Source organism: Leptolyngbya sp. CCNP1308 (assembly GCF_034932455.1).
In the GTDB taxonomy this organism is placed as follows: Bacteria; Cyanobacteriota; Cyanobacteriia; order Phormidesmidales; family Phormidesmidaceae; genus Nodosilinea.
The window spans coordinates 286,673-344,343 of record NZ_JAYGIH010000075.1; the positions used below are offsets into that span (position 1 = coordinate 286,673).

Here is a 57,671-nt window from a genome sequence, read left to right on the forward strand (position 1 = left end):
CGGCGAGGGCGATCGCAGCCGAAAGCTTCCTCATCGGCAAACCCTGGACAGCGGACACTGTTCAAGCGGTGAAACCCATCCTTCAAGACGCTTTTACGCCCCTTACTGACTTACGGGGCAGCGCCGAGTACCGCAAGCGCCTGGTGGTGAATCTGTTCGAGAAGTTCTCTGTGGAATTTCCGTAGCGCCCACCTTCTGGGAAGCCGCTATTTCGCCCACATCCCCATCTAAAGCTGCGTAGGGTGGGCAGTGCCCACCACCCCAGGGCAAGCGATAGTCCACCCTATGTCCACTGCTTTTGCCCAATGATTGTGGTGGGCAGTGCCCACCCTACCCCCAAATCCAACATCCCCATTGAGGTACTCCATGAGCCCAGTCGGTAAGTACAAAAGTCACGAAAGCGCCGTGGCCCACGTCAGCGGCACAGCGGTCTACACCGACGACCAGCGCGAACCGGCGGGGATGCTGTCGCTGTACCCGGTGCTCTCGCCCCACACCAGAGCCAAAATTACTAAGCTGGATGTAGCCTCAGCATTAGAAGTGGAAGGCTGCGTTACGGTGCTCACCGCTGAGGATGTGCCGGGGGAAAACAACACGGGCGTCATCGTCCACGACGAGGTGCTGCTGCCGACCGATGAAGTGAGCTACTACAGCCAGGTGGTGGCCTGGGCGGTGGGGGAGTCCGAAGCAGCGGCACGGGAGGGAGCGGCCAAGGTAGTGGTGGAGTACGAGCCACTGCCCGCGATTAAGACGGTGAAGGAGGCGATCGCCGCCAGTTCTTACCACAACGACCCCCTATTCATTCGCCGGGGCGACCCCGATGGGATGCTGGCCCAGGCCGAGCACACCTTTGTGGGCGAAGTCGAGATTGGCGGCCAAGACCACTTTTACCTCGAAACGCAAACCAGCTGGGCCGTGCCCGACGGGGAAGGCAACCTCCAGCTCTACACCTCCACCCAGCACCCCACCGAAACCCAGGAGATCGTCGCCCGCATTCTAGGTCTGCCCAAAAATCGGGTGGTTTGCACCTGCCTACGCATGGGCGGCGGCTTTGGCGGCAAAGAATCCCAGGCGAACCCCTTTGCCTCGGCGGCGGCCCTGGCCACCTACAAAACCGGCAGACCCGCCCGCTGCCGCCTGCGCCGCCACCACGACATGCTGATCACCGGCAAGCGCCACGGCTTTCTGGGGGAGTACGAAGTCGGATTCAACAGCGACGGTACTATCACCGCGATGAAGGCGGTGCTGACAGCTGACGGGGGTTGGAGTTTGGATCTCTCGCCCCCGGTGCTGGGGCGGGCGATGCTGCACATCGACAACGCCTACTACGTGCCCAACCTAGTGGTGGAAGGGCGCATAGCTAAGACCAACCGGGTGTCGAACACCGCCTATCGCGGCTTTGGCGGCCCCCAGGGGATGATTGTGATCGAGGAAGTTGTGGACAGGATTGCCCGCACCCTCAACCTGCGGCCAGATGTGGTGCGCGATCGCAACTTTTACCACGGCGACGGCGAGACCAACCGCACCCACTACGACCAAGATATTGTCGATAACCGCATCGCCCGCGTCTGGCAAGAGGCCAAAGCAAACTCAAACTACGAGGCACGGCAGACCGAAATTGCGGCCTTTAACGACACCAGCCCCTACAAAAAGCGCGGCCTGGCCATTACCCCGGTCAAGTTCGGCATCTCCTTCAACAAAGTAATGTACAACCAGGCCGGGGCGCTGGTGCTGATCTATACCGACGGCAGCATTCAGCTCAACCACGGCGGCACCGAAATGGGCCAGGGGCTGCACACCAAAATGATCCAGGTGGCAGCCAAAGCTCTGGGCGTTAAAATCGATCGCATTCGCATGATGCACACCAGCACCGACAAGGTGCCCAACACCTCGGCGACGGCGGCCTCTAGCGGTTCAGACCTGAACGGTCAGGCGGTGAAGAATGCCTGTGAGATACTGCGCGATCGCCTCGCCGCCGTCGCCGTCCGCATGCTGAATCTCGACGCCCCCGAAGACATGGTCCTCGAAGACGATTGGATCTACTGCCGCACCTACCCCAGTGCCCGCATCGCCTTTGATGAAGTCGTGACGCAGACCTACAGCGAGCGCATCAGCCTCTCTGCCACCGGCTTCTACCGTACTCCAAACATCTTTTGGGATCCTAAACTGGGCAAGGGTCGCCCCTTCTACTACTTTGCCTACGGTGCGGCGGTCTGCGAAGTCGAGGTCGATGGCTTTACCGGCACCTTCAAACTGCGCCAGGTCGATATCGTCCACGACGTGGGCGAATCCTTGAATCCGTTGGTAGATAAGGGCCAAATCGAAGGCGCTTTTGTGCAGGGTATGGGCTGGCTGACCATGGAAGAACTGGTGTGGGACGGCGAAGGTCGCCTGCGCACCTTTGCCCCCAGCACCTACAAAATCCCCACCATCAGCGAAGTGCCCAAGCAGTTCACCGTGCACCTGCTAGAGCGCGCCGCCCAGGATGGCGTGATCTACGGCAGCAAGGCTGTGGGTGAACCGCCGTTTATGCTGGCAATGGCGGTGCGAGAGGCGATTCGCGCAGCGGTGGCGGCGTTTGGGGATGCCGACTATGTGCCGCTGGCGCTACCGGCGACCCCGGAGGCGACATTGTGGGCGATCGAGGCCGTAAAAGCAGCCGTCAGTCAGGGGCAACCTGTAGAAGTTGTGTCTTAGTAGAAGGTAGAAATGGGTTGTTGGGGCGTTGGCCCTCAAGGCCGGTCTTTGACCATCGCCAACAACCTGGCCTCCCTAAAACATGCCCGAGTTCTGGTCAGCATTTAGAGGATCGTTCACTCCTACCTCCAATGGTCTGCGAATGAGGAGAGCCTAACTTTGAGGGGTATTACCCAGCAGTGTACTATGGCAAAACAGTCTCAAACCCTAAACTAGGAGCAAGACATTACCCCCTTGTCCCTCAACGATTAAACCTACTCATGCCACTAGATATTCGCCTGCTCAACCTGGGATCGGACTCGGCAGAACGCGATATCACTGTCGGCCTGTCTGAATATTTTTATCAAAACTCAACTTACCAAAAGTTTTTCAATAGTGACAAAACGATTTTGGTTGGCAGTCGAGGCTCGGGGAAAAGCGCCATTTTTAAATATATGGCAGCGGCAGAAGCCCGCAAAGGCCACTTGGTGATTGAGCTTTCGCCAGAAGAATATTCCTACGAACTCCTGTCTCAGTATTTGCGCAGTGAGAAGGAAGGCTCTTGGGGTAAGCAAAGCTCCTACTCAGTAGCTTGGCAATACCTTCTCTATAGCTTAGTTTTTAAGAAAATTTCTGAAGAAAAGCGCGGCCTATTGTTAGGTGCGCAAAAAGATATTTATACCTATGTTGTCAATAATCTAAATAGTCAAGATCTGAACTCTATAGGCATCTTATTTGAATATCTAAAACGACTAGAGCAAATCAAAGTAGGCAATCATGAGAGCTTCCAGAAATCTCGTGAACTCCAGGCACTATATAGCTTAGAAGAAATTAAAGATCTACAGCCTAGCTTAGAAATAATTCTCAGAAAAACCCGGATTAAAATCTTTGTTGACGAGCTAGACAAGGGCTGGGACAACTCAGAAGATGCCAAGTACTTTCTGGCAGGCTTGTTTCAAGCTTCTCAAAAGCTCAACCGCATTAGCCCTAACCTCAGAGTCTATATTTCCATTCGCCAAGAGCTGTTTGACAATATCCCCCAAATTTATGAGGATGCCCAAAAAATACGAGAAGACGTTGAAGTGATTCGCTGGGGGAAAGCTGAGCTTTTAGAACTAATCGGCTTACGCATTGCCCACTGTTTTCCAGAACTAATTCAGCAAAACGGACAGCGTCGCTGGAATTCAGTCTTTACCTCAATGATTAGTGCTCAAGGCCTAAACTCCATCGACTATATAATCGATCGCACTCAGCATCGCCCCCGCGAGTTGCTACAGTTCTGCAAACTTTGCCTAGATTACTATTCTGAGGGAAAACGAGTTGAGGAAGCCTCTATATTTGCCGCAGAAGAGGTCTACTCCGAACAAAAGACCAAAGACTTAGCCTCTGAATATCGCTTCAAATATCCCTGCCTACTGGATCTGTTTGAGGTGTTTCGGGGGCGCAAAGATGTTTTCGAGAGAGCCGATCTTGAATATCTTTTACTGGCCATTGTCTGTGGTGAACTCGATGTCGATCAGGCGGCAGACTGGATCTTAGAGATAGATTATCTAGAGCTTAAGAAGCTGCTTTGGCAGATCGGCTTTCTCAAAGCCAAAGTACCTCAAAAGATGCGAAATGCTTCCACATCCCATGGAGCCTATCTGGGTCACTATGAGCTTCCTACTATTAACTTAGAAAACATTGATTATTTTTGCGTGCATCCCGCTTTCCATAGCTTTTTAAGCCTGAGAGATGGCTAAATGATTTAGTCAGCAAGCTTTAAGTTGTGCCCTGTTTTTTTGAGTTTGATCCAAGGATTTTATAGTTTACAGAGCTTTATCTATGCGTTGGAATCCGTCCAAGCTAGTTCGACAACTAGAGAGATGCATTCAGCATGTTCCGACCTGGTTAGCGGTGCTAATGTCTGTGCTGGTGTTGGCGACAGTTGCCATATGGGTGCATGAAGATGTAGCCCTTAAGTCTCCATCAGATTTGTTCAAGCGAGAAATCCTAAGAGTCTTTTTTGAGAATGCAGAGTCGTTTGCTATTGTCGCCGCTGTGATTTTATATTTTAAGGGTGCCCCCGATCGCAAAGCTCAAAAGCACTATGAAGCTTGGCGTGTTATTGACAACGCTGCAGCCACCAAACTATCGACTAGCTATGCCCGTATTCGAGCCCTGGAGGATCTTCATAACGATGGCGTCCCCCTCCGGCTGCTGGAGGCCAATGGGGCTAATTTAGTCAAAATTCAATTGAGCCAAGCGCACTTAGTCGAAGCTAACTTTAAAGAAGCTGATCTGCGAGAAGCTAACCTACAGGGTGCGAATTTAGCGGAAGCATTGCTTCAGGGGGCTAATTTACAGAATGCTAATTTGCGAGGCGTCAACTTGCGCGGAGCCCAGCTACAGAGGGCAAATCTACGGAATGCTGACCTCACGGGAGCCGACCTGCAAGATGCAGATTTACAGGGCGCTAATCTGCGGGGAGCAGAACTTTGGAAAACCAAATTCTTAGGAGCCAACCTTGAAGAGGCTGAGCTTAAGTGGGCCGAGCTACAAGGCGTGGAGCTTAACGGCGCTAAACTTAGCCGCACCACTATGCCTGACGGTAGTGTAGAGCATCAAGCAGTAGAGTACTGGGTAAACTAACTGTAGAGCGTTGCCAAGCTCCCCATAACTTCGCCTTTTGATTTTGGGTTTAGCCGTAGCATAAACTCTGAAGCGAGCGATAGTAAACTAACGTTTCTATATCGCTGTAGTTTGAGCTTTTAACTTTTTTAATCCTTTGTAGTCGACGGTGAACTGCTTTGGTGAATTGTTTTCAACAACTGGCTCATGCTCTTGATATTGGCCCCGCTGTTCTCGCTACTGTCACTAGTATTACAGGGTCTGTTCCCCGTGAGGTAGGGGCTAGGTTAGTTGTTGATGCCAACGGTCAAGCCTTCAACACTGTCGGCGGCGGTGCTGGGGAAGCTAAGGTACTGCGTCAGGCCCAGGATGTGCTTAAAACCGGGGAAAAGCAATTCGTCGAAATTGATCTGTCTGGGGCACCCCAGCGGCAGACCCAGGGCATTTGTGGGGGCCACATGCGAGTGTGGCTAGAGCGCTGGCAGGGTGAGGCAGCGAAATCCCTGGTGGATGAAATCTTGCGGCAGCTCCAGCAGGGGCAGGCGGTGACGCTGGTAACACCTTTGGATGGCGCTAACGCTCCTTACCTGTCAGAGGATGCCGTTGAGGTTGACGCGGCGATCGCCTTCGTCCAAACCCTCCAACCCCCACCCATGCTGCTGATCGTCGGTGCCGGTCACGTAGGCCTTCAGCTTGCCAAAGTCGCTCACCTGATCGGCTTTCAGGTCGTGGTGCAGGACGATCGCCCCGAGTGGGCCAATGCCGACCTATACCCCCAGGCCAGCCAGATTTTGGCGGAACCCATAGACAACGCGATCACCACCCTTGCCACCCACCAAAACCTCTACGCTGCACTTGTGACGCGCGGCTACACCTATGACCTCGAAGCCCTCCAGCATCTGCTTCAGCGCACAATTCCCTGCCAGTACATCGGCATGATCGGCAGCGAAAAGCGAGTGCGTCAGGTCTATGGGGCGATCGCCCAGACAGACATTCCCCGCGAAAAGCTGGCAACCATTTACGGCCCGATCGGATTAGATATTGGAGCCTTAACCCCAGAAGAAATTGCTGTGAGCATTGGTGCCGAGCTGATTATGGTGCAGCGCGGCGGGACGGGGCGATCTCTCTCTCTGAATGCTTAAGGCAGAGCATGGTCTCTGACTAACACCGCTAGCGATCTATTCCTAGCATCAACACGGGCAAGAATAGAGCTGGGCAAGCCGGTTACAACTGTAAACCAGTCGAACCAGTGCTTGCCCTCATATCCAAGTCCAATGTCAAAGGTCGTTTAATATAGAGCGGGTTTCAAAGACTAGCTCATCAACCCTTAGCCACCAGGCATAGTACCTGTGGTGCTTTTAGAGTCACGGTCTTCAGCTCTAAAGTACCATTCCCCATTGCCATCTTGGGCAAAGGTGTTTTTCACCGAGCTCCAAGCCACATCGCGAGCACCATCTTCGCTGAAACCGTCGCTCGAAGCAGCATTAAAAGCCGCCATAAATATTTGCTTAGCTGCTTGGGGCAACGACTGAGTATCTTGGGGCAACGCTTCTGTGTTTTCGTAAGACATGAGATTATTTCCTTAGTTAGGTGGTAGTTCTTGCATAGACCATAAAGCACCGGTATCGGCATCAACCTCTTTCTTCAGCTGTAAACCTCCCTACTTTTAACCGCTCCTTTAGGATGGGAATGACTACTATTTCGACAGAGCCTCAACTCATTCTTTTTGAGGTAAACCGCAATAGTGGCTTGGCCTATTTATCAGTTGTTAGCATTCCACTCAGGCAAATACCAGCTGTTTGGGCGATAATGGCCGCTAAAAAGTGCTGATGCCTATGCGATCGCCCCTCCTCACCCTGCCAAAGGCCGAACTCCACATCCACATCGAAGGCTCCCTTGAGCCCGAGATGATGGTTGCCCTGGCCCAGCGCAACGGTATTACCCTCCCCTACGATTCGGTTGAAGCGGTGCGGGCCGCCTACCAGTTTGAAAACCTTCAGTCGTTTTTAGACCTCTACTACGCCGGGGCGCAGGTGTTGCAGACCGAGCAAGACTTCTACGACCTCACCTGGGCCTACCTGCAAAAATGCGCCGCCCAGCAGGTGCGCCACACCGAAATTTTCTTTGACTCGCAGACCCACTGCGATCGCGGCATTCCCTTTGAGGTTGTCCACAGCGGCATCACCCAGGCGCTGCTAGATGCCAGAGTTCAGCTGGGGGTTTCCTCGGCGCTGATTCTCTGCTTTTTGCGCCACCTCAGCGCCGAGGCCGCCATGGCCACCCTAGAGCAAGCCCTGCCCTACCGTGGCAGCATCATCGCCGTGGGGCTTGATTCCTCAGAACTGGGGCATCCACCCTCGAAGTTTCAGGCGGTGTTTGACCGAGCGCGGGCCGAGGGCTTTCTCACCGTGGCCCACGCGGGCGAAGAGGGGCCGCCAGAATACATTTGGGAAGCGATTCGCCTGCTCAGGGTGTCGCGCATTGACCACGGCGTGCGCTGTGTGGAAGATTCGGCCCTGGTGGAGTATTTGGTGGAGCATCAAATACCTTTAACCGTGTGTCCGCTGTCGAACGTTAAGCTCTGCGTATTTGACGAGATGGCCCAGCACAACCTCAAGCAGCTCATGGAGCTGGGCCTGTGCGTCACGGTGAACTCCGACGACCCGGCCTACTTTGGCGGCTATATGGCCGAAAACTTCGCAGCGGTGGAGTTTGCCCTGGATCTGACGCCGGAACAACTGGTGCAGCTGGCCAAAAATTCTTTCCAAGCGTCATTCTTGAGCCCAGAAGAGCAGCGGCCCTACCTACAGGAGCTATCGACCTACAGCTGAACCAGGCAAATCAGGGTTGAGGACGACACAGCCCGTTTACCCGTTGCTCGCCAGTTTCGCTTGAAGGATCTCTTCCATTGTCTTTAAATCTTCTTCAGTCTGAGGAAATGGATAGACTCGGCTATGAGGATTTCCCATTCGGATCAATACCTCGATCGCCTCGTCATCATCTCGATGGGCCAAAATATAGGCTCTCAGCTCCTGACGCGACATTTGGCTAAAGTCAGGCTTCGTCATCGTTAAACCTCCACTGTCCATTGGCAAAGACCAAAATTTCCAGGTTTTCAGTCGCATTGGCTAAGATGACTATAATTTTGGTGTTGGGTTACCTCAATAATGCGTTTCTCTTCTAGGCCAAAAAAAGAATGTATTCATTTGATACTATTCCTAGCCTTGCCTATGAAATTTAGCAAGTTTTCCAAGGCTTCTCCGAAGCCCGGATCTATTGCCAGTAGAATTCTTAATCCTGTAAGTGCAAAAACTCCTATGGCTAGATAGTCTCTGAGTGGCCCCTGGGGAGCAATTGGTGTCTTTAAAAACAAAAATATTAATAGTATTGGAACCGACATTTTAAATGTCAAAATCACTATATTGAGTATTTTTCTGATTGGCTTCCTTCCACTCAATTCAATTTCATTCTCCGGAATAAGAGAATCCAGGTCGAAGTGCACATATTTTTTTAATATAAAAACTAGCTCCGCTATGAGTGCCAGTCTGGTGTCTTCTTTTGGAGTAAAAAGCCACCGGTTTAATGATCTAAATCTCCCTGCTATTAAACGAAAATTTCTTCTGATCTCAGGATCCTCAATATCTGCCTGGTCAGGAATAACTTCCTGGAAAATATTTGCGATAGTTTCTAGCCTAAGTTTAATTTTCCTACGACTTTGAATATTTCTCCACGTCCCCCTATCCGTTATGTCTTTTATGCAATCTGCAAGCAAGCAGATCACATACTCGTCTAGAAATTTTTGCTTAAATAGTGAGTCTCTCACTTTTGTAAGAAAGGCGTAAGCTAGAACTGAAATAATTATAAGTACCCAGCAATAGGACATGACGAAAAATCCCATAACGAAATACAAAGCCCCCGCGCTGAAATCTGCTCGGGCAGTGATTGTAAATCCTATTACAGGTATCAGAAATGCAAATACGAATATATAGTCATCATTTCTCCTGGATTTCTCTGTGGCTCTACTAATCTTTTTGATCTTTATCTCTTCTTTTTCTCGAATATCCCTGATAAATATTTCTGTCATAAGAATTGATGGAACAACAGAAATCATCGGTAAAAAGAGGGGGATTCCTAGGATTAAGTTCGAAGTGAAGATTCCGATAAGAAATATGAACCATAAGCCTGAGGGGTTTTCTAACAAAAAACCAGCGAAAAAATTTGTTAAGGAGGTAATCTTTGTTGAGTCTGAATAAAAATCAAATGCAGATATAGCGAGACTTTTAGGATGAAGAGGAGTGGTTAAGATTATAAGTATGTTTGTTGATATGAAGGCTAAGATGTATGGAGATAAGCTAATGCTTTTTTTGAACTCTCTTCTTTTTGCTTTGCTGTACGTCACAAGTTCACACTGACTGAGAAAATCTCTCGCTTCCTGGTCGATTTTTTCTTGCATTTCTTATCTAGAATCTATAGAGTACAATTGTACTGGTAAATACATTGCTCTTTGTTGATGGGATAATGCTAATGTTTGGTGCCAGTATTTCAAGGGATCATTTTTGGAGGTTCATCTTATGTTTTTTGCTACTCTTGAATTGACCGTTGGAAGTATCTTTATTTGTTCCTTGTCGGCTCGGGATTGCCAAAGATATTATGAAATACTTGTCAATTTCTTGGTTGAGAATAAGAGATATTCTTCACCATGTTAAAATCCTTTTTGGCGATTTTTCTGTATTGGTTTCCATTTTTTTGCCATTACTATAGCTAAAAGAACACTTATTCAAAAGTTGCGAACGGCCCAAAACTGCAAGACGCTGAGAATGCTGTCCAGACTCAGAACCGACAGCACGCTACCGGCGCTGCCCACGCTCAAAATGCTGCCTGCACTACCAATGCTCAAGATACTCCCCGCGCTGCCGATGCTCAGAATGCTGCCGGTGCTGCCAATGCTCAGAATGCTGCCCGCGCTGCCCAGACTGAGCAAGCTAAAGTAGCTGCCACGGCTCAACATGGCGCGATGCCGTGGGAAATGGTATGACCATTCGCAGGGGTGGAGACGGTTTGCTGTCGTTCAAACATACTGTGATCACCTGCTCAAACTTGAATGTAAAAACGTTCTCTCATAAAGCCAAATACTGAAATGGTTTAGCTGCCCTCAATCCGCCCCGCCTTGACAGTCAAAATCTGCGATGAGGCCATCCACTGGCTGCCAAAAGCGCCCAAGTGAGTGGTGGTGATAATGGTTTGAAAGCGGTCTTGAATGGCGTCTAAAAGCTGGTTTTGGCGGTTGAGATCTAGCTCGGCCAGCACATCGTCGAGCAGCAGCAGGGGCGGTTCGCCCACCACCTCATCGATCAGGTGCAGCTCCGCCAGCTTGAGGGCCAGCACCAGAGTGCGCTGCTGGCCTTGGGAACCGTACTGGCGGCTGGGGGTGTCGTTGATGGCAAACTCGATGTCGTCGCGGTGGGGGCCAACTAGGCTAGTGCGCTGGTGCTGCTCTGCGATCGCCCTCAGCTTAATCTTCTCCAAAAAGCTGGCCTGAATCACCTGCGGGTCATCCTCCACCATCGGCACATTGGGCTGGTAGTGAATCCGCAGGTCTTCGCGCTGGCCGCTGATTGCCTGGTGCCACTGGTGGGCGATCGGGGCGAGGCGATCGATCGCCCTGGCCCGCCGCCGAATCACCCGCGTGCCCAGGGCCGCCAGTTGGGCATCCCACAGGGCAAACTCAGTGGCGTCTACAGATGGCCCAGCTTCCCCCTCGTCGTCGCCGTAGGATTTTTTGATCAGGGCGTTGCGCTGCTTGAGCACCTGGTTGTACTGGCTGAGAATGTGGGCATAGACCGGCTCTAGCTGAATCAGCAGCGTATCGAGCCAGTCGCGCCGCTCCCCCGGCCCGCCCCGCACCAGGTCAAGATCGAGGCTAGAGAACTGCACCGCGTTAAGCGCCCCGAGAAAGTCGAGCTGTCGCCGCAGCTTTTCGCCGTTGAGAATGGCCGTGCGCCGCCCCGCCTGGCGCAGCACCAACGAGAGATCGGCCAGGCCCAGGTCGCGCCGGACTGAGGCGGTGATTTGGGCGACGGGCTGGTCTTGCTGGACGAGATCGCGATCGCGGCTCGTCCGGTGCGACTTCAGCGTCGCCAACAGCTCCACGGCCTCCAGCAAATTTGACTTACCCTGGGCATTTTCCCCCACCAAAATGGTCTTGGGAGCGGCAAAGTCAATCTGCTGCTCGCCGTAGTTGCGAAAGTGCCTGAGCGAGAGGGAGGTGAGGTACAAGACGGCTAAGCCAGGGCTGATCTGGGTTTAGGATACAGGACAGCGTAGAGAATCTCAGATCTGGGCGCGCAGACCCAGGGAACGCTAAACTTGCCCCTGACTCATTAGCACTACGGTCGATCGCGCCCCCACCGGGTAGCGATCGCTTTCAAACACCGGGGCTTCTTCGGGGTAGCAAAAATCGCGGGGCGGCGGCACGGCAGTGTCTACGATGCGGTGCCAGCGTTGGTCAGAGACCGGCCATAGGCCATCGCGCGGCCCCAGCTCTGGCAGATCAAACGTCAGCGCCTCCCAATAGGCGTTGAGCATGACGTGAATTTGCTCCTTGGCGTCGGGGTAGCGCAGGGTAAAAGCCAGGGTGCGGGATTGCTCAGACCAGTCGGGCTGGTTGAGGGCAGTGCCGTGCCAGACGATGTGGGGTTCGTAGTGCCAGGTGTTGGTCACCCGTAACAGGTGCTCTAGCTGAAACACCTTCAGGTTTTGAATAAAGTGAATCAGCCCCCGGGTAAAGCGCAGCAGCGGCTGTTCTTTCTCCACGGCATCCCAGTTGAACCAGCTCAGGTCGTTGTCTTGACAGTAGGCGTTGTTGTTGCCCCGCTGGGTGCGACGCACCTCGTCGCCCATCAGCAGCATGGGGGTGCCCTGGGCCATAAACAGCAGCGTGAGAAAGTTTTTGATCTGCCGCTGGCGCAGCTGCTCGACCTCGGGCGGGGCCGATAGACCCTCTACCCCGCAGTTCCAGCTGTAGTTGGCGTCGGTGCCGTCGCGGTTGTGTTCGCCGTTGGCCTCGTTGTACTTTTGGTTGTATGACACCAGGTCGTTGAGGGTAAAGCCATCGTGGCAGGTGACAAAGTGAATGCTGCGATTGGGCTCGCGGTTGGGCTTTTGGTAAATGTCGGGGCTGCCCAGCAGACGGGCGGCCAGGTCGGGCACGCAGTTGGCATCGCCCTTGAGGAACTGGCGCACATGGTCGCGGTAGGGGCCATTCCATTCGGCAAAGCGATCGCCGATAAAGCTGCCCACCTGGTATAGCCCCGCCGCATCCCAGGCCTCGGCAATGATCTTGGTGCCCGCCAAAATCGGCTCCGACTCAATGTTCCACAAAATCGGCGGGTCTTCCAGGGGGTTGCCCGCCATGTCGCGCGACATCACCGAAGCCAGGTCAAAGCGAAAGCCATCCACATGCATCTCTGACACCCAGTAGCGCAGGCTGTCGAGAATCATGCGCCCGACAACCGCATGGTTGGGCGATAGCGTATTGCCACAGCCGCTGTAGTTGGAGTAGTAGATCGGGTTGTCTTCGAGCATGTAGTAGGTTTCGTTATCGATGCCCTTAAAGCTCAAAGTGGGGCCTTCGTGGTTGCCCTCGGCGGAGTGGTTAAACACCACATCGAGAATGACTTCAATACCGGCCTGGTGCAGGGCTTTGACCATGTCACGAAACTCGTTCACCGGCCCCAGGGGGTCTTTGCGCGAGCTATAGGCGCGGTGGGGAGCAAAAAAGCCCAGGGTGCTGTAGCCCCAGTAGTTTTCGTGGCCGGGCATGGCGTCTTGGGCATCGAATTGGTGAATGGGCAGCAGCTCCACAGCCGTAATGCCCAGCTCTTGCAGGTAGGGAATTTTTTCGATTAGCCCGGCGTAGGTGCCCCGCTGCTCATCGGGCAGCCCCGAGGAGGGGTGACGGGTAAAGCCGCCCACGTGCATCTCATAAATGACGCTGCTGGAGTAGGGAATGTGCAGGGGGCGATCGCCCCCCCAGTCATAGTTGCGCGTATCGACCACCACCCCTTTAATGGCGGTGGCGCAGTTGTCGCCGGGGCCAATGGCATGGCTGCGATCGTAGGTGTCGTCCCCGACTATGGCGCGGGCGTAGGGGTCGAGCAGCACCTTAGTGGCGTCGAAGCGGTGGCCGTGGGCCGGGTCAAAGGGGCCGTGGACGCGGTAGGCGTAGATCTGCCCGCTTCTCAACCCCGGCACAAACAGGTGCCAGTAGTAAAAGGTGCGGTTCCGAATCGGGTCTAAAGTAATGACCTGACTAGGCTGGGTCAGATCATCGACCTCAAACAGCAGCAGATCTATGCCAGTGGCATGTTTGGAGTACAGACAAAAATTCACCCCCACGGCGTAGACGGTGGCCCCCAGGGGGAAGCTTTGGCCAGGGAGAACTTTTGGACTCATAGCGCGACCTGTGTGCTGAATGCTGAAAATATCTCTGCCGTTGGTTTGTGGCTATAGCCTGTCTGGTTGAGACATTTTCCTTGAAAACGTTCAAACGTTTGAACGTTTCTACAGAACGTAAGGCTTTACCTTATCATCGAGAGTTTGCCAGATGTCCAGGCTCAATACTTAGTTAAGCTCTAGGCTCCGGTTCGCTGGCACCGAGCAGTTCAGCCGCCACGGGCCTAATGGGTCATCCAAGTCAAGCGGCGTCCACTGCGGTGGGATACCGAGGCTGGCCTCTGTCCCAAATAGAGCCTGCCAGGTGCCCTGCCGATACTCCCAAGCCGTCGCAGAAAACGCGCGAAAGGTCTCCCCATCTAAGGGGACAGCCGCTAGGGGATCACGCCATTGATGCACCAAGACAGCCCAGTTGCCCACCCTCAGGGCCTGCCCCTGATGTTCGCCCCGCTCCAAACACCACACCTGTGCTGGGCCGGGGTGCAGGCGATGCCAGTGCTCAACAAAGGGGTGGAGACCACCCTCGTCATCCTCACAGGTGCCCTGTTCTAAGAATTCGTCTGGTCCCAGCCAGTGATAGTTGCTGGTGTCAGGCCACTGGCGAGGGGTGAGGGCAAGGCGATGGTGCCAGGTACAGGTCGGAGGGGCTTCAGACCAGATAAAGGTGCCAGCAAAGCCCAGCAGGTCGGCGTCGAAGCGCGATCGCCAGTCCATCCCCCGGTACCGCTCTGGCGTCAGCCGTCCCGCAAAGGGAGCGCTACGCACGTCGGCAAAGTAGGTTTCAGCCTGGATCCACAGGACGGATTGGCTGGTTTCGATCGGGCCTTGGTCAAACTGGATAGAGCGGCGCTGCCAGACGCCGAGGAATGGGTTGGGGGGCATGGGGGAGGTGGAGAAGGTGAGGAGGGTCGGGGAGGTGAGGAGGGTGGGGAAGGGGGAGAGTTTTGAGTTTTGAATGTACCCGATCAGTTCAAAGTTTAGAATTCAAAATTTAGGATTAGCTAATCGTAGGGTGGGCATTGCCCACCAGTTAACCCAGCGCTATGCAACAAGGGCTCTGCGTAGGGGCAAACGGTGGTTTGCCCAGATCCATTCATGCTGCTAAGCAGCCTCACCAACCGCTGCAAGGGCTTCCCAAATCAATTTTTGCTGGTGAATGATCCGCGCTTCTAAACCACTCACCGGGCCGGGGGTGTAGACACCGCTGGCATAGCCCTGCTGCACACTTTCGGTGAGCACCATATCTTCTTGCATGAAGGCTTCAAACTCAGCCAGCAAGGTTTCGGTGGGCGGGCAAAATTCGGGATCGCCGTAGATATCTAGGGAAACCTGGCAAGTCTCGACGGTGAGCGGCTCAATGTGCAGCCAGGCCAGCAGGCCGTTGGGCAGCCCCAGCAGGTGCAGGTTGGGGTAGATGCCGTAGGTAAAAAATCCCTCGCGGCTGCGGCCCTGGAGGGTGGGCAAAATGGGGTTTTCGGCCTGCCAGTCAGAGGTGGTGGGGGTGTAGAGCAGGTTGACGAAGGCTTCGAGCTGGTGCTGGTAGTGGCGAATGGGGCCTTGCACCTGGTTGAGGGTGGTGCGGTGGGCGATCGCCACATGGTAATCGCACAAAGTGTTGTCGTGGTAGTTCTTCCAGTTGCAGGCGACGGTGTACTGCTTGGCTGCTAGGTGTTGGGTGGCGGCGGTGCGGTGCTGTCCTAAGTTCTCAGGAATGCTGCCCAGAAACTCGATCAGGGGCGGCGCGCTGTCATCAAAACAGACGAACATGAAGCCTGCCCAGGTCTCTAGCCGCAGCGATCGCAGCGCAAACTCTTGCTTCTCAAATGACTGCGGAAACTGATTTTGGGAAGGCACCCCCACCAAATCTCCAGCCAGATCGTAAACCCAGGCGTGGTAAGGGCACACCAATTTCTGGCAGGGGTGAATGCCCGCCTGGGGCGACAGAATCGCCGCGCGGTGGGGGCAGAGGTTGTAAAAGGCCCGCAGCTCGCCAACGTTGTCGCGCACGATCAGCAAGGGAGCGCCCGCTACTGACTTGGCCCATACCATGCCTGGCTGAAGTTGTGCCCCGTCACCCACATAGAGCCAGGTGCGACGAAAAATCGCCCGCTGCTCAATGGGGATCCAGCGGGGATTAGTGTAGTGATCGGCGGTGAGCAAAAATCGCTCCGGCAGCCCGTGGGCATCGGGGGCAGTGGGCGATCGCATCGGCAGACTCGAAACCATCAGTTTTCACTCCCCATCAGCTCACTAACGCCGGAGCTGTCTTTCCCCGCAGCAGATCCATGATGCCTTCGCGGGTGTCTTGGAAGGCGCGATCGCGGCGAATGGTGTAATCGCGATCGCTGGGCAGATCCACAAACACCTCCCGCTGAATGGTGCCGGGGTGGGCCGTCAGCACATAGATGCGCTGGGAGAGAAACACCGCCTCATCGACATCGTGGGTGATCATCAAAATGCTCACCCCGGTGCGGTTCCACAGGTCGAGCATGAACTGCTGCATAGTCTCTTTGGTCTGCACGTCTAGCGCGCCAAAGGGCTCATCCATCAGCATAATTTTGGGCCGCGAGGCCAGGGTGCGAGCGATCGCCACCCGCTGTTTCATGCCGCCAGAGAGCTGCTTGGGCAGCGATCGCGCAAACTTGGTCAGCCCCACCACGTCTAAATAGTAGGAGGCCATTTCTCGCCGCTCCTTTGGCCCCACGCCCTGGAGCTTGAGGCCAAACTCCACATTTTTTTGCACCGTCATCCAGGGATAGAGGGTATAGCTCTGGAAGATCATGCCGCGATCGGATCCTGGCCCGGTCACCACCTGGCCATCTACCGTAATCTCTCCCGCCGTCGGCATATCCAGCCCCGCCACCAGCCGCAGCAGCGTCGATTTGCCGGAGCCTGAGGCTCCCACCGCGCAGACAAACTCGCCCGTTTCGACGTGCATGTTGATGTCATCGAGCGCTAGCACCGACCCTTGGGGAGTGTCGAACTGTTTGCTGAGATTGTTGATTTCTAAGTGCATGGTGTTGGTGGGGATGACGGGGCGGATAGCTACCGTAGGGTGGGCAGTGCCCACCAAAACTGGATTGAGTCGGATTCAGGATGAATAGAGAAAGTTCGGTGGGGTGGGAGACCCTGCTTTGATCCCCCCGGCCCCCCTTAAAAAGGGGGGTATGAAGTGAGACTTAGACCACGAGCATCCGGAGGGATCGACTCTGGGAAACCCTGTGTCTTACAAGCTGGGGAAGGTCATCGATCATTCCACGGCCCATTTGCAGGTGGCTTTCATCAAGGCTCTAAGCGACAAATCCAGGGCGAAGCCGATTACGCCCAGAATGATCAGGCAGGCAAAGATTTCGTCGGTGTTGAAAAACTTTTGGGCCAGCACGATCCGTTTGCCCAAACCGTTTTCTGCCGCCACCAGCTCTGCCACCACCACCAGGCTCCAAGAGGTGGCAATGTTGATGCGAAAGGTGTCGATAATGTTGGGCACCACGTAGGGCGTAATCACTTGAAACAGTGCCTGCCGCCGCTTGCCACCGAGGGTATAGGTGGTTTCGAGCAGAGCCTTGGGTACAAACTTCACCGCATCCATGATCATCAGGATGTTGAAGAACACGGTGCCCATGAAGATCAGGGCGATTTTGGGCGCTTCCCCCAAACCCAAGTAGATGATCAGCAGAGGAATGAAGGCCGGGGGCGGCATGTAGCGCACCACGCCGATGATGGGTTCAAGCAGCGATCGCACGCTAGCAAACGCCCCCATGGCAATGCCGATGGGCACCGACACCAGCGCTGCCAGCCCAAAGCCCACCGTCACCCGCATAATGCTGGCGGCGGTATCGCCCAGCAAAAATCCGTCCGTCCACAGCCGCCCCAGCGCCTGGGCCACCTGCCAGGGCGACGGCAAAAACTTGTCGTTTACTAGATCCAGGCTGGCCACGAGCCACCAGAGGGCAAAGGGCACCGCGATGGAGAGCACCATCAGCGCCGTGCTCATGGATTTAGGAATGTCGTCTGCCAGTCGCCAAAAGACGCTGGGCTTCATGCCCTGGGTAGACCGGGGCGCGGTGGAAAACGATGGGGAAGCAGGAGTCACAGGGGTTAGCCCAAACGTACAACAAACCTACAGGCGGGCACCCCCATCATCTACAGTTCGGCGATGGGGGCTTGCATCAACGGCTACTTCTCAGCAGAGTAAGCCTTAACAAACTGGTCATCGAGAATGGCTTCTAGGTCAGGGGCTTCGGGGATAAACCCAACCTCCACCATAAAGTCGGCCATTTGCTGCGCCGCGTAGGGCATGTACTTCATGTCGTCGCCGCCAGCGCTAAAGGCCTCCAGGTTTTCGTCTAGGGTGAAAATTTTGGTGCCCTCGGTGTACTTCTCAAACTCAGAGTCGCTGATGCTGGCTCGCTTTGCCATAATTGCGTTTGCCTGGTCAGGGTTGGTTTCGATAAAGGCCAAAATGTCGAACCAGGTATTTACCAGGGCCTGTACCTGGTCGGGGCGGCTGTCAATCAGCTTTTGGCTGACCACCAGCAGGTCAGGAATCGCGCCGGGATATTCCTCTGAGGTCACCAGTTCCTGGCTGCCCTCGCGAGACAGCGCTGTCTCCCAAAAAGGTACCCAGCCTGCGAAGCCATCTACCTGTCCAGCGGCAAAGGCGGTGGCGGCGGCTCCGGTTTCCAGGTTCTTAATTTCCACATCGGCGCGGGTCAGCCCGGCATCTTCTAACGCCAGGGTGAGCAAAAAGTCGCCCACCACGCCTTCTTCTAGGGCAACGCTTTTGCCCGCCAGATCGGCGACTGTGTCGATGCCCTCGGCCCCAATCACCTTGTCGTTACCGGCGGAGTTATCGTTCACCAGCACCGCCACCATGCCGTTGACCGCATCCCCCGCAAAAGAAATGGTGTCGTTGAGGGTTTGGCTGTTGGCATCGAGCTGCCCGGCGGCTAGAGCCTGCATCGACTCCAGGTAGCCGTCAAACCAGATCAGCTCGACGTTGGCTCCATTGGCTTCGAACAGGCCCTCTTCTTCGGCGATCGCCCAGGGCCACCAGCCCGCCCAACTGCTGTAGCCAAGCTTCACGGGTTCGCCAGTTGTAGCGGTCACGGGCGCATCCGCAGTGCCCTCAGCCGGGGCATCGGCCTGGGGGGTACTTTGGGCGCAGCTGACGGTAATCAACAGACTGCAACAGAAGGCAAACAGCGTGGGTAAAAAGGTACGTCGTTTCATGGTTGTTGAAGACTCATAAATACAGGGAAGGAAAACTGTAGGAACACCCGAGGGGTATGGCTGACGCCGCTAGAAAAACTTCAGATATCGCTTAATTTCCCAGTCGGAAATGTGGGTGTGGTACTCCTCCCATTCCTGGCGGCGAAAGTCGATGTAGGTTTGGTACATCAGCGGCCCCATCACGGCCTGGCTGAGGGGGTCGGCCTCAAAGGCGTCGATCGCCTCTTGCAGGGTGCGGGGCAACATGTCGATGCCCATCGCCTTTAGGTCACCCAAGGAATAGTCATACATGTTTTCGGTGTGGGGGTCGCCGGGGTCTAGCCCCTCAGCAATGCCCTCCAGCCCGGCAGCTAAAATCATCGCCGCCCCCAGGTAGGGGTTGGTGGCAATATCGGCGGCGCGGCACTCGACCCGGCCTCCCGCCAGGGGAATGCGCAGCATGTTGGTGCGGTTGTTGTTGCCGTAGCAGATGTAGACCGGAGCCCAGGTAAAGCCCGACATGCTGCCCTGGCGCAGCAGCCGCTTGTAGCTGTTGACCGTGGGGCAGGTGACGGCGCAGATCGCCTTGGCGTGGCGCAGCACCCCAGCAATAAACTGGTAGCCCAGCGTCGAGAGCTTGCAGCCGCGTGGGTCGTCGGAGTTTTCAAACAAATTCTGCCCAGTTTCGATGTCGGCTAGCGACATGTTGTAGTGGGCTCCGCTGCCGGTGCGATCGCCAAAGGGCTTGGGCATAAAGCTGGCCAGGTAGCCGTGTTTGCGGGCCACTTCTTTCACCATCAGCCGAAAGAACGTGAGGCGATCGGCCATGGTCAGGGCGTCGCTGTAGGCAAAGTCGGTCTCAAACTGGCCGTTGGCGTCTTCATGATCAAAGGAGTACACGTCCCAGCCCAGATCGTTCATGTACTCGACTAGTTCGGTCAGCCAGGGGGCGTTGTCAAGCAGGCTGGGCAGGTCGTAGCAGGGTTTGGCCAGGTGGTCGCGATCGCTCACCGGCCCAAAGCTCCCGTCCGCGTTTTCTTTGAGCATAAAGAACTCGGTCTCAATGCCCAGGTTGAAGGTAAACCCCATCGCCGCCGCCTTGGCCAGCATCTGCTTGAGAATGGTGCGGCAGCAGGCGTCAAAGGGTTTTCCTTCCAGGTAGAGATCGCTGGCAAACCAGGCGACCTCGGGCTTCCAGGGCAGCACCGTGGCCGAGGCCGGGTCGGGCATCGTCGCCACCTCCTCATCGCTGATCGCCTGGGGCACCCCATCCAGGGCCGCCCCGGTAAACAGCTCTGAGCCCGCCATCATCTGACCCAGGTGAGCCAGCGGCACCATTTTGGCCTTACCCATGCCGTGGATATCCACGTAGCTGGCTAGGGCGTACTTGACGCCTTTGGCCTCTAGGGAGGATTTGAGGGCTTCAATTTCCGGGGGGAGCGGGTGGGCCATGGGTGGTGGGTGCTATGGGAGAAAAAACTACGAAAAACAGCAGCCCGAGAGAATGGCAAAGCGGTGCTTCGCTATCCTCCCGGGCTTTTATCCCGCCGTGTACCAAATGCATGGAGCCGCTAACAACGCAGGGCTAAGGGCAATCTGGCGGCTTCTCTCGGACCAGGCACCTACCGCTGCGGCAGGCCGGAACCCTAGAAACCCTTTTGGCTATTTAGAGTGGTTGATTGGTTTTAGGTTGATGCACCTATAGGCTTAGCAATTGCTTAGGGATTAGAAAGTAATCGCTGCTACTAAATCGCCCTTGATTCAAAATTCTTCCCTGCTTGCGGCCCGCTTATCGCCCGCTTATGGGTGGATTAAACCTACAATTTAAGACAGTCACCATTGCTAAACCCATGGCCCCAGTCGAGCCAGTTGAATCAGATCAAGCCATTGCCCTGCGCTATCCCCGGCGATCGCTCAAACGGGCCGAGCGCGCCTTTCGGTGTTCTTCGTTTCGGCTAGATCTGCTGGGAGATATGCGATCGCAGAGCATCTCCATCCGCCAGGTGTGCGGCCCAGCGGGCGTCAAAAGCCGCTACAGCCGTCGCAACCTGGCCGAGCTTCGGGCCGAAAACGAAATGATGTGGCTAATCGCCGTTGGCATTCTGCGCCGCGAAGTCGATGGTCAGGGGCTCACCGACAGCTTTCGCCTCACCCCTATGGGTCGCCAGGTGTTTGAGAGCTTGTCTTCCCTCAGCCCAGGGCAGTATCGCCCCACCCTAGGCGATCATCTCTATAATGCATGGTGCCGGTGGGTGCGATGGCTCTACTGAAATAGTCTTTGACCATCGCCAAGCTGGTGCCCAGGCCAGTGATGAGCCCCGTCTAGACTTGACTTGACCTAGCATCGTCCTGATGGGTTGTGTTGTTCCTGAAGAATCTGCATAGGGAGTAGCTGGGGGCTAGGCCTTCGTCCTCAAGACGAGCCTTTTACCAAAGCCCAGGCTTGCGCCCGTCGAACTCATTCAACTTTGGAGACGCTCCATGAGAGCAATCATGGTAGTGGGAACAGCCTCCCACGTGGGCAAATCACTGATTACCACGGCCCTCTGCCGCATTCTCAGCCGCCGGGGCTGGCGGGTCGCCCCCTTTAAAGGGCAGAACATGGCCCTTAACTCGTATGTCACCGCCAACGGCGGCGAAATGGGCTATGCCCAGGCGGTACAGGCTTGGGCCGCAGGCGTGCCCCCCCAGGTCGAGATGAACCCTATCTTGCTCAAGCCCCAGGGCGACATGACCTCCCAGGTGATACTCAAGGGCCGAGCCGTGGGGCGTACTACCGCCATGCAGTACTACGAAAACTTCTTTGATCAGGGCTGGCAGGCCATTCAAGAAAGCCTTACCCGCCTCGGCCAAGACTTTGACTTTTTGGTGTGCGAAGGGGCGGGCAGCCCGGTGGAAGTTAACCTCAAGCACCGCGACCTCACCAACATGCGGATCGCCAAGCACCTCAATGCCCCCACCGTGCTGGTGGCCGACATCGATCGCGGCGGCGTCTTCGCCCACATCGTCGGCACCCTAGAGCTGATGGATCCTGAAGAGCGTGCCCTGGTCAAAGGCATCATCATCAACAAGTTTCGCGGCCAGCGCGAGGTGCTCGAACCTGGCCTCACCTGGCTCAAAGAGCGCACCGGCATCCCCGTCCTCGGCGTCGTGCCCTGGATTGAAAACGCTCTGCCCGCCGAAGACTCCCTCAGCCTGCTCGATCGCACCCCTGGCAGCAAAAAACAGGCCGACATCACCATCGCCGTCATTCGCCTGCCCCGCATCTCTAACTTCACCGACTTCGACCCGCTAGAGGCCGAGCCCAACGTGCGGGTGGTCTACCGCAGCCCCAAAGAAAAGCTGGGCTACCCAGACGCCGTCATCATCCCCGGCACCAAGACCACCATTGCCGACCTGCTGATTTTGCAGCGCACCGGCATGGCCGAAGAAATCCAGAACTACGTAGCCTCTGGGGGCACGGTGATGGGCGTCTGCGGCGGCTTCCAGATGATGGGGCAGTTCTTGGCCGACCCCGAGGGCATTGAGGGCCACGAGGGCCGTTTCCCCGGCCTCGACCTGTTCCCGCTACGCACAGTTATTACCCAGCAAAAGATTGCCCGCCAGCGCACCGTCAGCTCCCGCTTTCCCCAGGAGGGGCTACCGGTGTCGGGCTACGAGCTGCACCAGGGCCGCACCCAGTTGCTGCTCTCCGACGGCTTAGACGAGAAGGGCACCAAGTTCGAATTCCTGTTTGAAGACCGCAGCCTGGGCGTAGTTGATGCCAGCCAGTCGCTGTGGGGCACCTACCTCCACGGTATCTTCGACAATGGCCCCTGGCGGCGGGCCTGGCTCAACCGTCTGCGCCAGCAGCGGGGCCTGAGCTCACTGCCCACCGGCATCCCCAACTACCGCGAACAGCGCGAGGTCATTCTCAATGAACTCACCGAGGCCGTTGGCGAACATCTGGATCTGACGCCGCTACTGGGGGAAGGGCGTTAGCCGACAAGTCAGCGCTTTTTCTTCTTTTGAGGTAGCTTGGCCCCAAAGCCCTTGGTGGGTTCAGCACCTACCTTAGAGGCTTTTGACCTGAGCTTTTCGGCATCCACATGGCGGCGAAGGTCATAGACCTCTGCCCGCGAAATCAGCCCCAGTCCGTATTGGACGTCAATCCAATCTCCAGCGATGGATGGGTCAACCCGTTTAGCCGCAAATGCTCGCTCTATTGAGGGGGCTGATTCCTGAGCCTCTAAATCCATCAGGCTGGCAATCAAAACCCCGTTGAACATAGGACTGTTTTTAGAATATTGCTCAAGCTGCTGTTCTAGGATGGCTAGGCAGTCAGCTCGCACCTGGGGATGGGTTTGGCCAAGTTTGACCAAGATACTAGCTGCTGTCCACCGACAATAGAAGGCATTCTCAGAGTCAGCTAAAAAAGCACGCACCGGGGGAATGGTCGCTGGCCCAATCAACGCAAATACATTGGGCATATCCTCCGAGAACCAGTCGCTGTCTTCCATTACGTGAAAGACAGACAGCAGTGGCTCAATGGCCGCCTCTGCTTTGAGCTGCCCTAACGCTCGCCAAGCGTGAAGAGGTGCCCAAACCTCTGGGCTATCGGCTGGAGCCCAATTGAGATCTTGGTCAATCGCCATCTGAATCAGATCGGGAATGTGCTCGGCGGTGAAGTCATAGAGCTTGGCATAGTCGGGCCATTCTTCGCCCAGGTGTATATGCTTTTCCCCAAGCTGGAGCAAGGCGTTGACAGGAGGAGAATACGTGATGGGTGCCATAGGCGACAGAGCGGGAATAGTTACCGCGAAAATCTCAATCAGACTTAATTTTACAACCTGAAATTCTATGTTTTAAGGGCTTTGACCTTGGCGGGGGCATCTCACCCAGGCCGAGAACTTCTAAATCCAGAAACCCGGTTTCTGGCCTCCCGCAAGTAGGTACTTTCCGCTATTCTGGCTACGGGCTTTCTTGAGATTTCAGTTCCCCATGACCACTTCCCCTCACGTTAATTTGGGTCAATCTTGGCGATCGCGGCTGACTATTCCCCAGCGGGCGATTCCTTATTTGTTTTTGCTGCCCGCCCTGGTGGCTCTGGGGATCTCGGTGTTTTGGCCCGCGCTGCGAGCATTTTATCTGAGCTTTACCACCTTTGGGGTAGACCTGACGGCGGCGCCCACCTGGGTGGGTTGGGCCAATGTGCAGCGGCTGAGAACCGACCCAATCTTCTGGCAGACGGTGCGCAACACCCTGGTGTACTTAGCTGGGGTGGTGCCAATTCTCACCTTTGCGCCCCTGGGCTTGGCCATTTTAGTCAACCGGCAGCTGCGGGGCATTCACTGGCTGCGGGTGGCCTACTATTCGCCCGTGGTGGTGTCGATGGTGGTGGCGGGTATTGCCTGGCGCTGGCTCTACGCCGAGACCGGCCTGTTTAACCAGGTGCTCAAGTCTCTAGGGCTGACTGAGAACGGCATTCCCTGGCTGACTAGCCCAACCCTGGCGCTGTTCAGCGTCATGGCAGTGACGGTGTGGAAGGGGTTGGGCTACTACATGGTGATTTATCTGGCGGGGCTCCAGGGCATTCCCCAAGACCTGTACGAGGCGGCGGCGCTAGATGGCTCAGACGGCTGGCGACGCCACTGGGATATTACCCTGCCGCTGATGCGGCCCTACCTGGTACTGGTGGGGGTGATTTCGGCGATCGCCGCCACCAAAGTCTTTGAGGAGGTCTACATCATGACCCAGGGCGGGCCGCGCCACAGTTCTAAAACGGTGGTCTACTACATCTACGAGCAGGCCTTTCAGAAGCTAGAAATTAGCTATGCCTGCACCATTGGGCTGGGGCTGTTCTTGGTGATTCTCGCCCTCTCTGCCCTGCGCCTGGCCGTCAACGATGGCTCAACGCCTATGGCCTAAGCAACCCAGGCTGGGTGGAGATTGCTTAGGCGACTTTTGGAAAACTTTCTCCCTAATGGTGGGCACTGCCCACCCTACGGTGGTTACAGCTGCTTGATAAAGAGAGGATCTTCTTTTCTAAAAATCTCCTTAAGCGACCCGCGCTGGCTGGGCTAGCTCTAGAACATTGACCTGCACGTCGTGTACCTCGACGTGGGTGGTACCTTCGGTATGCAGTGCCAGGTCAACGAGCTGATCGAGCAGGTTTAGGGTGTCTACCTGGCCGCTGAGAATGACGGCTGAGCCGCGCTGCTTGACGGTGATTTGCTTGACGGCGTCGCGCCCCACCTGACCGTGAAAGCTCGTCTTAATGCGCTTAGCCAAGCCGTAGTAGTCGTATTCACCGTTGAGGCCAACCCGCTCTGGGGGAATGGCCGACAGCGCTGCGATCGCCTGGTTTAAATAACTGGACTTTGCGTAACAAACTCCACGAATGGTGTGGCCCGTTGCCACCAGCGATTGCATGACGTTAGTCATCTGAGCCTACCCCTTTGCCTCTAAGACAAAAACCAGCACCTAAAGCCGCGAACCCTCTACGGATTAGCCTTGAGACAAGACCCAATCGAAGCTCAGCAGTAGATACACAGCTATTACCGCAAATTCCGCTCTAAACCTTTATCAATCTTGAAGATATTATAAAGTAAGCTTACGGGTTTCTCGAACAGATTAAGTATCTTTTACAACCATTGCTGAGAGTTTTTTGGGTCAAATCTACATACGCAGAGGCTCTGGCTCACAAAGATTTTACAAAGTGGTTTGACCCTCTGAGGTTCAAAAGGTTCCCAGGTCACGGCAGCTAAGTTTTAGCGACTTGGGCAAGCCCAGCGAGGGGGTTAGTCGGCGGTCGTGAGGAGCGCCACGGCATAGGCCGCGATCCCCTCCTGGCGGCCCACCGGGCCTAGGGTTTCGTTGGTCGTCGCTTTAACCCCCACCTGGTCGGGGTTGAGGCCCAGTTTGTCGGCCAGGCGCGCTCGCATCGTTTCAATGTGGGGCTTCAGCTTGGGTTGCTCGGCCACCACCACCGAGTCAATGTTGCTCACCTGCCAGCCCCGATCTTGCACCATGGCATTCACCTGCACCAGCAGCTTCAGGCTGTCGGCCCCCGCCCACTCCGGATCCCCCGGTGGAAAGTACAGGCCAATATCGCCCAAACTCAGTGCCCCCAGCAGCGCATCCATAATTGCGTGGGTCAGCACGTCGGCATCGCTGTGGCCATCGAGCCCCAGGTGGTGCGGAATGGTGACGCCACCCAAAATCAGCGATCGCCCCTCCACCAGCCGATGAATATCGTACCCGTTGCCAATTCGGATTCCCATGTTCTTCTCCACGCTTAAATGACCTGAGGACAAGACTTTTGAGAGGGGGCATCGCTGCGCGGATGCCCCCTCCGGCAGCCCACCCGCCTACCCATCCACTCACTTACTCCCCACCCTCCTCCACCCACCGCTCATACAAATCCAGTCGCCGCTGCCGCGTGCGCTCGATCTGCTGCTGCCGTCGCCACTGGGCGATCGCCTCGTGGTTGCCCGATCGCAGCACCTCCGGCACCTCCCAACCGCGAAAGCTGGCCGGGCGGGTGTACTGGGGATAGTCCAGCAGCGGCGTTTCAAAACTTTCAAAGCGCAGGGAATCGGTCTTGCCGACAGTGCCCGGCAGTAGCCGCACCACACCGTTAATCAGCGTCAGGGCGGGTATTTCGCCGCAGGTGAGCACAAAATCCCCCAGGGATACCTCGCGGGTGAGCAAATGGCTGACCCGCTCATCGACCCCTTCGTAGTGGCCGCAGATCAGCACCAGCTGATCCATCGTGACCAAATGGCGAAACAAGTTTTGGGTCATGGTCTCGCCCTGGGGGGTGAGCAAAATCACCTCGCGGCGGGGCAGCACCGGCAGCGATTCTACCGCCGCAAAGATGGGGTCGGGCTTCATCAGCATGCCCACACCGCCGCCGTAGGGTTCGTCATCGACCCGGTGGTGCTTATCCGTTGTAAAGTCCCTGGGATTGGTAAGATAAACTTCTGCAATTTGGCGCGCCAGGGCTTTACCAATCAGCCCTGACTCCAGGGGAGATGCAAAAAAGTCTGGAAACAGGCTGACAACATCTACTCTTAGATGGGAAGCCCCCGAAATGCCAGTTGTCATAGCCTAGACTGCTGAGGCCTAACGACCTGATGGGTTGAGTCAATTTCATCCAAGTCCAAAAGTGGAGTCTTACCTGTAGGCAAACTACAGATCTCAAGCTGGACTTGGTATATAACGCTCTCTATCATGCAGTAATTGAGTCTAGGTAGCAATTTTCGTCCCTTTGTTGAGCGGCCCATGTCTCCCGTTAAGCACCATGCGATTCTGGCCATTGGCGGCGCAGAAGATAAAGTCCACGGTAAAGAGATTTTGCATACCTTTTTCGAGCGGTCTGGGGGGACGGCGGCCTGCATTGGTATTATTCCCTGTGCGTCTCGGGATCCGGTGGCGATTTCAGCCCGATATCAGCAGATTTTTGCCGATATGGGCGCCCCAGAAACCGTAGTGATGGATATTCGCGATCGCGCCCAGGGGGAAGACCCCAGCTGGAAAACCACTGTCGAACCCTGCACTGGGGTATTTATTACCGGCGGCGACCAGGTGCGCCTGTGCGGGCTGCTGGCCGACACCCCGCTGATAGATATTGTTCGCCAGCGGGCTCAGCTCGGCGAAATTACCCTGGGCGGTACCAGTGCCGGGGCGGCGGTCATGGGCCACCACATGATTGCCGGGGGCGGCAGCGGCGAGTCGCCCAACCGCTCCCTGGTGGATATGGCCATTGGCCTCGGCTTTGTGCCCGAGGTGATTGTTGACCAGCACTTCCACAACCGCAACCGCATGGCCCGGCTGATGAGCGCCATGGCCATGCAGCCCAGCCGTCTGGGCCTGGGCATTGACGAAGACACCTGCGCTCTGTTTGAGGGCGACGGCAGTTTTCAAGTGATCGGCAAGGGGGTAATTGCCGTGGTCGACCCCAGCGCCATGATCCACACCAACGAGCCCGACATCACCGCCGCCGACCCGCTCAGCATCCACGGGCTGCGGCTACACCTGCTGGCCCACGGCGATCGCTTCGACATCAACCACCGCAAAGTCTTGGCCACGGCCAAAAGCTAGGGCTCAAGGGACTGATCTAGCTGCCAGAGCCGAATGTAGGGCTGGGTGCCGCCGATGGTAATAATTTGGCCGCTGGGCTGCACCGTAAAGCGCCAGATATCGGTTTCAAAGCCGGTAATCCGCTGAACCGGAGCCTTCTGCTGCAAATCCCACACCAAAATTGTTTTGTCAGCGTCAGCGCTCCAGAGCTGAGACCCCTCCAGACGCAGAGTGTTGACGTAGCCCTGGTGTCCTTCCAGCACAGCGCTTTGGGATTTTGTCGCCATATCCCAAAGCAGCACATTTTGATCGGCTGAGGCACTCACTAGGGTTTGATCATCGTCGGTAATTTCGATGCGGTTGACAAAGCTACTGTGCCCCTCCAGAGTGGTGGGCGGGTTGACCGCCCCCGCAACGGCATCCTCCAGACTGGCCAGATCCCAAAGCTGGAGGCTTTTGCCGCCGCTGATCAGCATGGTGTTATCGCGGGTAAACAACAGATCATTTAGGGTGCCATCGGCCTGGAGGGTGTGGCTGGGGCCATCCGCCGACATCCCCGCCAGGTTGAGGGCACCGGTGCTGTCGGTCAACGGCCATAGCTGAATGGTGCCCTCGCTGTCGGCACTCACCAAGATTCGCCCATTGCGGCTGACCTCCAGGGCGCGGATGGGGGTGCCGTGGGCGTTGTCGATCTGCCCCAGGGCACGGCCATCGGGCAGTGACCAAAAGCGAATGGTGCGATCATCTCCGGTGCTGATCAAGGTTGTCTGATCCACGGTAGTGGCGATCGCCTGAACCACATTGGCATGGGCCAGGGTGTGGCGCAGGGTGTTGTCCTCCAAGTTCCAAATGCGAATGGTGCTGTCGGCACTGGCAGAAATTAGCGTTTTGCCGTCTCGCAGCAGCAGTAGATCGTAGATATCGTTCTCGTGCCCGGTCAGAACCGCCCCTGGGCTGACGGTCAAATTCTGGAGAGCCGGTGCTGCAACCCGAGGGCCACCGATCGCAAGGGGCAATGCCCCCTGGCTCAACGCGTACCAGCCCAGGGGCACCGCCAGGGCCAGCCCTGTTAGACCCGCCAGCAGCCAGGGGCGCTGATCAAATAAGGGGGGCAAAAAGCTGCGCGACGGGTCAGGGAGAGTCTGGGCCTCGTTGGGGTTGAGGGTGGTCATGGGCCAGGTGGGCGCGGCGGCGCTGGCCAAGCGAGGCAGACCGGAAACCTGGCGCGATCGCACCCGAGCCAGACGCTCCATAATCGCCTCCGTGCTGTGGGGGCGATTGGCCGCCGCCGGAGCAATCAGGTCATCAATCAAATCGGCCAGGGGGGCCGAAATCTGCGATGCTACAGCCCGCCACGCAAACGCATTGGTGAGTGAGTTATAGATGGCCGAGTCGTTGGGCAGCTTGGCCGTCATTAAATAGATCAGCGTGCGGCCCAGGGCGTAGAAGTCAGACTGGGGCACCGCCTGGCCCTGCTCCTGCTCGGGGGGGGTGTAGCCCGCCGAACTCACCGTGGTAATGCCGCTGTCGCCCAGGTTGGCCATGTAGGTCTGGGTCATCTCGCGGGCGGCCCCAAAATCGACCAGCACCAGCTGCCCCGACGGGCGCAGCATAATATTTTCGGGCTTAATGTCGCGGTGAAAGTAGTTGTGCTGGTGCACCAGATCGAGCACGTCGGTGAGCTGGGTGAGCCAGAGCATCGCCTGCTTTTCGCTGATCGGGTGGTTACCCTGCTGCACCATCCACTGCCTCAGGTTGGGGCCTTCGATTTTTTCCATGACCAGGCAGTGGGAGGGTTCGCCGTCATCCGCCGGGTAGTAGAGAAAATAGCCCTCGGTCTCTACCCGAGGCACCCCCGGATGGTTGAGCTGGCTCAGCACCTGAGCCTCGCGGCGAAACAGCTCCACCACCTTGGCGTTGGCGTTGTAGCCCTCTTTGAGCACCTTGAGAATTTTGGGGACGTTGCGCTCGTAGGCCTCATAGACGCGGCCAAAGCCGCTGTCGCTGCTAATCAGCCGCATGACTCGGTAGCGTCCCTGAAGCACCAGGGCTGACCCACAGGCCACGCAGGTAGAGCTGCCGCCGTTCTCGGGATGGTTAGGCTGACGGCAACGTGGATTAATACAAAGACTCATAGCCGACGGTAGAATGCATTCCCTGTGTAGCAACAGTGTTCCACGGAATGCCAGCGGTTTACCCAGGCAACCGCCTTTCTTTGCAATTGATCAATGGCCCCAAAATCAAGGATTTCGATTCCCCTCTGCCGCTGGCCCGACCCTCAAGACAGCCTACCCCAAGACGATGGGCGATCGCAGTCCCGCTGCTGGGATAAAGCAATGGTGGGTTTCAGGCGGTGCTGGCTTCCTAAGTTCAGCAGAACAGCCCACGTTGGCGGAACCAATTAATTCAAACGACCTTGGCGGCGGGCTGAGATAGCGCAATTCCGGCGGCGGCGATCGTCACTAAGCCAATGGCCCCGATCATCGTCAGGGTCAGGGTTTCGCCGAGCCAGAAAAAGCTGATCACGGTGGCGATCGCAGGCTCCAAGCTCATCAGCACACCAAACACAGTCACCGGCATGCGCCGCAGCGCCGCCATCTCTAGCGAATAGGGCAGAGTCGAGGCCAACATCGCTACCCCCAGCCCCAGCAGCAAAATATGAGGCGAAAGCAGCAGTCGGCCCTCCGCCATGATCCCGACAGGCAGCAGCAATAGTGCACCCACTGCCATCGACAGGGCCAGCCCCTCCCCACCACGAAAGGCCTGCCCCATGCGGGCCGACAGCACAATGTAGCTACCCCAGGCCACCCCGGCCAGCAGCGCCAGCACCACCCCTAGACTGTCCAGCGATGGCGTGTTGAGGGGCGACAGCAGCACGATGCCCACCGCCGCCATCGCCACCCACAGCCCGTCGAGCCAGCGGCGCGAGTGCAGCAGGGCGACGGTCAGCGGCCCCGAGAACTCTAGCGCGACGGCAACACCGATGGGAATGCGGGCGATCGCACAGTAAAACAGCGCATTCATTACCGCTAGCGACAGGCCAAAGGCCACCAGCAGCCGGTAGTCTGCCGGGCGATGGCCTCGCCAGCGGGGGCGACACCAGGCCACCAGCACCAGCGCCGATAACCCCACCCGCAGCAGCACCATACCCAGCGGCCCCACCTGGCCAAACAGGCTTTTTGCCAGGGTTGAGCCCAGCTGGGTCGAGGCCATAGCGGCAATGACCAAGATAGGCGCTGGGGGGTTGAATGCAGGCAGCACAGGCTTGGGTAGCCAAGAGTTAGGCAGCACAGGGCAGGGCTCCAGGAGCGGTAGGGTCAAATAGAGTCCTCCAACTCTAGCGCCCTCCGCCCCATCAAACCTAACGACAGCGTCGATACTCTGTCATAACCAGCGTGGATATATATAGATGTCTGGATGGCCGCACCTCTAACCGTCCTGGCGATCGCCCTGGTTTTGGCTATGATCCGCCTTAGACTAATGGCAATCACCCCAGCACCCTGCTCCCAGCCGTGCAACATTTCTCCAGGATGTTTTCTATGCCTGATTTTTTAGCCTTTGACCCAACGGCATCGCCCCTGCCCCCGGATTCCTCTGGGCTTTACTACCAGGTGACGCAGTGGGTGGCCAGCCTGGTCAACGGCCTCAGCAACGCGCTCATCCAGATCGGCCACGGCATCGCCAGCTTGCCTGCTCAGGTGCAGGTGCCGACGACGCTCGACACCACTGAGGCGTGGCATCTAGCCCTGTACTGGCTCCTGGTGCTGGTCATGGGGGTGGGGGTAGTGGGCGCAGTCGTACCGGCCCTACCTGGGATTACGCTGATTGTCGGGGCCATCGTGATTTGGGGCCTAGTGGTGGGGTTTGTGGGGCTCAAGTGGGCGCTCGGGGTGGCGATCGCCGCGCTCGTCCTCAGCTTTGCCATCGACTATCTGGCCGGGGTGCTGGGGGCTCAACGGGTCGGGGCCAGCAACTGGGGCCAAATTGGGGCCTTTGTGGGCATGTTCTTGGGCCTATTTGGGCTGCTGCCCCTGTTGCCAACGGGCATTCCCCTGCTCGGGCTGCTGGTGGGCACAGTGCTAGGGGCCTTTATCGGCGAATTTTTGCACCGCCGCGAGCTAAAGCTGCTCCAGCGAGTTAAGCAGTCGGCCAAGGTGGGTCTGGCCATCGTAGTCGGTACCCTGGTCGGCAATATTTTGCAGGGGGTTCTCGCCCTGATTAGCTTAATCGTGTTTTTAGTCACCACCTGGCCAGGCAGCTGGGCCTAGGGCTCTAGCTCTTCAAAGGTTTGAGGCCCGCCAGCAGCGCCATTTCTCGCCACTTCCAATGGCAGTCTATATCGTCAAACCCAAGGCCTATTGGCATTGCCCGTCGTGCAGCGCCGAGATTTCTTCAGCTAGGGCAAAATCTAGGGCCGTGAGCCCTCCGGCGTCGTGGGTGGTCAAATGGAGCGTGACCCGGTTGTAGGCGATCGCTAGGTCAGGATGATGCCCCAGTCTATCCGCTGGCTCGACGAGGCGCTCCACAAAGGCGACGGCGGCGGCAAAGTCAGCGAAGTGGCAGACCGTCGTCAGGCGATCGCCCTCCTGCGCCCACCCCAGAGGTGCCAGTCCTGCGGTGGGCAGCGCCATAGACATGCCCAGCGCAAAGCTACAGCAGTATTGCGGCATCCTATATTTTCTCAAGCAAGGCTGCATTGTCAATCTCCCAGCTGCGGTTGGCCCAAAGATCGAGATGTAGAGACCCTACAGCAAGATTAAACTATTCAATAGCACAACGCTGTCAAAGTGGTTAGCGATCGCCTGATGAAAGCGCGATCGCCCCTACCCAGCCAAGCCCCTTTACGACAGTCGAACTGGCTCTTCACCTATCTCCAAAACAACAGAAGCTAATCTCGTATTTCAAAAAACAAGTCACAATTTTGTACTTCGGTCAGATGACGGAAGTACAAAATTACTTCCGAAAGTATACGGAAATTAACCATTAATTTTCCGCTAAAGAGTAAAAAGGGCGCTGTTTTCTGAGGCTATCTCTGTTGCGATCGCACCCAGGCCGCGCTCAAGCACCAAGTTTTTACGTAGATTTACGCAGCGATTTTACTTTTGAAAAAAATCAGCAGCCTAGGATTTTCTTTTAGGGGTGAAACCCCTCTTAGGGAATATTGACCTCTTAGTTAAACTTAACCTGGTGAGGCGTGAGCGCTCAGTTTGAGATCTGGATATTCTGGAATTCTCAAGTAATTGGGTCACTAAAAAACTCACTTAAAGTAATGGCTAAAGTGTCATGTTCCCTCTTCTGTTCATCAGTCACTTAGGTTTAGATAACGCCGGATCAGGGTGCGAGAAAAATGTCAAGGGATGCGCTTGTTGTCGGAATAAATACGTATCAGAACCTGCCAGGTTTGCAGGCACCAGCCCATGATGCTGAGTCGGTAGCCCGATGCCTAGAGAGCTTTGGCGAATGCCGCGTAGTGCGGCTGCCAGAGGCTATTACCCATCAAAAACCGGCCATTAGCCAGCGAGGTGTGGTTACTACAGCACTGCTCGAAGAAGCGCTGATCAAACTATTTAAGCCCGCCGGCAAAACGATTCCTCAAACCGCTATTTTTTACTATTCTGGCCACGGGTTGCAGCGCCAGGCCGGTATTCAAGAAGGCTATCTAGCCACCAGCGACGCCAACCCAGCCGCAGGCCACTACGGCCTATCGCTACACTGGCTGCGGCGACTGTTGCAAGAGAGCCCGGTGAGCCAGCGCGTCATTTTGCTCGACTGCTGCAACAGCGGCGAGTTTTTTAACATGCTAGAGGCCGACCCCGGTGCCCGAGCCGGCACCGATCGCCTCTTCATGGCCGCGGCCCGAGAGTACGAAGCCGCCTACGAAGCCCTCGATAGCAGCCACAGCGTTTTCACCCAAGCGCTTCTGTCAGGACTCAACCCCTACAAGGTCAAGGGCGGCATCGTCAACGGCCACTCCCTCACGGATGCGGTCAACCGAGAGCTCAAGGGTGAGCTGCAACAGCCCCTGTTTGAAAGCTCCGGCAGCGAAATTGTGCTCACCCGCATGTCGGGGATGATTTCTCCGGCCAGAGATACACCGCCCCCCTTGCTAGAGAGATTGCAAAAGCTGCGCTACGGCTTTTGCCCCTTTCCGGGGTTAGCCCCCTTTGAGGCCACCCACAGCGAGTTCTTTTTTGGCCGTGACGAGATCACGCAAACCCTGGTGGAACGGGTGCAGTCTTCTCGGCTCTGCGTGGTCACGGGCGCATCGGGCATTGGCAAAACCTCTCTACTACGGGCCGGGCTGCTGCCCCGCCTAGCCAAAAGCGAGAGCACTGCTGCTTGGACTCTGCGCTACCTGGCCGTGGGGTCTTCGCCCCTTACCAGTTTGGCGGAAGCCTTTGTTGACCCCGGCGCGGCGGGGTTGCACCGCGCTGAGCAGTTGCGCCGGGCTGAAGCATTTTTACAGCGGGGAGCTGAGGGTTTTTGCCAACTGATTCAGGCTCTGATGGGGGAGCAAGGCCCAGAGGCGCACCTGGTGCTAGTCGTTGATCAGGTGGAGGCGCTGCTGACGCCTGGTTCAATGCCCGATCGCGATCGCCGCCTGGTGATCGACTGTTTGACAGCGGCAGTACAAAACGCCCATCTGCCGCTCCACCTGGTGCTGGGGCTGCGGGCCCAGCAGATCGACAGCCTGGCGGAATTCCCAGACTTTCAGGCGTTGGTTGCGGCCCACAGCCTGGCCGTACCGGCCATGACCTACAACCAGCTCAAAGCCACTATTGTCGGCCCCCTCGAAAAGGTAGGGCTGCGCTACGATGCCAATCTCGTCTACACGCTGCTGCTCGATATTGTCAGCGCGCCCGCCGACCTAGCTCTGCTCCAGCTAGTTTTAAAGGAGCTATGGCTGCGGCGAGAAAGCACCCCAAACCTCCCCGATCCGCCCCATCTCACCCTGACTGCCTATGCGGAGATGGGAGGTATTCGCCACCTGCTTAACCAGCGAGCGAGCGAGCTGTACGAGAGCCTGACCGATGCTGAGCAAGCCATTGCCCAGCGGATCTTTCTAAGTCTGTGCGACCTGGGCGATGGAACGGTGTTGACCCGTCGCCCGGTATCTTTGGTCGAGTTGGTCACCGAGGCCATGCCCGAGCCAGCCGTTGTCGCCGTAGCAGACCGGCTCGTGGCCGCCCGCCTGGTGGTCGCCCAAGCTCAGCCCCAGGTTGCTAGCTGTGACATTGCGGCCATTGCGGTGCCAGGATGGGCACCGACAGATTCAGACGGTAGCTTATCTACTATCACGAACGGGCTTCTGATCGCTGAAACGGCTCCCGCCGTCCGCGCTCCCTGCTTTGACATTGCCCACGAGGCCTTGATTCGCAACTGGCCTCTGTTACAGGAGTGGTTGCCGATTCAAGGTCCCAAGGTTAGGCAGCAGCGGGCCATTGAGGTTGCCGCCCAGGAGTGGCAACAGCAGGAGCAGCCCAACCATCCCGACTACTTTTTAACCAAGACCCGCCTCAATGAGGCCAAAACCTTTCGCCAAACCCATCCAGAACAGCTCTCGGTGCTGGCTGGCACCTATTTGGAAGCCTGCGATCGCTACACCAAGCGCTGCCGCCGCCAGCGCCACCTGGTGCGGCTGCTGATTCCGCTCAGTATGGCTACCGGTATGCTCACGGCCTACGGCCACAGCTACCTGACCCAGACCGAGGCCAGCTTTAGCCTGGCGAAAGCGCCTGCCGCCAGCGCGGTTACCCCTTCGTTTAATCTTGCCAAACCCCCAGATTCTGCCGCTACCCCTCAGCTCGGCTCACCCCAGACGGGCGTAGTGCGCACCGGCATCATGCCCCTGGCACGGTCGCGGCCCAGTCCACCGCCCCAGACCTATCGAGGAACTGCGCCACAGCTTCAGGCCACCCTAGCTAAAACAGCCCAGGGGTTAGATCCGCTCGCTCACCAACCGGTTGCTGGGGAAAGCGCCCAGGCCATTGCGGCTGCCCCAGCCAGCTCTGCCCCAGGCAGCAATCTACCTCCAGCCAACCAGGTCGTCCAGCTTGAGGCGTGGTGGGTTTCGCCCGACGACCCATCGATGATGATTCAAATCTGGTGCACTCGCACTGAGGCCGAACCCGTGTGTTTCACCTCTACCGCCGCTCGCCGCCTGCCGGGGCAGCCCTAGCCCCAGCAAAGAAAGCTATCCTAGTCTTCGTGGCTGAAGCGATGGAACGGGGCACACAATGCAAATTTTGTCGGTGGCGCTGCAAAACTTTAAGACCCACCGCGATCGCTACTTTGAGTTTCAGCCGGGCACCAACGCCATCTGCGGCGAAAATGGCGCGGGCAAGACCAGCATTTTGGAGGCGATCGCCTGGGTGCTCTTTAACTACCAGGGCGACTACGGCAAAGACGACCTGATTCGCAACGGCAGCGGCAGTGCCCAGGTCACAGTGGCCTTTACCTCCAACTACGATGGCCGCACTTACCACGCCCAGCGCTGTACCCAGCGGGGCTATGCCCTGTTTGACCCTCAGCTCAACGAGCGCCTGCCCTATACCCGCATTAAAGACGAGGTGCTGCCCTGGCTGCGGCAGCACTTGGGGCTAGGCCCCACCACCAACCTGCCCCAGCTGTTTGCCCGCACCCTGGGGGTGCCCCAAGGTACCTTTACCGCCGACTTTTTACAGCCTGCCGAGCAGCGCAAGGCCGTATTCGACGCCATTCTCAAGGTCGAAGACTACAAGCTGGCCTTTAAGCAGATGAATGCCCTGCGCCGCTACGCCGAAGACCAGGCGGAGGCCACTAAGCGAGAAATTGCCCAGTACGAAGAGGCGCTAACCAGTTGGGATGATCTGCACCAGCGCCAGCAGGGCCTGGTCAATGCCATTGGCACCAGCGAGCAGCGCCTAGCAACCTTGCAAGAGACGCTGCGCACGCTGCAAACCCAGCGGGACGATCTCAAGGCCCAAGCTCAGACGGTGCAGACCTTGGCCACCCAGCGCCAGGGGCTGATGCATCAGCTTGAGGTCAAGCAGAGTACCCTGGCCCGCCTCCAGCAAGCCGTGCAGCAGGCCGAACAGGCGATCGCCCTGTGCCAAGCCCATCAGGCCGCCTACAAAGACTATCAAGCAGCCGAGCAAACGCTGGAGGCGCTCGGTCAGGCCCAGCAGCAGCGCCAGCGCTTGCAGAGCGAGTACCAAACCCTGCAAACAGCCCAGAGTAAAACGCAGGTTGAACTGGCCCGGTGGCAAACCCAGCTCGAATCGTTTGCGGCGACGGAGCGCGAGCTGGCCCAGCTAGAGCCCCAAATAGCGATTCAGGCTCAGCTGGAGGCCCAGCGCCAAGATCTGGTGCAGCAGCTAGAGCAGGCCCAGCGATCGCAGCTTCAGCTCCAGCAGAACCAATTGCAGAGCGCCCAGCTCGATCGGCAGCGGCAGCAGGCGGCTCAAACTCGCGATCGCCTGCTGGCCTTGCAACCCCAGGTCGATGAAATTGCGGCCCTGGAAGATCGGCGCGATCGCCTCCAGCAGCAGCTTAGCCGCCTGGCCGCCGCCCGCCAGTTTGAGGCTGAAATTAGCGTCTTAGTGGCAGACAGCCGCCGCCAGGGCCAGGTTCAGCAGGCCGAGATTGATGCCGTGCTCAAGGATTTAGCCGCGATCGCCGAGAGCCTGCCGCTGCTCTCAGGCCCCACCCTGGAACGTCTGGAGCAGTCTCTCCAGGGGGCTACCGACCTGCACGGAGCGCTGCTGTCGGCCCTAGACGCTATTCTCAGCGACCTGGCCGATCAAACTGATGAAGCGGCCCTCAAAACCACCCTCCAAACCGTGGAAAGCGACCTCAAACAGCGCTACGGCTGGCGGGGCGAGATCGATCAGCTCAGGGGAATTATTACGCAACTGGAGCAAATTCAGCAGGCCCAAGCTGAGCTACTGGTTCAGGCAGAAGATCTGACTCAGCAACTTGCCCAATATGGCCAGGGACAAAGGGCCCTAGACGCCCTGGATAAAGAGCTGGAAGCCCTGGGCCGACCGCGAGAAAAAAGCCAGATTCTCGGGCGCACCCTGCAAGACAAGGCCCGCGTTGAGCAGGCCGCCGCCGCCCAAACCAGCGCCCTAGAAGCACTAGATCAGCAGCTCAAGGCACTGACCAGCCAGCTAGAGCCCTTCGCCGACCTAGACCAGCGCTTGGCCCAGGTGCAGCGCGATCGCGCCCAACATCAGGCAGGCTACGGGCTGTACCTGCAAAATCAGCCCTTGGCCAACCAACACAACCAGCTACAGACCGACCTGACCGCCGCCCAGGCCGAACTTTCCCAGGTGCAGCAGCAGCAGCGCGAGGCTGACCAGACCTACCAAGCCGCTCTAGCCGAGTTCAACCCCGAAGCCGCTGCTACCTTAGAAACCACCTACAGCACCGTCAAATCTGAGGCCGACCAGCTGGCCGGGAGCCTGCCCCAGCAGCGCCAGCGGCTGACCGACCTAGATCAGCAACTTGCCGGGCTAGGGGCGATCGCCCAGCGGCGCGACATCGCCAAACAGCAGCTCCAGGCGCGGGAAAAAGCCAGGCGCTTTATCAACTTTGCCCGCAAGGCCTACAACGAAGCGGGGCCGCGAATCACTGAGCAGTACGTGCGCAGCATTTCGCAGCAGGCCGATCGCCTGTTTCGAGACCTGCTCAACCGCCCCAACGTTGCCCTTCAGTGGACGCGGGACTATGAAATTGTGGTGCAGGATGGGCCAAATCAGCGGCGGTTCGTCAACCTGTCGGGGGGGGAACAGATGTGTGCGGCCCTGGCGGTGCGCCTGGCCCTGCTTAAGGTGCTGGCCGATGCCGATATCGCCTTCTTTGACGAACCCACTACCAATATGGATCGCACCCGACGCCAGGGGTTAGCTGAGGCCATTGGCCGCATCAAAACGTTTCAGCAGCTGTTTGTGATTAGCCACGACGATACCTTTGAGCAGATCACCGAAAATGTGATTGTGGTCGAGCGGGAGGTTGGCTGATCGTCTTTACTGGAGTTTAGAGCTGTAGCCAGTCTCAGTAGATCGCAGAGAATTGAGGCAAGGCTGAATTCGTAGAAAAGGGGCAGGCTCAGGCTCGGAGACTACTGGCTCAGGCCCGGAGATTACTGGACTAAGCTCAGAGACTACCCGGCTAAGCTCGGAGATTACTCGGCTAAGCTCGGAGACTGCTGGACTAGGCTCAGAGACTACTCGGCTAAGCTCAGAGACTACTCAGCTAAGCTCGGAGATTACTCGGCGCAGAATATGGTGAGCTGAGGCTCAGAGTGTAACAATTCTTACTTGTGTTGGGCGATGCGATCGCTTAAATTATTCGGCTATAGCTGTGTGCGTGCAGCTTGTCTTCCCAAAAATTTGGTTAAGCGCCACTGGAAGGTGTGGGGACACCAACCAGCGGCTAACCCCGTCGACAGGTACTGCTGTCTCGGAGGCTAAGGTGATTTTACCTGGCCGTCCTGAACTGCACATGTCTGGGGCGGCCAAGTTTTTGGGATTCCTACCCTTTCGTTGAAGGAATCCCGATTATGTTGTGTTTGACTCGTCAAGATCTCCGAGTTCTTCAAGAACTCGGAGATCTGAATCCCTTGAGCCTGACGACACCTAGCCCCCAGCCGGGGCGCGAGCGACTGCGCCACCTGGTGATTGGCTCAACCGATGGGGTGCAGGGAGCCATCAATCACCTGCACCTGCTGCAATACGCCGAGCGGTTAGAGTGGAGCCGATTGTTTACTATTCCAGAGTCGGGGATTTTGATCACCCCAGAGCAGGGCGAGGTGTTTAGCTACCTGCTGAGGTATCGACAGTTGGGTTAAAAGACCTATCCCCGCCTCCCATAGCTGATGTTGCCAACGCTCCTGCGTTGATACCACTCCCCCGACGCTCCAGCGTCTTTCAGTCCAGGACGCTGGAGCGCCACCGGGGCATTCCCACGCAGAGTGTAGGAATGATCGCACGAAGACAGGGCTAGCAATTCGGGCTAAACTCTGAGTAGGCAAGGGCTAACGCCAGCGGGGCAAGCGATCGATGACCGAGCAGCAGTTTGACGTTTTCTTGGCCCACAGCAGCAAAGACAAACCGCTAATTCGCCGCATTTATCGCAAACTAGCAGATTTGGGCATTCGCCCCTGGCTTGACGAAGAAGAAATTGCCCCTGGCACCACATTTCAAAGCGAGATTCAGCAGGCAATTGGGCGTATCAAGTCGGCAGCAATTTTCTTTGGACCAGATGGGCTGGGGCGTTGGCAGGCGCTAGAGCTAAAATCTTTTATCAGTCAATGCGTGCGACGTGGTGTACCTGTTATTCCGGTGCTGCTGCCAGGAGTTGAGGAAATTCCAGAAGAACTCATTTTTTTGCAAGAGTTTCATGCCGTCTCGTTTCAAGACAGCATCGAAGACGAAAGAGCGCTATTTTCTCTGGAGTGGGGCATCACCCAGCGCAAGCCCACCCGACAGTACAGCGCTTCTCAAGTATTGGGCAATGCCTATGCTGTACCGCCCCCTACTTCAGAAGATGACCTAAGTTCTGAAAGAGGAATTGACTACCAAAACCTTCGCAACTTATTAAAAGCCGGGAAGTGGCGTGAGGCAGATCAGGAAACCTATCGGTTGATGATCATCACCGTCGGTAAAAAGGAAGGGCAGTGGTTTGACCGCAAAGATTTAGAAAAATTTCCCTGTGAAGATCTGCGGACTCTTGATCAGCTTTGGGTGAAGTACAGCAACGGCAAATTTGGCTTTGGCGTGCAGAAACAAATTTATGTGGAGACAGGCAACCTGCTCGATGGCGAGTACCATGAAGAGAATTGGAAAGCCTTTTGCGATTGTGTTGGCTGGCGTAAAGGCGGCAAATACCTGGTCTACTCAGACCTAAAAGCAAATTCCTCTTTATCCCCTACAGGAGAATTTCCGAGGTTTTGTAGAGGTATGAATTTCGTGATTTCGTTAGATTGTTTCTCTTCTCTCGCGCAGAGACTTGTATACTGTTGCAGGTAAGCGCTTCAGCCCGATCCAAACGTTTTATTGCGGCCTCCTTTGGTACCTGTTTCTGGTCATTTCAGAGATCCCTTACCTGGCACCAGCAGTACCAGCCGTAGGGTGCATTCGCGAAGCAATGCACCAAAATCTGTGAATTGAGAGACTACACGTGAACGGTGCATTATGGCCAATGGAGCGATCTGGCTTTTGCCAGGTAAGATCTAAGCCACGAATGCACCCTACAGTTGACCGTCTTAACGCTTGGTAATGCGTATCAACTCACCCGTAAGTACCTCATAATTGCTCAGCGTTTGGTGGATGGTTGCAGCAAAGCCATCCCAATCCAAATTTTTAGAGCAAACAACAATACCTGCATGGTCTGGGTTTTGTTGATGAAGTCGAATAAAGTCGCGACGATTCTGAGAAATAACGGCTCGATTACCAGCTGTTGCAAAAGCTAAAACCTGATCATCAGGAATGCGTTGATTAGCTTGTCCAGCCGTTTGAGCCGTTAGTACGTCATATCCTAACGCCCTCAATCTTTGCACTACAGGCAACGGAAACTGCTCATCAGCATAGAGGCGCAGCACGCTTATGCTGCCTCATTCTGCTGAATCGCGAGTTCAATCTCGGCAGCATGGGCTTCGGCATACTGCCACGCATGGGCTAAATTTGTCGCAGTCAATTGCGGGTAAGCTTCCAAAATTTTGGCATCAGAGGCACCCAAACGGCGATATTGCACCAAATCCCAAACAGGAATGCGAGTGCCGGTAATGCAAGCATCGCCCCCAACAATTCCTGGCGTTTTTTCAACCCCAGGCCAAACGTTGCCCAGGGTTTGCACCAAAAGCCGAACAACTTCAGCCTTCTCCTCTGGGGTGAGGGCCAGTAGATGGGTTCGCAGCTCATCCAACGTCATTGGCTTGATTAGTCCCTGCGTCACTCCTAAATTCTAAGACCTATTTAGCGGCTACCTTCCCACTTCCACAGAGAGCAGCAATGCTCACCACTCACTACGGTAGCCAAAAGCTCGGCAACCCCTGCAATCCCTGCCTTACCAAGCGATTGACCGATCGCATCACCTGAATATGCGGCTCGTCAGGTATCACCGGCAAAATCTCCGCAGGCTGTCCCTGCCCCAAGGTCGCAATCACCCGGTTCGCCGCCTCCAGCCCTGTCACGTAAGCCTTCTCCTGAGACCAAGAGCCGTGGCGGGTAACAATCCAATCGCCCGCCATAAACAGGTTGTCGAAGCTGGTAGTGGTGGGCAGCAGGTAGCGGTAGCTGCCGGGGGCAAAGTGCGTCACCCCCTGGGGGATGCGTACCACAGCGTGATCGATGATCTTGGCTTCCCCAAAGGCAGGGATGCACCCAGCCAAATCCTGCTGCACCTGCTTGAGCACCTGGTCGTCATCTAGCGCCAAGAGCTGGTTAGCGTGGTAGTAGTCTGCCTCAACCACGGTGCCCGGTTCGTCGCGGTACTCGTCGTGCAGGGCGTTGAGGTCAAAGAACGTCCACCCCGTGGTGGGGTGAAAGCCAAAGCAAGCGTTGGAGGGCAGGGGAATGTTGACTTTGCGATCGAGCCAGAGGCGGGTAGCGAGAACGTCAACGGCTCCCAAATTGCGAATATCGCTAAATTCCTGGCGACCCCTCAGCTGCGGCGACTGCTCCACAATTTTCTTCAGCCCGCTGATGCCCACGGCAAACACCACCGCATCGGCCTCAAACACCTCGTCGCCGCACACCACCGCCGTCACACGGCTATTCTCCACCGTCACATCCGACACGCGGTGATTGGCCAAAATCTTGCCCCCCGCCCGCTCGATCGCCTCCGTCCAGGGCCGAAAGATCTGCGCCCCCACCGTGCCCCGGCACCAGCGCACGTCAAAGTCAGGCTGGTGAGCCAGGATGAAGTAGTAGAGCATCCCCAGCGCCGCCGCCGCCGAGCACTGCTCCCCAGGGGCAAACAGGCCCACCAACAGCATCGGCTCAAAGGATTCGTGGTAGAGCCGGGCCGATACGCCGTACTGGCGAAACAGCTCGCGGGCGGTGATGCGATCGTACTTTTGCCAGGCTTCGTCAGAGTTGTCGAAGTCGATTAGCGCTTGCAGCAGGGGGAGGGCCGAGAGGCGATCGACCAGCGGCAGACGCTTGAAGTCGGTGTAGAGAAACGTGCCCAGGGGCGTCGGCAGATAGGGCTGGGCCTGAAACAGCGGCGACTCGACCTCTAGCCCCTGGGGCGAATACTGGGCCGATCGCGTCCATTCGGTAAAGGGCTGAATGCCCAGGTGATCCGTCAGGGCAAAAATGTTGCGGTAGGGGTACCAAAACCCGTGGATGCCCGCTTCGACGGCGCGGCCCTGGGGCGTTTGCCAGCCCGCCACCAGGCCACCGGGGTAAGCTCCGGCTTCCAACAGCGTGACGGCATAGCCCTGGCGGGCCAAATGATAGGCAGAGCCCAATCCCGCCCAGCCTGCGCCCACGACAACTACCCGCTTATGCTCTGTCTGTTCTGTTGTCATGGTAGCTCCGTCGCCTAGACCTGCTCTCTTACTCTAAGCGACTGCCCTCACTCAGGCCGGGTTTCTGACGGCTCGGCGATCGCCTCGGCATTGGCAATGGCGAGGTCGGCGATCTTGCGATCGCGAAAGGTCAGCGTATAAATCTCGGTGGGCATATCGATTCCGGCGGCTTGCAGCGCCTCTTTAATCGCCTGGGAGGCCGCCGAAGTCACCTGCAAAAACGACTGACGGCGAGAGTTGACCCAAAACAGCACCTCCAGATTGACGGTGCTGGCTGCCAGCTCATGTACCAAAATCAGCGGCGGCGGGTCTTTCTCTACCCCCTCTACCTGGGTAACGGCCTCGGTGATCACCTGCCGGGCGGCGGTGATGTTGTCTTCGTAGTCAATGCCCACGATCACATCGCTGCGCCGCACCGGAGATTCGGTATTGTTGACAATGCTGCTCTGAAACACCTTTTGATTGGGAATATACACCAGCCGCCCGTCGTAGGTGCGCATGGTAGTTGCCCGCAGCTGAATCTGCACTACGGTGCCTTCGTAGCTGCCAATTACCACCTGGTCGCTAATGCGAAAGGGGCGCGCCGCCAGCAAAATGACCCCAGAAATGTAGTTGCTGAGCACGTCTTTGAGGCTAAAACCAATCGCCACGCTGGTCAGCCCCAGGGTGCCAAGCAGGGTGGTAAAGTTGAGACCCAAAACTCCCAGGGCCACAATGCTGCCGATCACCCAAACGCCGCCGTAGCACAGCCGCCCAATCAAAATCTCGGTGCTGCGATCGCCCTCGGTTTGCTCGGCCCACAGCAACCCTACCCGCCGCACCCCCAGAGCCACAATCCAGGTCAGACCCACCAACACGATCGCCCCCATCAGCGACGGCAGCAGCACAATCGTGTCATCGACTAGCTGCCGCGCCGTGCCGTCTAGCCGTTGCAGTACGTCAATCGCTAAGTTGGGCTGGGCCAGCACCTGGTTGAGTTGGTCGGCCCACTGCTGGGCCAGTTCTTCCACGGTCAGGCCAAAATCGGTGGCGTCCTGCTGGGTGACGGTCATCAGCACCCGGTTGTTCACCGTCAGCAGGGCAATCTGGCGGTCTTCGTCCACCTGCACGGTGACGGCACCCAGTTCTTGCGCCTGGCTCAGCAGCCCGCCAATGCGGCGGTTGATGATTGCCGCGCGATCGCTGGCACTCAACCCCGGCAAGCTGCCTATCTGAAATACCGGCTGGCCGCGCACCAGCACATCGGCAAAGAATACCGCGTCTTCGGTCGGCTCTGGGGCAGCTGGGGCGGGGCCGGGTAGGGCCGGTGCTGGCGCAGGTTCTGCGGGGCTAGCCTCCTCCTCCTGCGCCTGAAGCCCAGCCCCAGGAAGCAGCAGGATGACCACCAGGAGTATGCCCCCTGCCCGCGATCGCCAAATCCGCTGAAAAATGCTGACCTCCCGCTGGTTAAACCGTCTCAACAGTTTAGGATCAAGATCAGACCAAGACACCTGCCCAACGGCCAGTCCATCGTTTTAAATCACTATTTGCAGCCCGATGAACCGTAAAAAACTTGTGAAAAACGGCGTCAATACGGTGATGGGGGTCAACGAAGCCACCCGCGACACCACCATCCACACCGATTTAGCCAATCCCCAGTGGGACAAGAAAGCCACGTTGACCTATCTGGGGGCGACGATCGCCCAGATAGCCGCGATGACCGGGCTGCTGTGGGGCATGGATGTGGCCTTTAGGTACTTCGAGCTGGGTGCCTTAGCGCCTTGGGCCACGACGGCGATCGCCTGCGCGTTTTTTGCCTTTGTGACGCTGCGATCGCGCCTCTTCTCTCTGCTCGACAACACTCGCAACAGCGGTCGTTACACCTCGCTCCAGCGTCCCGGCTGGGCACCACCGCCGCTGGCCTTCCCCATTGTGTGGATGAGTATTGCGGTGCTGCGGGTGATTTCGGCCTATCTGGTGTGGTCGGCGATGGGGCAAACCTTTTTGAGCTGGCCGCTGATTCTCTACGTGGCGCACCTCAGCCTGGGCGACACCTGGAACACGATTTTTACGGTAGAAGGTCGCTTGGGGACCGCCGTGCCGATGGTGATTGTGGGGCCGCTGCTGTCGGTAGCGGTGGTCACGGTCGGCTATTTTCAGGTGGTGCCATTGGCGGGATGGATTATTTTGCCGTCGCTGGTGTGGCTGGCGATCGCCACCGCCCTCTGCATCAGCCTGTGGCGCTTAAATGGCCAGGAACCTCTGTATCCCGTGGTATCGGCATCCCACGGCTCGTAGCAAAGCGTGTGATTCCGTGCTTCTGAACAACCCCCAAGTAGAGTAGAAAACTAATCCACGTGATAAGCAGTGATAGCAATTTTGCCGTCTGGGCTATAAATAGCTTCGACTCGTCTGTGTTGTAGATGGCTCCACCAAGCCTTGATGCGGTTGCCTTGAGCGGGAGCTGAACCCACCCGTTGATAGCCTTCGTCTAAAAGCAAGGCTTCAAATTTTTCGACGGGCAGTATTTTCGAAGTGATTTGTGGAATCCCGTCCAGCTTATGTTTGTCGAGGGTCATAGTCACCCTGATAGGTGCTGAAAATGCGATAGCCCGGTAAGACGATCGCAACACCCGCATCACTGTGGATGGTACCTGGATAGTCTTTCTCTGGCAAACTGCCGCCCAGGCGCAACTTAATTGGCCCTAGCCAGAGGTAAAACCCAGGAATAAGGCAGTCAAGACTGTAGGCGATCGCCTTCAATGGCAGATCAGGGCTGTCGGGATGCGCAGCAGGCTGTGGTTGAGAATCGTCAGTCAACATAGCGTTGGCCCGAATACTAAACGCTTAATTCCAGTCTATATCTATCGACATGCCATGGGGCCATAGGGTGCGATCGCATTGATTCTCACCTCTCACTACGATGTCAAATAGAAAATCCTTGAGGACGCAGCACCCTACGCCCTCAAGGATTGGCAAACCAGACGGCGTGCCGCCGATTGCAAGGCTATTGTGCCTCAGCCGTCAGCTCGCTCCAGGCCTGCACCACGGCTTGCAGCGCCGGAGGGGCATCGTCAATGGCCAGGTCAATGTAGGTGGTTTCGTAGTGCATAGCCGACAGCTGCACCGTGGGGTAATCGGCAAAGGCGGCGTCGGTTATGTACCGCAGGCGGTTGAGGTTAGGGAATCGCTGATCGGCTAAAACCTGCTCAAAGGCCGCTACTTGCTCAGCCGAGAGCTGCCGTTCTGACACCACCTTACCGTTCTCTCTCTGCACCAGCCGCCCGTCGGTTAGCAGCACGGTCTCAAACTGGGTGCCAATTAAGCTGCCCGACTCGACCGAGCGAAAGATGTGGGCTTCGGGCTCTACTTCCGGCTCCGACATCACTGGCGGAATAAAGTCGGGAATCAGACCGTTGCGGCTAATGGCCGTGGGGTTTTGCACCATGCCCTGGCCATCTTGGCGGGCATGGTAGACCCAGCTTTGATCGCCATCGGTGATAACGAGGCGCAGCCCCGCAATGGCGATCATGGTGCAGAACTGGTCGGGCTCATAGATGCCCATGCAGCCATCCCAGGTGGCGGTTTCGGCGGCGGCAATGCGCAGGTCAGCGACGGGGCGATCGACCTCGGCGGCAGCGGTTTGGAGGATGCGATCGCGCACCTCCGGCGTCAGCAGGTCATCGACCGTCGCATCTTCCCAGTTCTCGGCGATGGGCTCTAGGGCGGGGCGGGGTTCGCTCTGCTCTCCAGGAACCATAGAACAGGCCATTGCCGCGCCTTGAAGGGCGATCGCACCCAGGGCCAGCAGCGCAATTAGAGACTTAGTTTTAAGCGGTAAGGGAGCCATAGACTTAACACTGATTAGCTTTGCCCCATTACCATAGCCAGCCCGCTTCAGCCCCAAGGCGTGGTTACAAAATCGGCTACGGGTTTTTCTTCAGCGGGCGAGCAGTGCAACCTGAAACCCCTTGAGCGCCCCCGATTTGGGCAGGCAAGCTGCGCCCTAGGAGCTATAGCCGAGGTTGTCGGTCAGACAAAAAGGCAAAACGTCTGGGCCGGTGGCCTGCTGTTTCACGCCCGTTGAGGCCGCATCTGACAACGACTGCTCTAGCTCCACCAGATACACGTTGGTAAACAGGCGGGCGATGACCTCGCGCCCCTGGGCCGTGACCGCCAAATACCGCAGTGCCGCTTGAATAAACGGATACACCACATACCAATAAAAGTGAGGATAGTTAGCCCGCAAATCGGCCACCGATTCATACCCCAGGGCGGCGTTGGTGCCGGTTTCCGCAAATTCGCAAAAGAGCGACGAGAGCTTCTTTAAATAGTCTGGATCGCTGAGCTGTCCCAGCAGATCGGCGGCCCGGCACAGCCCCGGCAAATCGTTGGTGGTTTGATATTTAGCCCCAGGCGGAACCGGGAACCGGGTATGTTCGATGCAGGCTACTACGGTATCAAGGTCGATCAGGGGCTGTTCGGCCAAACGATGGCGCACAAACCGCTGCCCTCGGCCCACGTGGTAGGGGGTCAAACTGGCATCCGTAGAGCGAGAGGTCAACGTTACCCAGTTGTCTTCTTGCCCGGTGATGAAGTGGTTAATAGAGCCATCATCGCCAGGGCAAATGCCCCTCACGTAGCCGATGTCATGGCAGAGCAGGGCCACCATAACATTGAGCCAGTCTTGGGGGGTTAGGTCGTGGTGTTGTAGATAGCGCCCCTCTAAAATTGTCTGCCCTACCAGCATCACTTGCAGCGTGTGGTCAGCATTGTGGTAGGGAGCATCAGTCACTTCTAGGTAGGGCATGATCTCGTTTGCCACAGTAGCAAAAGACTGCCAATAGCCCAGGGCTGTACAGCCAAACATGGCGCTGTAGCTCTTCCAAAGATGGCCTTCTATAGACTTGAAAAGATTTTGAGACATGGTTTCCCTCCGCTAATCCAATGCAATGCTGAACCGAGTCGAATGGGCACCCAGGAAGAGAGAACACAACCACAGTGTTCTGGTCGTGAGCAATTTAATCAACCATAAAAACTCACCACTAAAGTCAAGAATTTTGAGCATAGTTTTGGCTAAATAAACTGGCGGTAAAAATGAATAGTTGCTGCAAACCTCTTAAAACACCAGGGTTTCTCTCAATTTCTCAGCATTAGTCTGAGCCTCTAACCAGTTGTGGGTAAAGCCTAACGAAATTTATGGAGACTAAGTGTGATTTTCGTGAATTTATAAACCCGTATTATCACGCTTGAATGTGATCTGGATCAGCTTTGGGTGCCGCTGGCAGGTCTAAACTAATGCATAAATTTCAGTCTCTCATGCCCCTTTGCTTTGCCATCTCATAAGGAGAGAATTCTTTTTCATGCCGCTCAAGAGGTATCCGCAATGCAAGATCGATCGAGTATAATTAACCCCGAAGAAATTACGCCTCATGCGGCTCTTGTGCTTGTTGATAATGCTCTTTTGCAGGCCGTAGGGCAACGCCTCAACGATTTGGAAAGCAGTATATTTCTCGGTTCTTGGGAAGGCAAAACCTACGACGAAATCTATCCCTCTAACCCTGAATACATTGAAAAATCGGTGGGCTATAAGCTTTGGAAAAAGCTGTCGATCGCCCTGGGGGAGAAGGTTAGCAAAAAGCGCATTCGGGGCGCGGTGATGCGCCGCTATCGAGATTTGGGGCAAGACCTGGGGGGTGCCCCCGGCGCGGCTGAAGCGCTGGCTAAAGAGGCCAAATATGCCGTTATCTGGCAGAGAGAGGCCGCTTTGAAGGATGAAGCGGTGATTCAGACCTTGAGCGATGGCCTCAAAGATTTGGGCTACCGAGTGCGCTGCGGCGTTAGCAGTCGCCCTCTAGGGTTTGAGTCTCAGCCACCCAAACCGTTGGTCGGGCTGGCTGAGACTCAGTATGACGATGTGCTGGTGATTACGTTTTCAGATCAAGACGCTGCCCCTGACGAAACAGCCTCGTCGATTGGCGTTGGCGATTGAGGCTGTGATGGGGGAACTTGGCCATGGGCTGCCTCCCATTAAAGAGCAAGGCCAGCCGCGCCACAACCTGTTCCACGACAGCGCCACTAGGGGATGATGCTCTACGTATTTCTTCCCTTAGACATATTCCTGTCGTGCTGGTAGACACTATAAGATTCGTTCAATAATCTGCGGATTTGCCTGCCTGCGAGGTTTACGGCTTGTTCTAGGGTTGTGCTTGGCTCGGTTGCCGGGGGCTCTTGGGGCGATTTGCGCAGCCTAAGGTCTGCGGCATTCCAAAAACGGGAAACGGGGATTGGACTCGGAAGGGGCATTCCTTCGCCAATTGCCCATTGCAGAGGGGCGAATTCAAGGTTTGAACTATTGTCTTGCTATGACACCCCCCGAGCGGACAGTTCTATTGGTCACTAGGTTGCCTGGGCAATCCGATCGCTATGGGCAAATGCTGCGGTATGAGCCGACTGCCTGCTATCGGGTCGTCGAAGTGCTTGGCGATGGGCAGATGGCTAGCCGATACCAGCCTGCCCAGATCGATGGGGTGCTGATTGAGGCTGACGGCAACGCTGACGGTCTAGAGGGGCATGGCCTAGACCTGCTTCAGCAGCTGCAAGAACTGTGGGGAACCCCTTGTCCGCCCGCCATTGTGATTGGTGAAGACGATCTCAAAACGGCGGTGGCGGCCTTCAAGGCCGGGGCGGCTGACTATTTGGTGAAAGATCAGCTCACTCCAGAGGGACTGGGTTTGGCGCTGGAAGCGGCGATGTCTGGAGGAAGCGCAGGGCGAATTGCCCCCGTACTGAGGAAAACCCAGGTAGAAGCGGCGATCGCGGCACCTCCCCAATCGCCCCCTGGAGCGCTGGTAGACGCCCTGCCCCACATGGTGTGGATGGCCGATCGCACCGGGGCCGTCTACTACTGGAACCAATGCTGGTATGCGTACACCGGGTTGAGCCCCGCTGACTCGGCGGGGCTGGCCGGAGCTAGCTGCGTTCATCCTCAGGAGTATGGCCCCACCCTAGACAGGTGGGCCGAAGCCACTGCCGCAGGCCAACCCTTTGAAATTGAGCACCGCATTCGCCGTCACGATGGCGTTTACCGCTGGTTTATGAATCGGGGCGTACCGACGCGCGATCGCACCGGGCAGATCACCGGCTGGGTGGGCACCGTCGTTGATATCGACGAGCACAAGCGGCTAGAGGAGCGCTTTCAACTGGTGGTGCAGGCGGTAAACGGGCTGGTGTTTGACGCCAGCGAGGTCAGCCTAGATGGGGACGATTGCGTCTACCGCTCTGAGCAGCTGTTCGATCTAATTGGGGTGCCTGTCAACGAAGCCTCGCCCACTTCTCGGTGGTGGGAAGATCGCATCCATCCCGACGATCGCGCGCGGTTGCGCCACCGCATGGAGGAACTGTTCGCCAGCTCTAGCCAGCTCTACGAGTCAGACTACCGAGTGCGCCACCAGGATGGCCGCTGGGTCGATGTCTGGGAGCGGGGCTGCCTGGTGCGCGACGAGCAGGGGCGGGTGATGCGCGTGGTGGGCTCTACGGTCGATATCAGCCAGCAGCAGGCGGCGCTGCGCGATCGCAACCGGGCCGAGCTGCGGCTGCAAAAGGCCCACATTCAGCTCGAAGCCGCCCTGGCCGCTGGCTCGGTCTACACCTGGTGCTGGAATGTTTTAGAGAATCGGGTGGTGGCCAACCGCAGCTTTGCCCAACTGGTGGGCCTCGACCCCGAGCGCGTTGCCGCCGGGGTGCGCCTGGAGAAATTTATCAACATCATTCATGCCGACGACCAGGCGCGGGTGGCGGCGGCCATTGACCAGGCGATCGCCACCGGAGAGAGCTGCGCCACCGAGTTTCGTATTGGCAAGCCCCAGGGAGAAGAGCGCTGGGTGATTGCGCGCGGGCGGGCCGAGTACGACAGCCAGGGCCGAGCCGTGGCCTTCCCTGGGGCGCTGGCCGACATTAGCGATCGCAAACAGGCCGAGCTGCGGCTGCAAGAGAATGAAGAGCGCTTTCGCACCCTGGCCGACAACATCTCGCAATTTACCTGGATGACCGACGCCACCGGGTGGATTTTTTGGTACAACCAGCGGTGGTTTGACTACACCGGCACCACCTTCGACGCCATGCAGGGCTGGGGCTGGCAGCAGGTGCACCACCCCGACCACCTCGATCGCGTGGTCAGCAAGTTTCGGCACTGCCTGGCAACCGGCGAAACCTGGGAAGACACCTTTCCCCTGCGTAGCAAAGACGGCACCTACCGCTGGTTTCTCTCCCGCGCCATTCCGGTGCGCGACGAGCAGGGCCGGGTGGTGCGCTGGTTTGGCACCAACACCGACATCACCGATCTGCGGCAGACCGAGCTGACCCTGCAACAGACTACCGAGCGCCTCAACATTGCCCTCAAAAGTGCGCCCATCAGCCTGTTTAACCAGGATCTTGACCTGCGCTACACCTGGATCTACAACCCCACCCAAGACTTGTCCGTAGAGCAGGTGATTGGCCAGAGCGACGAAGATCTCGCATCGCCCGAGACTGCTGCCCGCCTCACCCACCTCAAGCGTCAGGTGATCGCCACCGGCATTGGCCTGCGCGAAGAGGTCAAGGTGGTGACCAATGGCCAGACCGCCTATTACGATCTGACCATCGACCCGATTCACGATGCCCAAAACGCCATCGTTGGCGTCACCTGCGCCGCTGTGGATATCAGCGAAAGAATCTACATTGCCACCGAACACCAGCAGGCCGAACTTGCCCTTCAGGAGAGCGAAGACTGTCTGCGGATGGCGATTGAGTCGGCCCGCATGGGCATTTGGGACTGGAACCTGACGACCAATAGGCTCACCTGGGATGCGGGCTGCAAAGCTATCTTTGGTCTGTCGCCCGAGGCCGACAGCAGCGTTGAGCGGTTTTACGAGGGGCTGCATCCCGACGATCGCGATCGCCTGCAATTGGTCATCGCAGACTCTCTAACCGTGGCTAGCGGCGGCAGCTACGATGTCGAATACCGCGTCATCGGCATTCAAGACCGGGTAGAGCGGTGGGTGAGGGCCAAGGGACAGACCTATTTTGACCGCGACGACACGCCCCTGCGTTTTATCGGCACCGTGCTAGACATTACCCAGCAAAAACAGGCCGAAGCCGCCCGCGAACAGCTGCTGCGCCAAGAGCAGGCCGCCCGCGAAGCGGCTGAGCGAGCCAACCGCATCAAAGACGAGTTTTTAGCGATTTTATCCCACGAGCTGAGGTCGCCCCTCAACCCAATTTTGGGCTGGGCCAAGCTGCTGCAAACCAAAAAACTCGATGCCGCCAAAACCACCCGCGCCCTAGAAACGATTGAGCGCAATGCCAAGCTGCAAACCCAGCTGATCGACGACCTGTTGGATATCGCCAAGATTTTGCGCGGCAAACTTAAGATCGAACCCGCCTCGGTCGATCCGGTGTTTGTGATCGAGTCGGCGATCGAAACCGTTCAGGCCGCCGCCGATGCCAAGGCGATTCGCATTGAGAGCGACCTGCCCGACATTGGGTTGATTCAGGGCGATGGGGCGCGCATTCAGCAAATCGTCTGGAATCTGCTGACCAACGCCATCAAATTTACCCCCGAGCAGGGCCAGATTACGATTCAGCTGGCTCAGGTAGACCGCTGGGCTCAGCTCAAGGTCACCGACACTGGCCGAGGCATTTGTCCAAAATTTCTGCCGCATATTTTTGACTCCTTTCGCCAGGCCGATACCTCGATTACCCGGCAGTTTGGGGGCCTGGGTCTGGGGCTGGCAATCGTCCGCTACCTGGCGGAAGCCCACGGCGGCACCATTGCCGCCGACAGCCCCGGCGAGGGGCAGGGGGCCACGTTTACCGTGAGCCTGCCGCTGATGAGCGATCGCCCCAGCCAGCGAGTAGCCGCGATTTTGCCCAGCCAGATCGATCTGGCTGGGGTGCGGGTCATCGCGGTGGATGACAACCCCGACGGGCTGGCCCTGCTGACCCTGCTGCTGGGCGAGTATGGGGCCGAGGTGGTGGGTCTTGAGTCTGCGGCCGAGGTGCTCACCACCTTGGCCAAATTCAAACCCCACGTGCTGGTCAGCGACATCGGCATGCCCGAGATGGATGGCTACGCGCTGATTCAGCAGATTCGCGCTTTGCCCCCCGAGCAGGGGGGGCTGGTACCGGCGATCGCCCTCACCGCCTACGTGCGCGAAGAAGACTCTCAAAAAGCAATCGACAGCGGCTTTCAGCGGCACCTGGCCAAGCCGATCGAGCCCGATACCATCGCTCGGGCCGTGGCCCAACTGATGCAACGTTAACTCTTTGAGCTAGGGTGACGTGACCGAGTGCATCGGCAGGTTGGAAGGTCGCCCGCTCTAATCAGACCTACGGCTCATAGACATCTCTTTTTTGCTGAGGCCCCGTTACGATCCCCCAGATTTACCCTGCCCGAGTTCCTCAATAAAGCCCCCTTACGTAAAGGGGGCAGTCTTCCTCAAAAAGGGTTTCACTATCCCCCTTTTGCAGATATTGGATCAACTGCCCCCTTTTATAGATGCTTGCGGCTTCCCGCAGGGTAGGGGGTAGGGGGGGGCAACCAATCCCAATATCGCCGTGCATTTGTGTGCAAGCGATAGCTACTCCGACGGATGCCCCACCTGAAACCAGCGGTAGCCGTACCCAGGCAGGGGAATATCGTAGGCAGAATCTGAGACTACATCCTCCGGCTGATCTTCAAATAGATCGATCAGGCATTTGCCCACGTCATCCTTCAGCATTAGCGACGCCTTGCAGTCGGATTGACTGAAATTGTGCACCGCGATCACCGCGTTGCCTTGCCACTCGCAGCGGTGGGCCAAAACGCTGTCGTGGTTGGTGTCTAAAAATTGCGGCTGGCCCCAGCCAAACTCTGGGCATTCCTTGCGCAGGCGAATCGCCCGCTCCATCCAGTTCAGCAGTGAGCCAGAATTGCGCTGCTGGGTAGTGACATTTACCTGTTTGTAGCCATAGTCGCCGGAGTCAATCACCGGCAAAACCAGCTGGTCGGCGGGCGCTGTAGAAAACCCGCCATTGGGGGCCGTTGACCACTGCATGGGGGTGCGGGCGGGCTGGCGTTCATCTAGCGACAGGTCGTCTCCCATGCCCAGCTCTTCGCCGTAGTTGACTACAGGGGTGCCGGGCAGGGTGAACAGCAGGCTGTAGGTGAGCTTGAGCCGTTGCAGATTGCCGTCGAGCAGCGGCGCAAACCGACGGCGAATGCCGCGATCAAAGATCCACATGGTGTCGCGATCGGGGGCAAAGGCCGCCGCAATTTCATCCTGCTGGTCGTCGGAAAGTTTATCTAGACTTAGCTCATCGTGGTTGCGCACAAAATTGGCCCACTGCCCGGTGGGCGGCGAGGGGGGCAACTCTTTAAAGGCCTGAGCCAGGGGGGCCGCCGATTCGCGGGCGAGGGCCAACAGAAGGTGTTGATTGCCCCAAAAATTGAACAACATCTGCATGCGATCGCCGCCGCCGAAGTAGTCAGGCAGTTTTTCCAGAGATTCATTGGCCTCGGCCAGCAAAATGGCATCTCCCCGCCGCCAAGAGAGAAAATCGCGCAGTTCGTTGAGGTAGATAAAGGGGTCTTCGACCCGTTCAAACACGTTGTCGGCCTGGGTCAGCTCAATTAAGAAGGGGGCGGCGTCAATGCGAAACCCAGACACCCCCAATTCTAGCCAAAAACCCATAATCTTTTTGATTTCGGTTCTGACCTCAGGGTTGGTGATGTTTAGGTCAGCCTGGTGATTATAAAATCTGTGGGCGTAGTAAGCACCTACTTCAGGCCGATACGTCCAAGTCGATTCTTGCCGCCCCGGAAAAACGATGCCTTCCTCGATGTTTTCAGGTTCTTGCTTTGACCAAAAATAGTAGTCAAAATACTTCGATTTTTTGTCTTTGATGGCCGCCTGAAACCAAGGGTGCTGGTCGGAAGTATGGTTGACCACCAGATCGACCAAGATGCGAATGCCCCGCTCTCTGGCCTGGCGGGCAAACTCAACAAAATCGCCCAGCGAACCCAGCCGCGAGTCAACGGTGTAGTAATCCATCACGTCGTAGCCGTTGTCTTTGTTGGGTGATGGGTAAAAAGGCATCAGCCAAACGCAGGTAATCCCAAGGCCAGATATGTAGTCTAGGCGCTGGGTTAGCCCAATAAAGTCGCCCACGCCGTCGCCGTTGCCATCCATGTAGGTTTCTACATCGAGACAGTACAGAACTGCGTTTTTGTACCAAAGATCTAGCATAATAAACCTATATGAATCGGCGTATCGGGAAAGAGCGAAAATAAAAGAGAAAAATAGGAATATCTGACAGTCTTAGAGGATTTCTGGGAAGAGATATACCAGCTTGAATTTAGCGGCTGCAACCATTTTAGGGTGGGCACCGCCCACCATTTTAACTATTTTAGAAACGGCAAGACCTTCTCGCCAAAGACCTCAATAAACTGCTGCTGCTCTCGATTGACGTTGTGCAGAGAAATGGTCTCAAAGCCCAGTTCTACATCCCGTCGCAACCACTCAATATGCTGCTGGGGGTCAGCCGAAATGCGCACATGTTGGTACATATCTTCTGGCTTGACAAAGGTAGCAGCGGCATCGAACTGGCTAGGAACCCTAAAATCGGCCAGCACCTGGCTTTCAAAAATATTGGTGCGCCACTGGTCGTAGGCGCCTTGCAGGGCCGTTTCTTGATCGGGGTCGTAGGAGAGTTGCACCTTGAGGTACATGGGTTTGTGCTCACCGCCGCCGCGCCGAAAGGCCTCGACCACCTGCTGCAGTTTGTCGTGGGGGTGAGAAATAGTAATTAAGCCATCGGCCCAGCTGCCTACCCACTCGGCGGTTTTAGGGGTAATGGCGGCTCCCATAATGCGGGGCGGGTTGGCGGGGCGAGTGTAGAGTTTGGCCTCTTCTACTTGGATTAAGCCGTGGTGGGTAACGGTTTCGCCAGCCCAGAGGGTGCGCATGACATCCACACATTCTTTGAGGCGGGCGTTGCGCTGGGCTTTGATTGGCCAGGGCTGGCCGGTAATGGCTTCGTTCATGGCCTGGCCGCTGCCGAGGGCTACCCAAAAGCGATCGCAAAACATCTCCCCCAAAGTCGCTGCCGCCTGGGCAATGATGGCGGGATGGTAGCGCTGGCCGGGGGCACACACCACGCCAAAGGGCAGCGAGGTCGCCTGCATAGCGGCCCCTAGCCAAGACCAGGCAAAGCCGCATTCTCCCTGGCGATCGCTCCAGGGATGAAAGTGGTCAGAAGACGTAATGGCATTAAAGCCAGCCTGCTCTGCCTGCTGCGCCCAGCCCAGCAGCGCACTGGGGGCAAACTGCTCGTGGGAGGCGTGATAGCCAAATTGCACCATAGTTTATGCCCTGAGCGGTGTCTCTCGGGCCGGTTCAGCCCAAGATCTATGCCCCCCAGTGTGGCAAGGCCAAAGTTATGCCACATCTATCGAATGCGGTAGTTCGAGGGGGAGATGAGGCCAGGTGCGCCTGCCAAGTGCTCGACGCGGCTGCGGCGCGGTTCCCCAACAGGGTAAAATCTGACGTTGATTGAGCAACTTGAGAGGACAGACCCCTGAAAACCCGCGTTGTTATCGTTCGTCACGGGCAGAGCACCTACAACCAGCTCAAGCGCATCCAAGGCCACTGCGATGAGTCAGAGCTGACCCCCGAGGGCGAGGCCCAGGCGCTCCAGGTGGGCCAGGCATTGGTGGGCATTCCCTTCGACGGGGTGTGGGCCAGCCCTCTCAAACGCGCTCGCAAAACCGCTGAGATTATTGCCGCCGAGCTGCAAGGCCTGACCCCCACCTTTACCGACGACCTCAAAGAAATCAGCCTGCCCCTGTGGGAAGGCATGGCCTTTAGCGACGCTGAAGGCCAGTATCCCGAAGCCTTTCACCAGTGGCGCACCGACCCGGCCAACCTGGTGATGGCGGTGCCCCAGGCCGATGGCACCGCGATCGAGTTTTACCCAATTCGCGAGCTGTATCAGCAGGCAGCGAGGTTTTGGCAGGGTTTGCTGGCCGAGCACGCGGGCAAAACCCTTTTAGTCGTCGCCCACAGCGCCATCAACCGAGCGCTGATTAGCACCGCCATTGGGCTGGGGCCAGAGTATTTCAACAATTTGCACCAGGCCAATT

General features: G+C 57.0%; 48 protein-coding genes and 1 riboswitch (2 of these 49 running past the window's edge). Of the genes, 19 read left to right on the top strand and 29 right to left on the bottom strand.

Features of this window, described 5'->3' with window-relative positions:
• The 5 genes from xdhA to VB780_RS21565 form a co-directional block, all read left to right on the top strand.
• Positions 1 to 185, top strand: partial view of a xanthine dehydrogenase small subunit gene (gene xdhA, locus VB780_RS21545; RefSeq protein ID WP_323353239.1) — the 3' portion only. It extends 1,264 nt beyond the left edge of the window; only the last 185 of its 1,449 coding nucleotides appear in the window; the start codon falls outside the window, past its left edge; it ends in the stop codon at positions 183 to 185.
• Between the two features lie 181 nt (positions 186 to 366).
• Positions 367 to 2,697, top strand: coding sequence for a xanthine dehydrogenase molybdopterin binding subunit (gene xdhB, locus VB780_RS21550; RefSeq protein ID WP_323353240.1), 2,331 nt, complete (start codon positions 367 to 369; stop codon positions 2,695 to 2,697).
• Between the two features lie 260 nt (positions 2,698 to 2,957).
• Positions 2,958 to 4,418: a P-loop ATPase, Sll1717 family gene (locus tag VB780_RS21555; RefSeq protein ID WP_323353241.1), complete on the top strand. Its 1,461-nt coding sequence runs from the start codon at positions 2,958 to 2,960 to the stop codon at positions 4,416 to 4,418.
• 160 nt (positions 4,419 to 4,578) lie between these two features.
• Positions 4,579 to 5,307 carry a pentapeptide repeat-containing protein gene (locus VB780_RS21560; RefSeq protein WP_323353242.1) on the top strand — a complete coding sequence of 243 codons (729 nt, stop codon included), beginning with the start codon at positions 4,579 to 4,581 and terminating at the stop codon, positions 5,305 to 5,307.
• Positions 5,308 to 5,468: 161 nt separating this feature from the next.
• Positions 5,469 to 6,428 (top strand): XdhC family protein, encoded by a 960-nt coding sequence (locus VB780_RS21565; protein WP_323353292.1) that lies wholly within the window; start codon positions 5,469 to 5,471, stop codon positions 6,426 to 6,428.
• A 185-nt stretch (positions 6,429 to 6,613) separates the two neighbouring features.
• Here the strand turns inward: VB780_RS21565 and VB780_RS21570 are convergent, their stop codons facing one another.
• The gene (locus tag VB780_RS21570; protein WP_323353243.1) at positions 6,614 to 6,856 is read right to left on the bottom strand and encodes a ChaB family protein; all 243 of its coding nucleotides are present in this window, start codon (positions 6,854 to 6,856) and stop codon (positions 6,614 to 6,616) included.
• 265 nt (positions 6,857 to 7,121) lie between these two features.
• On the opposite strand from VB780_RS21570, the gene VB780_RS21575 reads away from it, so the two are divergent.
• The gene (locus VB780_RS21575) at positions 7,122 to 8,117 is read left to right on the top strand and encodes an adenosine deaminase (RefSeq protein WP_323353244.1); all 996 of its coding nucleotides are present in this window, start codon (positions 7,122 to 7,124) and stop codon (positions 8,115 to 8,117) included.
• A gap of 36 nt (positions 8,118 to 8,153) precedes the next feature.
• Here VB780_RS21575 and VB780_RS21580 read toward each other — a convergent pair whose 3' ends face one another.
• The 11 genes from VB780_RS21580 to glnT form a co-directional block, all read right to left on the bottom strand.
• Positions 8,154 to 8,354: a DUF6887 family protein gene (locus VB780_RS21580; RefSeq protein WP_323353245.1), complete on the bottom strand. Its 201-nt coding sequence runs from the start codon at positions 8,352 to 8,354 to the stop codon at positions 8,154 to 8,156.
• A 134-nt stretch (positions 8,355 to 8,488) separates the two neighbouring features.
• On the bottom strand, positions 8,489 to 9,739 hold the full coding sequence (locus VB780_RS21585; RefSeq protein WP_323353246.1) for a hypothetical protein: 1,251 nt from the start codon (positions 9,737 to 9,739) through the stop codon (positions 8,489 to 8,491).
• 324 nt (positions 9,740 to 10,063) lie between these two features.
• Complete coding sequence (locus VB780_RS21590) at positions 10,064 to 10,294, bottom strand: hypothetical protein (RefSeq protein WP_323353247.1); 231 nt, start codon at positions 10,292 to 10,294, stop codon at positions 10,064 to 10,066.
• 134 nt (positions 10,295 to 10,428) lie between these two features.
• Positions 10,429 to 11,562 (bottom strand): DNA replication/repair protein RecF, encoded by a 1,134-nt coding sequence (gene recF, locus VB780_RS21595; RefSeq protein ID WP_323353248.1) that lies wholly within the window; start codon positions 11,560 to 11,562, stop codon positions 10,429 to 10,431.
• A gap of 84 nt (positions 11,563 to 11,646) precedes the next feature.
• Entirely contained in the window at positions 11,647 to 13,740 is a 2,094-nt protein-coding gene (glgX, locus tag VB780_RS21600; protein WP_323353249.1) for a glycogen debranching protein GlgX, read from the bottom strand.
• 168 nt (positions 13,741 to 13,908) lie between these two features.
• Entirely contained in the window at positions 13,909 to 14,622 is a 714-nt protein-coding gene (locus VB780_RS21605; RefSeq protein ID WP_323353250.1) for a hypothetical protein, read from the bottom strand.
• Between the two features lie 219 nt (positions 14,623 to 14,841).
• Entirely contained in the window at positions 14,842 to 15,966 is a 1,125-nt protein-coding gene (locus VB780_RS21610) for an aromatic ring-hydroxylating dioxygenase subunit alpha (RefSeq protein WP_323353251.1), read from the bottom strand.
• A gap of 16 nt (positions 15,967 to 15,982) precedes the next feature.
• Complete coding sequence (locus VB780_RS21615; RefSeq protein ID WP_323353252.1) at positions 15,983 to 16,810, bottom strand: ABC transporter ATP-binding protein; 828 nt, start codon at positions 16,808 to 16,810, stop codon at positions 15,983 to 15,985.
• Positions 16,811 to 16,990: 180 nt separating this feature from the next.
• A complete protein-coding gene (locus VB780_RS21620; protein WP_323353253.1) occupies positions 16,991 to 17,833 on the bottom strand; it encodes an ABC transporter permease in 843 nt (280 codons plus the stop codon).
• Positions 17,834 to 17,916: 83 nt separating this feature from the next.
• Complete coding sequence (locus tag VB780_RS21625) at positions 17,917 to 18,972, bottom strand: ABC transporter substrate-binding protein (RefSeq protein ID WP_323353254.1); 1,056 nt, start codon at positions 18,970 to 18,972, stop codon at positions 17,917 to 17,919.
• A gap of 69 nt (positions 18,973 to 19,041) precedes the next feature.
• Positions 19,042 to 20,403: a type III glutamate--ammonia ligase gene (glnT, locus tag VB780_RS21630; RefSeq protein ID WP_323353255.1), complete on the bottom strand. Its 1,362-nt coding sequence runs from the start codon at positions 20,401 to 20,403 to the stop codon at positions 19,042 to 19,044.
• 74 nt (positions 20,404 to 20,477) lie between these two features.
• A riboswitch (guanidine-I (ykkC/yxkD leader) is annotated at positions 20,478 to 20,612 on the bottom strand.
• A gap of 189 nt (positions 20,613 to 20,801) precedes the next feature.
• Between glnT and VB780_RS21635 the strand changes: the two genes are divergently transcribed.
• Both VB780_RS21635 and cobQ read left to right on the top strand, forming a co-directional pair.
• Positions 20,802 to 21,221: an Npun_F0494 family protein gene (locus tag VB780_RS21635; protein ID WP_323353256.1), complete on the top strand. Its 420-nt coding sequence runs from the start codon at positions 20,802 to 20,804 to the stop codon at positions 21,219 to 21,221.
• 211 nt (positions 21,222 to 21,432) lie between these two features.
• Positions 21,433 to 22,932, top strand: a complete 1,500-nt coding sequence (cobQ, locus tag VB780_RS21640) for a cobyric acid synthase CobQ (RefSeq protein ID WP_323353257.1) — start codon at positions 21,433 to 21,435, stop codon at positions 22,930 to 22,932.
• An 8-nt stretch (positions 22,933 to 22,940) separates the two neighbouring features.
• On the opposite strand, the gene VB780_RS21645 is transcribed toward cobQ, so the two are convergent.
• Entirely contained in the window at positions 22,941 to 23,723 is a 783-nt protein-coding gene (locus VB780_RS21645) for a DUF1186 domain-containing protein (RefSeq protein ID WP_323353258.1), read from the bottom strand.
• Positions 23,724 to 23,931: 208 nt separating this feature from the next.
• Between VB780_RS21645 and VB780_RS21650 the strand changes: the two genes are divergently transcribed.
• Positions 23,932 to 24,858: a sugar ABC transporter permease gene (locus tag VB780_RS21650; protein ID WP_323353259.1), complete on the top strand. Its 927-nt coding sequence runs from the start codon at positions 23,932 to 23,934 to the stop codon at positions 24,856 to 24,858.
• Positions 24,859 to 24,987: 129 nt separating this feature from the next.
• Here VB780_RS21650 and VB780_RS21655 read toward each other — a convergent pair whose 3' ends face one another.
• From VB780_RS21655 to trmD, 3 genes are all read right to left on the bottom strand, one after another.
• On the bottom strand, positions 24,988 to 25,374 hold the full coding sequence (locus tag VB780_RS21655; protein WP_323353260.1) for a hypothetical protein: 387 nt from the start codon (positions 25,372 to 25,374) through the stop codon (positions 24,988 to 24,990).
• Positions 25,375 to 25,730: 356 nt separating this feature from the next.
• A complete protein-coding gene (gene ispF / locus VB780_RS21660; protein WP_323353261.1) occupies positions 25,731 to 26,213 on the bottom strand; it encodes a 2-C-methyl-D-erythritol 2,4-cyclodiphosphate synthase in 483 nt (160 codons plus the stop codon).
• Positions 26,214 to 26,316: 103 nt separating this feature from the next.
• Positions 26,317 to 27,039, bottom strand: a complete 723-nt coding sequence (trmD, locus tag VB780_RS21665) for a tRNA (guanosine(37)-N1)-methyltransferase TrmD (protein WP_323353262.1) — start codon at positions 27,037 to 27,039, stop codon at positions 26,317 to 26,319.
• A gap of 177 nt (positions 27,040 to 27,216) precedes the next feature.
• On the opposite strand from trmD, the gene VB780_RS21670 reads away from it, so the two are divergent.
• Positions 27,217 to 28,035, top strand: coding sequence for a cyanophycinase (locus tag VB780_RS21670; RefSeq protein WP_323353263.1), 819 nt, complete (start codon positions 27,217 to 27,219; stop codon positions 28,033 to 28,035).
• Here VB780_RS21670 and VB780_RS21675 read toward each other — a convergent pair.
• Both VB780_RS21675 and VB780_RS21680 read right to left on the bottom strand, forming a co-directional pair.
• On the bottom strand, positions 28,032 to 30,149 hold the full coding sequence (locus VB780_RS21675; RefSeq protein ID WP_323353264.1) for a serine/threonine-protein kinase: 2,118 nt from the start codon (positions 30,147 to 30,149) through the stop codon (positions 28,032 to 28,034). The two genes, VB780_RS21670 and VB780_RS21675, sit on opposite strands and share 4 nt — an antisense overlap.
• A gap of 271 nt (positions 30,150 to 30,420) precedes the next feature.
• Complete coding sequence (locus tag VB780_RS21680; RefSeq protein WP_323353265.1) at positions 30,421 to 31,305, bottom strand: EamA family transporter; 885 nt, start codon at positions 31,303 to 31,305, stop codon at positions 30,421 to 30,423.
• A 248-nt stretch (positions 31,306 to 31,553) separates the two neighbouring features.
• Here VB780_RS21680 and VB780_RS21685 point away from each other — a divergent pair, with 248 nt between their 5' ends.
• The gene (locus VB780_RS21685) at positions 31,554 to 32,282 is read left to right on the top strand and encodes a DUF456 domain-containing protein (protein WP_323353266.1); all 729 of its coding nucleotides are present in this window, start codon (positions 31,554 to 31,556) and stop codon (positions 32,280 to 32,282) included.
• A gap of 87 nt (positions 32,283 to 32,369) precedes the next feature.
• Here the strand turns inward: VB780_RS21685 and VB780_RS21690 are convergent, their stop codons facing one another.
• On the bottom strand, positions 32,370 to 32,684 hold the full coding sequence (locus tag VB780_RS21690; RefSeq protein WP_323353267.1) for a 4a-hydroxytetrahydrobiopterin dehydratase: 315 nt from the start codon (positions 32,682 to 32,684) through the stop codon (positions 32,370 to 32,372).
• Positions 32,685 to 33,361: 677 nt separating this feature from the next.
• Here VB780_RS21690 and VB780_RS21695 point away from each other — a divergent pair.
• The 4 genes from VB780_RS21695 to VB780_RS21710 all read left to right on the top strand — a co-directional run bounded on the left by VB780_RS21695 (position 33,362) and on the right by VB780_RS21710 (position 41,027).
• On the top strand, positions 33,362 to 36,193 hold the full coding sequence (locus VB780_RS21695; RefSeq protein ID WP_323353268.1) for a caspase family protein: 2,832 nt from the start codon (positions 33,362 to 33,364) through the stop codon (positions 36,191 to 36,193).
• 58 nt (positions 36,194 to 36,251) lie between these two features.
• Positions 36,252 to 39,017, top strand: coding sequence for an SMC family ATPase (locus tag VB780_RS21700; protein ID WP_323353269.1), 2,766 nt, complete (start codon positions 36,252 to 36,254; stop codon positions 39,015 to 39,017).
• Between the two features lie 602 nt (positions 39,018 to 39,619).
• Positions 39,620 to 39,847 carry a hypothetical protein gene (locus tag VB780_RS21705; protein WP_323353270.1) on the top strand — a complete coding sequence of 76 codons (228 nt, stop codon included), beginning with the start codon at positions 39,620 to 39,622 and terminating at the stop codon, positions 39,845 to 39,847.
• A gap of 211 nt (positions 39,848 to 40,058) precedes the next feature.
• Entirely contained in the window at positions 40,059 to 41,027 is a 969-nt protein-coding gene (locus tag VB780_RS21710; protein WP_323353271.1) for a GUN4 domain-containing protein, read from the top strand.
• Positions 41,028 to 41,263: 236 nt separating this feature from the next.
• Here the strand turns inward: VB780_RS21710 and VB780_RS21715 are convergent, their stop codons facing one another.
• From VB780_RS21715 to VB780_RS21730, 4 genes are all read right to left on the bottom strand, one after another.
• Positions 41,264 to 41,599: a DUF5615 family PIN-like protein gene (locus tag VB780_RS21715; protein WP_323353272.1), complete on the bottom strand. Its 336-nt coding sequence runs from the start codon at positions 41,597 to 41,599 to the stop codon at positions 41,264 to 41,266.
• A gap of 2 nt (positions 41,600 to 41,601) precedes the next feature.
• Complete coding sequence (locus VB780_RS21720; protein ID WP_416349253.1) at positions 41,602 to 41,922, bottom strand: DUF433 domain-containing protein; 321 nt, start codon at positions 41,920 to 41,922, stop codon at positions 41,602 to 41,604.
• Positions 41,923 to 42,022: 100 nt separating this feature from the next.
• Positions 42,023 to 43,531: a hydroxysqualene dehydroxylase gene (locus VB780_RS21725; protein ID WP_323353274.1), complete on the bottom strand. Its 1,509-nt coding sequence runs from the start codon at positions 43,529 to 43,531 to the stop codon at positions 42,023 to 42,025.
• 47 nt (positions 43,532 to 43,578) lie between these two features.
• Positions 43,579 to 45,021: a mechanosensitive ion channel family protein gene (locus tag VB780_RS21730; protein ID WP_323353275.1), complete on the bottom strand. Its 1,443-nt coding sequence runs from the start codon at positions 45,019 to 45,021 to the stop codon at positions 43,579 to 43,581.
• 46 nt (positions 45,022 to 45,067) lie between these two features.
• On the opposite strand from VB780_RS21730, the gene VB780_RS21735 reads away from it, so the two are divergent.
• Positions 45,068 to 45,808, top strand: a complete 741-nt coding sequence (locus VB780_RS21735; protein ID WP_323353276.1) for a TspO/MBR family protein — start codon at positions 45,068 to 45,070, stop codon at positions 45,806 to 45,808.
• Positions 45,809 to 45,858: 50 nt separating this feature from the next.
• Here VB780_RS21735 and VB780_RS21740 read toward each other — a convergent pair whose 3' ends face one another.
• The 4 genes from VB780_RS21740 to VB780_RS21755 form a co-directional block, all read right to left on the bottom strand.
• Positions 45,859 to 46,089: a hypothetical protein gene (locus tag VB780_RS21740; RefSeq protein ID WP_323353277.1), complete on the bottom strand. Its 231-nt coding sequence runs from the start codon at positions 46,087 to 46,089 to the stop codon at positions 45,859 to 45,861.
• Complete coding sequence (locus tag VB780_RS21745) at positions 46,070 to 46,333, bottom strand: hypothetical protein (RefSeq protein ID WP_323353278.1); 264 nt, start codon at positions 46,331 to 46,333, stop codon at positions 46,070 to 46,072. Before VB780_RS21745 ends, VB780_RS21740 begins: the two co-directional genes overlap by 20 nt.
• 184 nt (positions 46,334 to 46,517) lie before the next feature.
• Positions 46,518 to 47,360, bottom strand: coding sequence for a hypothetical protein (locus VB780_RS21750; protein WP_323353279.1), 843 nt, complete (start codon positions 47,358 to 47,360; stop codon positions 46,518 to 46,520).
• A gap of 156 nt (positions 47,361 to 47,516) precedes the next feature.
• Positions 47,517 to 48,437 (bottom strand): metal-dependent phosphohydrolase, encoded by a 921-nt coding sequence (locus tag VB780_RS21755; protein WP_323353280.1) that lies wholly within the window; start codon positions 48,435 to 48,437, stop codon positions 47,517 to 47,519.
• Between the two features lie 459 nt (positions 48,438 to 48,896).
• Between VB780_RS21755 and VB780_RS21760 the strand changes: the two genes are divergently transcribed.
• Both VB780_RS21760 and VB780_RS21765 read left to right on the top strand, forming a co-directional pair.
• Complete coding sequence (locus VB780_RS21760) at positions 48,897 to 49,502, top strand: hypothetical protein (RefSeq protein ID WP_323353281.1); 606 nt, start codon at positions 48,897 to 48,899, stop codon at positions 49,500 to 49,502.
• Positions 49,503 to 49,914: 412 nt separating this feature from the next.
• Positions 49,915 to 53,811 carry a PAS domain-containing protein gene (locus tag VB780_RS21765; protein ID WP_323353282.1) on the top strand — a complete coding sequence of 1,299 codons (3,897 nt, stop codon included), beginning with the start codon at positions 49,915 to 49,917 and terminating at the stop codon, positions 53,809 to 53,811.
• A 318-nt stretch (positions 53,812 to 54,129) separates the two neighbouring features.
• Here VB780_RS21765 and VB780_RS21770 read toward each other — a convergent pair whose 3' ends face one another.
• Positions 54,130 to 55,776, bottom strand: coding sequence for an alpha-amylase family protein (locus VB780_RS21770; RefSeq protein WP_323353283.1), 1,647 nt, complete (start codon positions 55,774 to 55,776; stop codon positions 54,130 to 54,132).
• 155 nt (positions 55,777 to 55,931) lie between these two features.
• Positions 55,932 to 56,891, bottom strand: a complete 960-nt coding sequence (locus VB780_RS21775; protein ID WP_323353284.1) for a TIGR03885 family FMN-dependent LLM class oxidoreductase — start codon at positions 56,889 to 56,891, stop codon at positions 55,932 to 55,934.
• A 233-nt stretch (positions 56,892 to 57,124) separates the two neighbouring features.
• Here VB780_RS21775 and VB780_RS21780 point away from each other — a divergent pair, with 233 nt between their 5' ends.
• A protein-coding gene (locus tag VB780_RS21780; RefSeq protein WP_323353293.1) for a histidine phosphatase family protein crosses the window boundary here: on the top strand, positions 57,125 to 57,671 show its 5' portion. It continues 782 nt past the right edge of the window; only the first 547 of its 1,329 coding nucleotides appear in the window; its start codon is at positions 57,125 to 57,127; its stop codon lies beyond the right edge, outside the window.

Excerpts from the sequence above, each read along its gene's own strand:
- VB780_RS21590 (WP_323353247.1), bottom strand. The coding sequence starts at position 10,294 with ATGTTGAGCCGTGGCAGCTACTTTAGCTTGCTCAGTCTGGGCAGCGCG.
- VB780_RS21585 (WP_323353246.1), bottom strand. The coding sequence starts at position 9,739 with ATGCAAGAAAAAATCGACCAGGAAGCGAGAGATTTTCTCAGTCAGTGT.
- VB780_RS21560 (WP_323353242.1), top strand. The coding sequence starts at position 4,579 with ATGTCTGTGCTGGTGTTGGCGACAGTTGCCATATGGGTGCATGAAGAT.
- VB780_RS21580 (WP_323353245.1), bottom strand. The coding sequence starts at position 8,354 with ATGACGAAGCCTGACTTTAGCCAAATGTCGCGTCAGGAGCTGAGAGCC.
- VB780_RS21755 (WP_323353280.1), bottom strand. The coding sequence starts at position 48,437 with ATGTCTCAAAATCTTTTCAAGTCTATAGAAGGCCATCTTTGGAAGAGC.
- cobQ (WP_323353257.1), top strand. The coding sequence starts at position 21,433 with ATGAGAGCAATCATGGTAGTGGGAACAGCCTCCCACGTGGGCAAATCA.
- VB780_RS21635 (WP_323353256.1), top strand. The coding sequence starts at position 20,802 with ATGGCCCCAGTCGAGCCAGTTGAATCAGATCAAGCCATTGCCCTGCGC.
- VB780_RS21775 (WP_323353284.1), bottom strand. The coding sequence starts at position 56,891 with ATGGTGCAATTTGGCTATCACGCCTCCCACGAGCAGTTTGCCCCCAGT.
- VB780_RS21735 (WP_323353276.1), top strand. The coding sequence starts at position 45,068 with ATGAACCGTAAAAAACTTGTGAAAAACGGCGTCAATACGGTGATGGGG.
- VB780_RS21745 (WP_323353278.1), bottom strand. The coding sequence starts at position 46,333 with ATGTTGACTGACGATTCTCAACCACAGCCTGCTGCGCATCCCGACAGC.
- VB780_RS21695 (WP_323353268.1), top strand. The coding sequence starts at position 33,362 with ATGTCAAGGGATGCGCTTGTTGTCGGAATAAATACGTATCAGAACCTG.
- VB780_RS21750 (WP_323353279.1), bottom strand. The coding sequence starts at position 47,360 with ATGGCTCCCTTACCGCTTAAAACTAAGTCTCTAATTGCGCTGCTGGCC.
- VB780_RS21575 (WP_323353244.1), top strand. The coding sequence starts at position 7,122 with ATGCGATCGCCCCTCCTCACCCTGCCAAAGGCCGAACTCCACATCCAC.
- glgX (WP_323353249.1), bottom strand. The coding sequence starts at position 13,740 with ATGAGTCCAAAAGTTCTCCCTGGCCAAAGCTTCCCCCTGGGGGCCACC.
- VB780_RS21670 (WP_323353263.1), top strand. The coding sequence starts at position 27,217 with ATGTCTCCCGTTAAGCACCATGCGATTCTGGCCATTGGCGGCGCAGAA.
- trmD (WP_323353262.1), bottom strand. The coding sequence starts at position 27,039 with ATGACAACTGGCATTTCGGGGGCTTCCCATCTAAGAGTAGATGTTGTC.
- VB780_RS21655 (WP_323353260.1), bottom strand. The coding sequence starts at position 25,374 with ATGACTAACGTCATGCAATCGCTGGTGGCAACGGGCCACACCATTCGT.
- xdhB (WP_323353240.1), top strand. The coding sequence starts at position 367 with ATGAGCCCAGTCGGTAAGTACAAAAGTCACGAAAGCGCCGTGGCCCAC.
- VB780_RS21555 (WP_323353241.1), top strand. The coding sequence starts at position 2,958 with ATGCCACTAGATATTCGCCTGCTCAACCTGGGATCGGACTCGGCAGAA.
- VB780_RS21645 (WP_323353258.1), bottom strand. The coding sequence starts at position 23,723 with ATGGCACCCATCACGTATTCTCCTCCTGTCAACGCCTTGCTCCAGCTT.
- VB780_RS21625 (WP_323353254.1), bottom strand. The coding sequence starts at position 18,972 with ATGAAACGACGTACCTTTTTACCCACGCTGTTTGCCTTCTGTTGCAGT.
- VB780_RS21605 (WP_323353250.1), bottom strand. The coding sequence starts at position 14,622 with ATGCCCCCCAACCCATTCCTCGGCGTCTGGCAGCGCCGCTCTATCCAG.
- VB780_RS21690 (WP_323353267.1), bottom strand. The coding sequence starts at position 32,684 with ATGCCGCAATACTGCTGTAGCTTTGCGCTGGGCATGTCTATGGCGCTG.
- VB780_RS21650 (WP_323353259.1), top strand. The coding sequence starts at position 23,932 with ATGACCACTTCCCCTCACGTTAATTTGGGTCAATCTTGGCGATCGCGG.
- VB780_RS21760 (WP_323353281.1), top strand. The coding sequence starts at position 48,897 with ATGCAAGATCGATCGAGTATAATTAACCCCGAAGAAATTACGCCTCAT.
- VB780_RS21685 (WP_323353266.1), top strand. The coding sequence starts at position 31,554 with ATGCCTGATTTTTTAGCCTTTGACCCAACGGCATCGCCCCTGCCCCCG.
- VB780_RS21610 (WP_323353251.1), bottom strand. The coding sequence starts at position 15,966 with ATGGTTTCGAGTCTGCCGATGCGATCGCCCACTGCCCCCGATGCCCAC.
- VB780_RS21740 (WP_323353277.1), bottom strand. The coding sequence starts at position 46,089 with ATGACCCTCGACAAACATAAGCTGGACGGGATTCCACAAATCACTTCG.
- VB780_RS21675 (WP_323353264.1), bottom strand. The coding sequence starts at position 30,149 with ATGAGTCTTTGTATTAATCCACGTTGCCGTCAGCCTAACCATCCCGAG.
- VB780_RS21700 (WP_323353269.1), top strand. The coding sequence starts at position 36,252 with ATGCAAATTTTGTCGGTGGCGCTGCAAAACTTTAAGACCCACCGCGAT.
- ispF (WP_323353261.1), bottom strand. The coding sequence starts at position 26,213 with ATGGGAATCCGAATTGGCAACGGGTACGATATTCATCGGCTGGTGGAG.
- VB780_RS21770 (WP_323353283.1), bottom strand. The coding sequence starts at position 55,776 with ATGCTAGATCTTTGGTACAAAAACGCAGTTCTGTACTGTCTCGATGTA.
- glnT (WP_323353255.1), bottom strand. The coding sequence starts at position 20,403 with ATGGCCCACCCGCTCCCCCCGGAAATTGAAGCCCTCAAATCCTCCCTA.
- VB780_RS21710 (WP_323353271.1), top strand. The coding sequence starts at position 40,059 with ATGACCGAGCAGCAGTTTGACGTTTTCTTGGCCCACAGCAGCAAAGAC.
- VB780_RS21725 (WP_323353274.1), bottom strand. The coding sequence starts at position 43,531 with ATGACAACAGAACAGACAGAGCATAAGCGGGTAGTTGTCGTGGGCGCA.
- VB780_RS21570 (WP_323353243.1), bottom strand. The coding sequence starts at position 6,856 with ATGTCTTACGAAAACACAGAAGCGTTGCCCCAAGATACTCAGTCGTTG.